The following is a 55,704-nucleotide window of genomic DNA, read 5'->3' on the forward strand; positions in this document are numbered from 1 at the left end:
ACTGTCATCTCCCGCTTCGGCACGCCCGAGCAGAAGGCGGCCTGGCTGCCGGGTCTCGCCGACGGCAGCCGCACGATGGCGTTCGGGATCACCGAGCCCGACGCGGGTTCCAACTCGCACCGCATCACCACCACCGCCCGCCGCGACGGGGACAGCGGCGACTGGATCCTCTCCGGGCGCAAGGTGTTCGTGTCCGGCGTCGACATAGCCGACGCCACCCTCATCGTGGGCCGCACCGAGGACGCGCGTACGGGCAGCCTCAAGCCGTGCCTGTTCATCGTGCCGCGCGACGCCGAGGGGTTCGGGCGGCGGCAGATCGACATGGAACTCCAGGCGCCGGAGAAGCAGTTCGAGCTCGTCATCGACGACGTACGGCTGCCGGCCGACGCGCTCGTCGGCGACGAGGACGCCGGCCTGCTCCAGCTGTTCGCGGGCCTCAACCCCGAGCGCATCATGACGGCCGCGTTCGCGATCGGCATGGGCCGCTTCGCGCTGGCCAGGGCCGTCGGGTACGCGAAGGAACGCAGCGTCTGGAAGTCGCCCATCGGCGCGCACCAGGCCATCGCGCACCCGCTCGCGCAGGCCCACATCGAGCTGGAGACGGCCCGCCTGATGATGCAGAAGGCAGCCCACCTGTACGACGCGGGCGACGACATCGGGGCGGGCGAGGCCGCGAACATGGCCAAGTACGCGGCAGCGGAGGCCTGCGTGCGGGCCGTCGACCAGGCGGTGCACACGCTGGGGGGCAACGGGCTCACCCGCGAGTTCGGCCTCGCCTCGCTCATCACGGCGTCCCGCGTGGCCCGCATCGCGCCGGTGAGCCGGGAAATGATCCTGAACTACGTGTCCCATCAGACCCTGGGACTGCCCAAGTCGTACTAGCGGCCTGAGCCGGAGATTCGGGCCCATGGGGGGTGTCCGGCGGATCATGGCCGGGCTCGCCCCGTGGGGCGCCGTGAAGTACGTCACAGTTCCGTCGGCGGATCGTGCCCCTCTCTTCGGGGCTGTCATCGGCAACGGCCCACCCCCGTAGGCGAATCCCGGGTTGCCCTGTCGACCGTCCGGGCGGTGTGTCGCCCCTGGCCGCGGCAGTGCAACTTAGGTAACCCTTTCCTGCGGCCGGGGGTGCCTGGTACTGATGGTCGGGTTCTGCTCAGCTCGTCGGGAGTCCGCCATGAACCAAGACAATTCCCTCGGCCTCATACCCTTCGCGATCGACCTGACCTTCGAGGAGGCCCGGCGCCGTGCCGAGGTCGTGGCCGCGCTCGGCCCCGACTGGGATCCGGTGGCCGTCCTGCGGGGCGAGGACGAGGCGCGCGCCCTCCTCTACTCGGGCCTGGACGCCGAGCAGCAGCGCACCTACGACCTTCTGGTGGCGGCCGGTGTCCTGCCGGGAGAGGAGCCGGGCCGTGCGTCTTCCCATTGATCCGCAGGCGGACATCGCCCGGCGAGCCTGGGTGGCCTGCCCCGTCTGCGACGACGCCCGCCACTGCACGCCCTGCGCGGACCGCCGCAACTGCCGCGAGCACTGGCGCTACCTGATCTCCAACCAGGGGCCGGTCCTCCACCTCCAGTGCCCGCAGTGCACCCATATGTGGTCCCTGAACACCCGGCCGGGCGTGACCGGGCCCGACGGCAGAACGCTCTGACCCGCGATCGGACGGCCGAGGCCTGATTCATGCAGGCACGCTTGATTGTTTCCGCGCCCGCTGCCACTCTCTGAACGTCGCACCCACGTGACCGGAGAGGGGCCTGAGGCCCGTGCCGCCGCGCCGCCTCGGGAAAGATCCTCCGCCGACAGCTCCGGGAGACATCGTGAGCACTGAAAAGACCCTGGTCCACTCCTCGCATGACCGCGGGATCACCACCCTCACCCTCGACTCCCCGGCCAACCGCAACGCCCTCTCGGCCGCACTCGTCGCCGAGCTGGCGGACGTGCTCACGGCGTGCGGCAAGGACGACGCCGTACGGGCCGTCGTCCTCACCCACACCGGCAACACGTTCAGCGCGGGCGCCGACCTGAAGTCCCCGCCCCCGCCGGCGGCCCTGGTCGCGGTCCTGCGGCAGATCGTCGCGCTCGACCGGCCCGTCGTCGCGCGGGTCGCCGGGCATGCGCGCGCGGGCGGGCTCGGCCTGCTCGGGGCCTGCGACATCTCGGCCGCCTCGCACGCCGCCTCGTTCGCGTTCACCGAGGTCCGCATAGGGGTCGCGCCCGCCGTCATCTCGCTGCCCCTGCTGCCCCGCACCGACCCGCGCGCCGTCGCCCGCTACTACCTGACGGGCGAGCGCTTCGACGCGGCGGAAGCGGTCCGCATCGGGCTCCTGACGACGGCGGGCGATGACGTCGACGCCGCCCTCGCCCCCGTCCTCGACGGGCTGCGCAGGTCGTCCCCGCAGGGCCTCACCGAGACGAAACGGCTGCTCACGGCTAAGGTGCTGGAGGCCTTCGACCGGGACGCGGCCGACCTGAGCGCGCTCTCGGCCCGGCTGTTCTCCTCCGCGCAGGCAAGCGAAGGGATGACGGCCTTCCTCGAACGACGGGATCCCGCATGGGTGCTGTGACCTCATCCGGTACGGCGGTGGAGCGCGCCCCCAAACAGGACCGCAGCCGCGCCACCCGCCGGCGGCTCCTCGAAGCGGCCGTGTCGTGCCTCGCCGAACACGGCTGGTCGGGCTCCACGGTCTCCGTCGTCGCCGAACGGGCCGGGGTCTCGCGCGGCGCCGCCCAGCACCACTTCCCGACCCGCGAGGACCTGTTCACGGCCGCCGTCGAGTACGTCGCCGAGGAGCGCTCGACCGCGCTGCGCGCCCTGCGCCCCCGCGGCCGCACCGAGGTCGTCGCCGCCCTCGTCGACCTGTACACGGGCCCGCTGTTCCGGGCCGCCCTGCACCTGTGGGTGGCGGCGTCGAACGAGCCGCAGCTGGGCGGCCGCGTCACCGAACTGGAGGCCCGCGTCGGCCGCGAGACCCACCGCATCGCCGTGGAGCTCCTGGCCGCCGACGAGTCGCACCCCGGCGTCCGCGAGACCGTGCAGGGGCTCCTCGACATGGCGCGCGGCCTCGGCCTCGCGAACCTCCTCACCGACGACGGGCCGCGCCGCGAGCGGGTCGTCGCGCAGTGGGCGGCGATTCTGGACGGGGCGCTGGGGTGACCGGGGGCAGGTGACGCGTGACAAACGGCGCCGCACGGAAATCCGTGCGACGCCGTTTGCCGTGCCTGAGCCTGACGGGGGTGATGCTCAGCCCGACATCTCCCCGTACCCCTCGATGTCGCGCGGGTCGCGGGTGCCCGGCCCGATGTAGCGGGCCGAGGGGCGTACGAGGCGGCCCGTGCGCTTCTGTTCCAGGATGTGCGCCGACCAGCCGGCCGTGCGGGCGCACGTGAACATCGACGTGAACATGTGCGCCGGGACCTCCGCGAAGTCCAGCATGATCGCCGCCCAGAACTCCACGTTCGTCGCCAGGACCCGGTCGGGCCTGCGGGCGTGCAGCTCCGCGAGGGCCGCCTTCTCCAGCGCCTCGGCGACCTCGAAGCGCGGCGCGCCCAGCTCGCGGGCCGTGCGCCGCAGCACGCGCGCGCGGGGGTCCTCGGCGCGGTACACACGGTGCCCGAAGCCCATGAGGCGCTCGCCCCTGTCGAGCGCCCGCCGGACGTACGCGTCCGCGTCGCCGGTGCGCTCGATCTCCTCGATCATGCCGAGGACGCGGGAGGGCGCGCCGCCGTGCAGAGGGCCCGACATGGCGCCGACGGCGCCCGAAAGGGCGGCCGCGACATCGGCGCCCGTCGAGGCGATGACGCGCGCGGTGAACGTGGAGGCGTTCATGCCGTGCTCGGCGGCACTCGTCCAGTACGCGTCGACGGCGGCGACATGCTTCGGGTCGGGCTCGCCGCGCCACCGCCTCATGAACCGCTCGACGACGGTGTCCGCCTTGTCGATCTCGTGCTGCGGCACCATCGGCCTGCCCTGCCCGCGGGCCGACTGGGCGACGTAGGAGAGGGCCATGACGGCGGCGCGGGCGAGGTCCTCGCGGGCCTGCGCCTCGTCGATGTCGAGCAGCGGTTTCAGGCCCCACACGGGCGCGAGCATGGCGAGCGCGGACTGTACGTCGACGCGGATGTCGCCGGAGTGGACGGGGATGGGGAACGGCTCGGCGGGCGGCAGGCCCGGGTTGAAGGCCCCGTCGACGAGCAGGCCCCAGACGTTGCCGAACGAGACCTTGCCGACCAGGTCCTCGATGTCGACGCCCCGGTACCGCAGGGCGCCGCCCTCCTTGTCCGGTTCGGCGATCTCCGTCTCGAACGCGACGACTCCCTCGAGGCCGGGCACGAAGCCGGGGGCACTGCCGGGGTCAAGACCGGGGTCGGACATCAGGCGGCTCCTCTGAATGTGTACGACTCTGCGTGTGTACGACTCTGCGTGTGTACGACGGAGGACCGCGGTGGTCGTGTGCGGTCCGCATGGACGTAACGGTTCTGCGGCGGTATTCGCCGGAATGCTCCGGACCGTACTGGCTCGGTCCGGCCCGTTCCGGCCTGTCCGGATCCGCGGTGGTGGCGCGGCTCCGGGGGCTCACGGGCCGGATCGGTCACCCCGGTGATGCCCCGTTCGGCAGGCGGTCACCCAACCGAAGGGGCGGCGGGACCGACGACGATATCCGCTGGTGCCACCCTTGGGGAGAGTACGCGGCACTCAGTGCCACCCAGTGATGAACTCCACGCGGCCGACTGCCCCACGCGTACGGCAGGATGACCGCGTGAGCGACCACGACCACCATGCACCCCAGAACCCCGCCGTCATGCGTGCGCAGTACCGCCCGCCGGGTGAGGGACTCCTGGAGGAGGACGTCCCCGCGCGTCCGATGGAACTGTTCGAGCTCTGGTTCAACGAGGCCACGCGGGCGCGCGGCGTCCTGTACGAGCCGAACGCGATGGTGGTCTCCACGGCGGACGCGGCCGGCCGGCCGAGCTCGCGGACCGTGCTGCTCAAGGCCTACGACGACCGGGGCTTCGTCTTCTACACGAACTACGGCTCCCGCAAGGCCCGCGACCTGGCGGCGAACCGCGAGATCGCGCTGCTCTTCCCCTGGCACCCGATGGCCCGCCAGGTCATCGTCTCCGGCATCGTCGCCCACACGAGCCGCGAGGAGACGGCCGCGTACTTCCGCTCCCGCCCGCGCGGCTCCCAGCTCGGCGCGTGGGCCAGCGCCCAGTCGCAGGTCCTCACCTCGCGCGCCGAACTCGACACCGCGTACGCCGAACTCGCCGAGCGCTACCCGGAGGGCGAGAAGATCCCGGTGCCCGACCACTGGGGAGGCTTCCGCGTCACCCCGCGCACGGTCGAGTTCTGGCAGGGCCGCGAGAACCGCCTCCACGACCGGCTGCGCTACGTCCACGAGCCGTCCGGCGCCTGGCGCGTCGAACGCCTCGGCCCCTGATCCCCGGGTCCGCCGCTACGAGGTGAGTACGCCGTCCAGGAAAGGCTCGATGGCGGAGCGCAGCGCCTCAGGCCGGTCGTAGTGGACGAGATGCCCGGCGTCCGCGATCTCCGCGTACTCGCCCCTGGGCAGGACGCGGACCATCTCCTGCGCCTCGGCGCGGCCCAGCTCGCCGTCGAGGCCGCGGACGACGAGGGCGGGGCAGCGGACCTGGGCCAGCTCCTCCCAGTGCGCGTCGTAGACCCAGGTGGCCCGGGAGACCAGCATCTGCCGGTGGTCGAACACGGGCCGCCAGCCGTCGGGGCTCTCCGCCATGACCTCGGCGTAGAACTCACCGCGCGAGGGCTGGGGCCGCTCCACCCACGGGTCGTCCTCGCCGAACCACTTCCGTACGTCGGCGAGCGTGGCGAAGGGCGAGGGCCAGGCGTCGAACCAGTCCTCCCACTCCCGCTGGGACGCCGCCCCGAGCGCGGAGGCCCGCATGTCGCAGATGATCACGGCGCGTACGAGGTCGGGGCGGCGCGCGGCGAGCTGCCAGGCGGTGAGCGCGCCCATGGAGTGGCCGATGACGACGGCGGGCGCGAGGCCGAGCTGGACGAGGGCGGCCTCGGCGTCCTGGATGTACGCCTCGCGGTCGTAGGGGCCTTCGAGGGGTTTCTGGCTCTGGCCGTGGCCGCGCTGGTCGAGCGCCACGGCACGGTGGCGCTCGGAGAGCCAGCGGGCGGTGCCCGCCCAGTGCGAGGCCCGGCCCATCAGGCCGTGCAGTAACAGCACTCCGGGGGACTGGTCGACCTCGCCCGTCTTGGGAGGGTCGGCGAATTCCCACGCGGCGAGACTCACGCCGCCCGCCCCGGTCACGTCGATGCGCCGCACCATAGGCCCTGGCACCCCCTTGTGGTCGCGCCTGCAGTCGCGTACCCGCGCACGTTATCGAACCCTTTTTCGAAAACGTGGTCGTTCTCGGCAATACCCCTCGTTCGAGTGACCTCGTTCAGGGATTGACCGCCGCCGTCGAGGGGAGATCTTCAGCGGGAGGCGGACCGCTCGGGGAAATCGGTCCGAAGGGGATGACCCTGGGAGCTCGGGGCTCCGGGTCAGCACAGGGGAGGACAGGCCCCGGCGCCGCAAGGCGCCGGGGCCCTCTGTCTGACTTCGCCCTGTCTGTCTACGCACTGTCTGGGTACGTCGGCACATCGTCCTGCCCCCTCCCCGCCCGTGCGGCCGGACCGGTGCGGACCCGAAACCGAGACGGTCAGGAGTCCTCAGGTCATATGCCTCTCGCGACAGCCTTGCACGCAAAACGTCCGCGCGCTGCGATTCCGCGCAGTGAATCTTGGTTTCTGCGAGAGTTCTCAGGGAATGCGGTGACGTCCCAACTGTGCCTGTGGGAACAGGAGTTGACGCGTCGGTAAGTTGCCCCGGGCCGGGCCGGGGCGTCCGGCGTCCAGCTCAGCGCTTGGCGACGAACACGTGCGAGGCGATGTCCGCCGCCAGCTCCGCCGCCTCACCGCTGCTGCCCACCAGGACCCCGCCCGGCGACGCCGTCACGCTGACCACGGAGCCCGGCTGGATGCCCGCACGCCGCAGTGTGTACATCAGCTGCGCGTCCGTCTGGATCGGCTCACCGATCCGGCGCACCACGACCGTCTTGCCGTCCGTGCCCGGGTCGAGATCGGCGAGGGACACCATGCCCTCGTCGAGGAACGGGTCCGCGCCGTCCTTCTCGCCCAGCTCCTCGAGCCCCGGGATCGGGTTCCCGTACGGCGACTCGGTCGGGTGCCGCAGCAGCTCGAGCACGCGGCGCTCGACCGCCTCGCTCATCACGTGCTCCCAGCGGCAGGCCTCCGCGTGCACCTGCTCCCACTCCAGGCCGATCACGTCGACGAGTAGACATTCGGCGAGGCGGTGCTTCCGCATCACGCGCGTGGCCAGCCGGCGGCCCTCGTCCGTCAGCTCCAGGTGGCGGTCCGTGGCCACGGCCACCAGGCCGTCGCGCTCCATACGGGCCACGGTCTGGCTCACCGTCGGGCCGCTCTGGTCCAGCCGCTCGGCGATCCGGGCGCGCATGGGGACCACACCTTCCTCTTCGAGCTCGAGGATGGTGCGGAGATACATCTCCGTGGTGTCGATCAGTCCGGACATACGTGCCCCTCGATTAGCTCTGCTAGCTCACCGCTAGCTCGTGCGCTGGCCCTGAACCCAATTCTGACGCATAGCGCTGACAACCGTGCCGCGCCGGGGGAACCGGGCTCCGTACGGCAGGAACGTATTGACAGGGCACTGGTCCGGACCGCAACGTGATGCGCGGCATGCGGGCAGTAAGGGACGACGAAGGGGCTCCGCCGATGAGCGACAGCAAGCTGGCCGGTCAGTACCTCGACGCCGCGATCGGCCTGCTGAGGCGGGTGCGCGACGAGGAGGACCGCAACATCGCGGCCGCCGGCACGCTCATCGCCGACACGGTCGCCGACGGCGGCCGGCTCTTCGCGTTCGGCGCGGGGCACTCCTCGCTCGCCGCCCAGGACGTCGTCTACCGCGCGGGCGGACTCGCCCTGATGAACCTGCTGTCCGTGCCCGGGGTCGTCGGTGTCGACGTCATGCCCGCCACGCTGGGCTCCGCCCTGGAACGCGTCGACGGGCTCGCGGGCGCCGTCCTGGACTCCAGCCCGGTCCGCGCGGGCGACACCCTCGTGATCATCTCGCTGTCCGGCCGCAACTCCCTGCCCGTGGAGATGGCCATGAATGCCCGTGCGCTCGGCCTGCGCGTGATCGGCGTGACGTCCGTGGCGTACGCCGAGGAGACGAAGTCCCGCCATGCGTCGGGGACGTTCCTCAAGGACCACTGCGACATCGTCCTCGACTCCAAGATCGAGGTCGGCGACGCAGAGCTCACGTACGACACCGTCGACGCCCCCTTCGGGCCTGCCTCCACGATGGTGGCCAGCGCCCTGATGCAGGCCACCATGGCGACGGCCGCGGCCGAGCTCGCCGACCGCGGCATCCAGCCGCCCCTCCTGCGCTCCGGGAACGTGGACGGCGGCCACGAGTGGAACGGCCGGATCTTCACCGAGTACGCCGACCGGATCTTCTACCGCCACTGACGCCAGGGGCGCGGCTACCGGTCGAGGACCCGCGCCAGGTCGAGCGTCCCGGCGATCCGGGCCGCGACGCTCTCCGCGTACATGGCGTCGGCCCGCTCGAACTGCGTACGGCTGGGCCCGCGCAGGAACGTCACCACGCCCAGCGTGCACGCCCGGCTGCGCAGCACCGTGCACAGGGCGTGCACCGTGCCCTCCGGCCACTGTCTGGTCTCGGCCCACTCGCGCGCCCGCGCCGCGTCACGCCCGCTCGCGCTCGCCCGGACCGAACCCGTGCGCTCCACGCACTGCAGCGCCGGGTGGCCCTCCGGATAGCGCACGGGCAGCGTCGTGCGCGACACCAGCAGGCTCGGCCCCGGCGCACCCGAAGGCGTCGCGGCCGCCCGCGCGAGGCGCACCGGACCCGTGCGGTCCCCGTCGGCGTCGCGCTCCGACCGGCCTGCCTGCTCGTCGCCGACGACCAGGTCGATCAGCGCGTGGTCGGCGAACCCGGCCAGCGCGAAGTCCAGATGGACGGTCGCCGCCTCCGCCGGGTCCTCGCACTCGGCGGCGGCCCGCGTGGCCCGGTGGAGCTGGTTGGCCCGGAACCGCAGCTGCGCCGCCTCCTGCTCCGTCCGCTTGGCCTCGGTGACGTCCTGGAACAGCCATCCCACGCCCAGCGGTACGGGTTCCTCGGCCAGCGGTGAGGCGAGCCGCACGAAGCCGCTGCGCCAGCACCTGCGCGCGTCGCCCTCCGGGAGCCGCACCGTCACCCACAGCTCGGCGGGGGCCGGCGGGGCGCCCTCCGCGAGCACATGGGCGAGCGCGCTCTCCAGCTCCTCGACGCCCTGCGAGATCAGGTCGCCGAGGGGGCGTCCGAGCAGCGCGGTGCGGCCGGAGCCGAGCGCCCGCGCGGCATGCACGTTCACGACGGCGGGCCGCAGGTCGGCGTCGACGAGGACGACTCCCCAGGACGCGTCCTCGAAGAGGGCCTCGCTCAGGGCGATCGACCGCTCCAGGTCGATCTGCGTGTGCACCTCGCTGAACGCGCAGTACAGCCCGGCCGGCTTGCCGTCGGGCCCGCGCACCGCGGCGGACTGCGTACGTACGAGGAGCCGCCCGCCGTCCTTGGTGAGCAGCGCGAACTCGTGGACCTGTCGGCCCGGCGCCCGCATCGCGGCCATCAGCCGGGCCTCGACCTCGTCGGCGTCGGCGGTGCGCACCGCCCATCCGGAGAACCCGCGCCGTCCCACGGCCTCGGCCGCGGACCAGCCGAGGATCCGCTCGGCCTCCCGGTTCCAATGGGTCACGACCCCGTCGGCGTCGAACGCGCAGAGCGCGGCGTCCATCCCGTCGAGCAACGCGGCAAGAAGATCGGCCCCGTCCCGCTGGGGCTCGTCGGGCCCGAGCTCGTCGGTGGCCCCACTACGCCGGGAAGCACTCACCTGGCACCCCCTGCAGGCTGTGTCCGCGTGTTCCGCACTTCAGATCATTCAACTCGAACGTGACGCAGCACACACGGAGTTCGGGGAAATCGTTGCGTCCCGGAGATCCGGGAGGAACCTTCCGTCCTTGATCACAGCCTACGACCTCGCACACGGGCCGAGCGGTGGGCCCGTTAATTCGCTTGAAGGCTCCCCGGACCCTTCTTAGAGTGGAGGTACACACGAAGGGAGGTGGTTCGGCAGATGTATGAATACCGGACGCGTGAGGTGACTGCGGGCTAGCAGCCCGGCGTCGCATCTCGGTTTCGGCGCCGGACCAGCACGCGAGAGCTGCGTGCAGCCGGCCCAATCCCAAGCAGTCGCCCGACCCGCGAGCCGCCGGTACGTCCGGCCGGCTTCCGCCCGTCTCGTACGGGAGGAGACCTGGCTCGCGGGTCGTCTGCGTGTGCGGACGGGCCCGGCTGCCTGAGATCAGGTGAAGACGACCGTCCGGCGCCCGTTCAGCAGGATCCGGCGCTCGGCGTGCCACTTCACGGCGCGGGCCAGTGCCTGGCACTCCACGTCGCGGCCGATCGCCACGAGCTGGTCCGGCGTCACGTCGTGGCCGACGCGCTCGACCTCCTGCTCGATGATCGGGCCCTCGTCGAGGTCGGCCGTCACATAGTGCGCGGTCGCGCCGATCAGCTTCACGCCCCGCGCGTGTGCCTGGTGGTACGGCTTGGCGCCCTTGAAGCTCGGCAGGAACGAGTGGTGGATGTTGATGATCCGCCCGCTGAGCTCCTTGCACATGTCGTCCGAGAGGACCTGCATGTAGCGGGCCAGGACGACCAGTTCGACACCCTCGGCGCGCACCAGGTCGAGGATCTGCGCCTCGGCCTCGGACTTGTTGTCCTTCGTCACCGGGATGTGGTGGAAGGGGATGTCGTACGACTTCACGAGCTCCGCGAAGTCCGTGTGGTTCGAGACGACCGCCGCGATGTCGACGGGCAGGGCGCCGATCCGGGCGCGGAACAGCAGGTCGTTCAGGCAGTGGCCGAACTTCGACACCATCAGGACGACGCGCATCCGATCCGAGGAGCGGTGGATCTGCCAGTCCATGTGGAAGGAGTCGCCGATCGCGGCGAAGCTGGCCCGCAGCTTCTCCGCCGTGACGGGCGCGTCCGCCGAGAAGTGGACCCGCATGAAGAACAGGCCCGTGTCGTGGTCGCCGAACTGCTGGCTGTCCTCGATGTTGCAGCCGGTCATGAAGAGATAGCTCGACACGGCGTGCACGATGCCCTGCTTGTCCGGGCAGGAGAGAGTCAGGACGTACTGCTCGCCGCCGGACGCGGGGGGCTGCTCATTCATGCAGGCAAGGGTCCCATACACGTACCCCCCGCCGGGCCGCCGTCCCGCTGTTCGGACGGCAGCCGCGCGGCGCTCAGGCCGCGCGCGTCATGATCCGCAGGACTTCGAGGGTGCGGGGCGCCGCGTCGGGGTCGTCGCCGTCGCTCGTGGCGAGCGCGACGTGCGCGTCCCGCGCGGAGTGCACCGCTTCCGGCCACGCGTGGTGGTCGAGATAGGCGGAGACGGGGGCGTCGGGCCCCACCTGGTGCATGATCCGCAGCACGCGCAGCACGGCGGTGTCGACGAGCTGCGCCTCCTGGGAGTCCCGGAAGATCGTGCCGACGTACTTCTCGGCGGACCAGTTGTCGAGCCAGGTGTCCTCGACGAGGCGGTACACGGCGTCGGTGACGTCCCCGAACCCGTCCACACCCGCGAGCCAGACGTTTCGCTGGAACGCGGGGTCGGAGAGCATGTGCAGCGCGGAGCGCACATTGCTGCGCCAGCGCCACCACGGCATGTCGTTGAGTGGCATGCCGCCCATGGTGGAGGAGCGACGGCCGCGACGGGAAGACTTCTCCGAGCTTTGCACGGTCATCGATCGTACGTGCTGTCCCCTTCGGCCCGTCCCGACCCCCGTAATTCACCTCAGCGTCACCGCACGTTGACCGCAGGTCACTCGCGGGTTAGGGATGCGGGGGAATCGTGCAGGTTCATGACTGGCCGGCGTCGCACCACCACCCCGCGCACCTCCCGCACCCTTCGTTCCACCGTGCTTTCGGCGGCGGTGTGGGCGGCTTGTGCGTCGCTCGCCGCCGGATGCGGACTCGTCTCCGACGTCACCGGGGGCTCCAAGGACCCCATCACGGTGATGACATGGGCGCCCGAGAAGACCCAGGCGACCAACATGCCCGGCATGCCCGCCATGGCACGCGCCTACGCGCGCTGGGTCAACGCCCACGGCGGCATCGGCGGCCGCGACCTCAGGGTCATCACCTGCAACGACAACAACGACACCGTGGGCGCCGCCCGCTGCGCCAGGGACGCCGTCGAGCAGAACGCCGTCGCGGTCGTCGGCTCCTACAGCCAGCACGCCCGCTCCTTCCTCGGGCCCCTGGAGTCCGCCGGCATCCCCTACATCGGCGGCTACGGCGTCACCGACGAGGAGTTCGCCAGCCCCCTGTCGTATCCGGTCAACGGCGGCCAGCCCGCCCTGATGGCCGGGAACGGCCGGCAGCTGGCCGCCGCGGGCTGCGACCGCACCTCGCTCGTGCGCCCCGACACCGTCGCCGGCGACCAGCTGCCGCTGCTCCTCGACACGGGCCTGTCCGCGGGCCGCAACCGCGCGTCCGACGTGCGCGCCGCCGAGGACGCCACCGACTACACGGAGCAGGCCCGCCAGGCGCTCGTGCGGGCCGGTGCCGACCCGATCGGGAAGGGCTGTGTCACGGCGGTCCTCGGCGACCGCACGGACACGTTCTTCGACTCGTTCCGCCGCACCCGCGACTCCTATCCGAAGGTGCGGATCTCGACCGTCCTCGGCAGCGTCGACCAGACGGTCATCGACCGCTCGGGCGGCAAGTCGGGCGTCTACGAAGGGGCGTACGTCACCGGCTGGTACCCGGTGGCGACCGACCGGCGGTGGGCGACGATGCGCAAGGTCATCAGCGAGCAGGCGTTCGGCGACAACCGGATCGACCCGGCGGACGCGGGCGTGCAGACGACATGGATCGCGTACACCGTCCTGAAGCAGGTCGTCGAGTCGCTCGGCGACGGTGACGTGACGGCGCGCACGGTGCGCGGGGCGCTCGACGGCGGCCTGAAGGTGCGCACCGGAGGGCTGACGCCGACGCTGAGCTGGCGCTTCGAGGACATGATCGCGGCCCGCGGCTTCCCGCGGCTCGTCAACGCCGACGTCACCTTCCAGGTGGTGCGCGACGGGCGGCTCGTGGCCGCGCGCCGCGGGCTCGTCGACGTGTCGAGGACGCTGGAGGCGACCCCCACGGGCTGATCCCGCTCAGCCCGCCTCCGTACCAGCTGGGGCCGGCACATCAGCTGGGCCGGCACATCAGCTAGAGCTGGAACGGCTTGCGCTGCGGGAGGTTCCACTGCGTCGCGATGCTGTTCCACAGCTTCGACGCCTGGGTCTTCTGCGTGGAGGCCGTGCCGCTGGCCTGGTCGCCCGCGCGGCGCTGCGGGGTGGGCTTGGCATGGCCCTTCTTGCAGCCGTTCTTGCCCGCGACCTGGTCGGCCCACGCCGCGTAGTGGCTGTCCGCGGAGGCGGAGGCCTGCCACGCCTTGGTGAGGGCCTGCGTGAGCGCCGCGTGGTTGGGCAGCTTGTCCACGGAGAGTCCGGCGAGCCGGGTCACGAGCCCGGTGCGCTGGGTGGCGGCGCCGCGCAGGTCGCCGGCCGCCTTGCCGAGGTCCTTGCAGGCACCGATGTTTGCGACGGCCCTGATCACCGTGTCGCGACTGTTGTTCGAGTCGGCGAGGAGCTTGTCGAGGGCGACGGCCTGCGCCTTGGCCGGGTCGGCGGGCGTCGGGGACGAGCTGTCCGGCGCACCGGTCGCGGCGGCGGGCTTGGCGTCGTCGCCCTTGTTCTCGTCGCCCCCGCTGCTGATGAGGGCGCCCGCGCCGATGCCGACGACGAGGATGCCGACGCCGACGGCGGCGATGAGCGGCACCTTCGAGCCGGTGCGGCTCTGGCTCTTGCGGGCGGCGGCCCGCCCGGTGGGCTCGTACGGGGCCTGCGGCTGCCCGGCCGGGCCGGGTCTCCCGGGTCCGCCGGGGCCAGCGGGTCCGCCGGCGTGCGGGTCGAAGCGGGGCATCTGCTGGGTCGAGGCGGGCGCGTCCGGCTCCGGCTCGGTGCGGAAGAGGCTGTCGAACTCGGCCGGGGGCTGGCGGTCGCCGGGGGCGCCGGGGCGGATGCCGTAGGGCGCGCTCGGCGGCGGCGAGGGCACGGGCGCGATGTACTGCGTGGCATCGCTGTCGGTGCCCGCGAGCGGCATGGGCGCGGAGCCGTACGGCTGCTGCTGGGGCGGCGGCATCTGGCCCGGGGCGTTCGCGCGGCCCAGGTACTGGGTGGCGTCGGCGGGCACCTCGGGCGGCAGGGCCCCGGGCGCGACCGGCGCGATGTACTGCGTGGCGTCCGCGTCGGAGGGCGCGGTCGGGGCTATGTACTGCGTCGCGTCCGAGGCGGGGGCCGGCGGCAGCGGCGCGGAGCCGTACGGGGCGGGGGCCGGCGGCAGCGGCGCGGAGCCGTACGGGGCGGGGTCCGTCGGCAGCGGGGCGGCCGGGGCACCGGCGGGCGGCAGCGGCGCGGAGTAGTGCTGCTGCGGCGCGGCCGGGGGCAGCGGGGCCGCGGCATGCGGCGCGTGCTCACCCGGCAGCGTGGGCGACGCGGACGGCGCGCCCCACTCGTACGTGGGCATCGGCCCGCCGGAGGCCGCCTGCGCGGACTCGGGGCCCCACGGCTGGCCCCAGGGGCTGCCGCCCGAGGGGGCGACATGCGACTGGTCGCCGAAGGTACCCGGCAGCAAGGGCTCGCTGCCGTCGGCGGGCAGCACGACGCCTTCGTGCGCCTGCCGCACCGAGGGAAGGTGCGGATCCTCGCCCTGTCCGCTCTGCTGCGTCACCGGGACTCCTACGACTGGGGGACCTTCGGAATCGTCGGCTCACGCTACCGGGTCCCCGCACACACGTGCCACGCAGCTCAGAACCTCACAGCCTCCCCACACCCTCAAGTAACAAAACAAGCCTACGGAACGCTGATTAGCGCCCTCCCCAAGCGGGTTGAGGCGTCCGTCACACAAGGTTCACGCGTACGTCTCCTGCGCGCCGCCCGTAAAACTTCACGCTGCCTGAAGATCGAGGCGCGCACCGAACTCCCGCACCACGGGTTCGTCCCGGTACGGCTCCAGGCGCTGCCTGAAGTCGTCCAGGTACTCGGCGCCCCGGTTCGAGCGCAGAGTGCCGAGGAGTTCCATCGCGCGGGTCCCCGTCTGGCAGGCCTGCTCGACCTCGCGCTGCTGCACCTGCGCCGTGGCGAGCAGCACCAGACCGATCGCCCTGCGCCGCGCCCGTGACCGGGGATGCCCGGCCAGAGACGCCTCGGCCTGCCGCCGCGCGGCCTCCGCCTGCCCCAAGTCCCGGTAGCAGTGCGCCAGTTCGTCCGCGAGATACGCGGCGTCGAAGTGCGCGATCCAGGCCGGGTCGTCGCCCGAATCCGGCTCGGCCCGCTCCAGCGCGGCCAGCGCGCTGCCCGCCACCGCCTGCGTGGCCCGCGCGTCCCCGAGCAGGGCGTGGCCGCGCGCCTCAGCCGCGTAGAACATCGCCTCCGCACGCGGGGTCACCCGCCCGCGCGCCCCCTCCTGTGCCGCGCGCGCCAACTGGGCGATCTCGCGCGGGTTGCCGAGCTGCGCCGCCAGGTGGCTCATGGACGCGGCCAGTACGTATCCGCCGTATCCGCGGTCCCCGGCGGCCTGGGCGAGGCGCAGCGACTGGATGTAGTACCGCTGGGCGAGGCCCGGCTGTCCCGTGTCGACGGCCATGTACCCGGCCAGCTCCGTCAACCGAGCCACCGCCGCGAACAGTTCACGCCCCACGGCCTCCCGGTACGAGCCCGCGAGAAGCCCCGACACCACACTGTTCAGATAGTGGACGACCACCGGCCGCACATGCCCGCTGCCGTACTGGTGGTCAAGATCCGTCAGCGCCTGGGTCATCGCCCGCACGGCCGCCACGTCCGACGTCCCGACCCGCGGCCCCGCCGACCGCGCGACCTGTGAGTCGGGTACGGAGATCAGCCAGTCCCGGCTCGGCTCGACCAGCGCGGACGAGGCCACCGACGACCCGGACAGGAAGTCCCTGCGCCCCACGTCGCTGCGCCACAGCTCGCACACCTGCTCAATGGCGCCGAGGACGGTCGGCGAGAACTGGAGGCCGACGCCCGAGGCGAGGTTCTTGCCGTTGGCCATGCCGATCTCGTCGATCGTGACCGTGCGGCCGAGCTTGCGGCCGATGGCCTCGGCGATGATGCCGGGCGCCCGGCCGCGCGGCTGCTGCCCGCGCAGCCAGCGCGCCACCGATGTCTTGTCGTAGCGCAGGTCGAGGCCGTGCTCCGATCCGCACATGTTGACCCGGCGGGCCAGTCCGGCGTTCGAGCAGCCGGCTTCCTGGATGAGCGCCTGCAGCCGTTCGTTGGGCTGTCGCGCTACGAGAGGCCTTGCGGCCATGGCGTACCCCCTGTGTGCACCGTGGACCATCGGGCGGACCCGGGCCTGTCGTCAGACTCCCGGTCGGGCCCGCCTTGAGGTGATCAATGCCCTGAGATCAAACGGAAGATGCGCCACAAAGAAGGGCAAAAACAAGCAAGAGCCCCAACCGGTAGCCGGTCGGTGGACAGCACCCTCGTCTGGTCCTCCGGGCTGGCTACCCCCCGGCCGGGGCTATTCCTCCCGCGCGCCCCCGCGCATGCATCCATGCGCCCCACGTGCAGGATCGCTCTTGCCAGGCCCCGCGCGCGTGCGCCCGTAACCCCGGGTGGCGGCGGGAGTTGAGAACGTCGTGGAAGAGACCATCGGAGTCACCTCGCCCGTCACCTCGCACCCTCAGATCCCCAAGCAGCGCGGAGAGGGCCTCCCCGACGCCGCCGTGCGCTACGCGGAGGAACGCCACTGGGACGTGTTCCCCGGCACCTGGCTGGAGGTCGACGGGGGCAGGCAGCGCTGCTCCTGCGGCGACGCCAGGTGCGCGGCCCCCGGTGCCCACCACGCGCGCGAGGACTGGGCGAACCAGGCCACCGGGAGCGCGACCGCCGCCCGCCGGCTGTGGTCCAAGCAGCCCGCCGCCTCGATCCTGCTGCCGACGGGGCGCACGTTCGACGCGATCGACGTGCCCGAGACCGCCGGGTTCCTGGCTCTGGCCCGCATGGAGCGCATGGAGCTCACCCTCGGCCCGGTCACCTGCACCCCCGACCGCCGGATGCAGTTCTTCGTCCTGCCGGGCGCCGCCGCGAAGGTCCCCGATCTGGTCCGCAAGCTGGGCTGGCCGCCCGCCTCCCTCGACCTGGACGCGCTCGGCGAGGGCTCCTACGTCGCCGCGCCGCCCACCCGCGTCGGCGGCCGGGGCGCCGTCCAGTGGGCTTGCCGCCCCACCGCCGCGAACCGCTGGCTGCCCGACGCCGAGGAGCTCATCTCCCCACTGGCGTACGCGTGCGGGCGGGAAGGCCGCCGGTAGAACACAACGGCGCGTCCCGCGGCCACGTATCGTGCGGACGGGGCCCCTGCTCGAGCGGAGTCGAGAGCTTGGGGGAGGTGACGGCGACGAAGGACGGCGGGCGGCACAGTGACCGAGGTGGGGACCGAGGCCGGTGCGCCGGCCGTACGCGTGAAGGACCTCTGGAAGGCGTTCGGCCAGAGCGTCGCCGTCGGGGGGATCGATCTCGCCCTTCCCGCGGGCAAGTTCATCGGCCTCGTCGGGCCGAACGGCGCGGGAAAGACGACCACCCTGTCCATGGTCACCGGACTGCTCCGGCCCGACCGGGGCACCGTCGAGGTCGTCGGCCACGACGTGTGGCGCGACCCCGTCGAGGTGAAGGCCCGCATCGGAGTGCTCCCCGAAGGTCTGCGCCTGTTCGAGCGGCTCTCGGGGCATGAACTCCTCGTGTACACGGGCAGGTTGCGCGGCCTGCCCGGCGACGAGGTCGACAAGCGCGCCGCCCAGCTCCTCGACGTGCTGGACCTCGCCGGGGCCCGGCACAAGCTCGTCGTCGACTACTCGACCGGCATGCGCAAGAAGATCGGGCTCGCCGCCGCGCTCCTCCACAACCCCGAAGTCCTCTTCCTGGACGAGCCGTTCGAGGGCGTCGACCCGGTCTCCGCGCAGACCATCCGCGGCGTCCTGGAGCGCTACACCGGCTCCGGGGCGACCGTCGTCTTCTCCTCCCACGTCATGGAGCTCGTCGAGTCGCTCTGCGACTGGGTCGCCGTCATGGCCGCCGGCCGCATCCGCGCGCAGGGTCCCCTCGCCGAAGTACGCGGCGACGCGCCCTCCCTCCAGCAGGCGTTCCTCGAACTCGTCGGCGCGAACAGCCGCGACACCACCTCCGACCTGGACTGGCTGGGAGGCGGCCGGTGACCACGACGACCGTCACGCTGGTCCGCCTCAAGCTGGCGCTCCTGCGCAACGGCCTGCGCGGGTCCACGGGCCGCCGCGCCGCCTACATCGCCACGCTCGTCGTCGTACTCCTCGTCGCCGCGCTCCAGCTCATCGGCCTGATCGCCCTGCGCGGCAGCACGCACGCGGCGACGCTCTGCGTCATCCTCACCGCCGTACTCGCCCTCGGCTGGGCGGTGATGCCGCTCTTCTTCCCCTCCGGCGACGAGACCCTCGACCCGACCCGCCTCGTGATGCTCCCCCTGCGGCCGCGCCCGCTCGTGAGGGGCCTGCTCATCGCGTCCCTCGTCGGGATCGGCCCCCTGTTCACGCTCTGTCTCGCGGTCGGCGCGGTGATCGCCCTGGCGCACGGGGCGGCCGCGTCCGCCGTCGCGGTCCTGGCCGTCGCCCTCACCCTGCTCACCTGCGTCGCCCTCGCCCGCGCCGTGGCCGCCGCCAACATCCGGCTGCTCACCAGCCGCAAGGGACGCGACCTCGCCGTTCTCAGTGGGCTCGTCATCGCCGTCGGCGCACAGGTCGTCAACTTCGGTGCGCAGCGGCTCGGTTCGGCCGGCGGGCTCGGGGCGCTCGACCCGGCGGGCGACGTACTGGCCTGGATCCCGCCCGCGTCCGCGATCGGCGCCGTCGACTCGGTCAGCCACGGCTCGTACGGCGTCGCGGCGGCCCGCCTCGTCCTGTGCGCGGCCGCCCTCGCCGGACTCCTCTACGCCTGGCAGCGCGCCCTGACGCGCCTCATGACGGCCCCCGACGGCTCCACGCTCCAGGCCGCCGAACCCACCCGCCGCAGGCGCACGTCCCGCGGCCCCCGCCTCCTGCCCGACGGCCGCACGGGCACGGTCATGGAGCGCGCCCTGCGCTATGTGTGGCGCGACCCGAAGACGAAGGCGGCCTGGGTGACGTCCCTCGCCATCGGCCTGATCGTGCCGGTCTTCAACGCGCTCCAGGGCACCGGCTCCATCTACTTCGCGTGCTTCGCCGCCGGAATGCTCGGCATCCAGATGTACAACCAGTTCGGGCAGGACACCTCGGCGTTCTGGATGGTCGCCATGACCATCTCCTCGCCGCACGACGCCTACGTCGAACTGCGCGGCCGCGCCCTCGCCCTCCTGACGATCACCCTGCCGTACGCGACGCTGGTCACCGTCGTCACGACCGCGATGCTCGGCGACTGGCGGGCCCTGCCCGAGGTGCTCGGCCTCTCCTTCGCGCTGCTCGGTGCGATGCTCGCGACCGGCGCCTGGTCGTCGGCCCGCTTCCCGTACTCGATCCCCCAGGAGGGCTACAAGAACGTCGCCCCGGGGCAGGCGGGCCTCGCCTGGATATCGATCTTCGGCGGGATGGTCGCGGCGGCCCTGCTGTGCGCCCCGGTCATCGCCGTCGCGATCTGGCTGCACGTGTCGGGCGCCGAGTCCGCGACCTGGCTGCTGCTGCCGATCGGCGCCGCGTACGGAGCGGGGATCACCCTGGCGGGCCTGCGTCTGGCCGCCCCGCGCACGGCGGCCCGTCTGCCGGAGATCCTTGCGGCGGTCAGCAAGGGATGACGCGTGCCGCAGGCGCCCTCACATCCTGCTGAGCGCCGCCGTCGCGTAGAGGACGTCGTGGATCGCCTCGCGGTCGCCGTCCTGTCCTGCGGCCGCCTCCTCCGGCGTGACGTGACCGGCCGCAAGGCGGCAGAACTCGACGCCGTCCAGGGCGACATGGGCCACCTCGTGCTCCGCCGAGCCGACCGCGCCGGGGGAGTCCAGGGAGATGAGCCACTGGCCGCCGCCCGCCCCCTCGACCTCAAGGCGCAGGGTGCGGCCCGGCGCGCCCGCGGCGACGAGTCCGCGGGCCGGTGCGGCGAGGCCCGCGCGGCGGCGCCCCGCGAGGGAGTCGGGCAGGAGCCGGGCCGCCAGGTCGATCATGCGGTTCAGATGGCGGGGCGACGGCGGCTCGTACGGGTAGTCCACCGCCTCGGCGATGTCCTCGGCGTGCACCCAGCACTCGAAGGCGCGGTCCAGCATCGAGTCGCGCAGCGGCAGCGTGAAGTCCCCGTACGGGACCGCCAGCTGACCGGATGTGCGGGTGCGGCCCGCGGAGCCGCTCGGGTCGGCCGCGAACGACACCGTGCGGATCACGGCGTGCGACTGCTCACGCCAGGGGCCGCGGACGGCGCGGGTCGGCGGGAAGTGCGAGGCCTTCCAGAACGTCTCCGTGCGGCTCTCCGGAGTGCGGCGCTCATCGGGCGCGACACCGAACAGCGGGTCGTCGAGGCCGAGTGCGACGGCGACCAGGCCGTCCACGCTCATCAGGTGCGTGAGCACCCCGGCGACGGTCGTCTTGCGGCTGACCCGGTCGTCGCCCTCGTACCAGCGAAGCCGTACGGGCGCGTGCCACTCGGAGTCGCCGATGTCCCGGAGCAGAGCGTCGAGGCGGGCGGTCTCCGCGTCGTACGGAGCGGCCCACTCGGGGACCGGGATGCGGGGCGGACGCCGGGTCAGGCAGCCCTCGAGGACGCGGGAGCGCAGCATCGGGTCGAGGTCGAGGCTCTCCTCGGAGTGCAGCAGGCCCACGGCGTCCCGCAGCCGCAGCGCCTCCTCGGCGCACGGGCCGCAGCCGCCGAGGTGCTCCTCCACGGCGACGCTCTCCTCGGCCGAGCACGCGGCCAGCGCCCACGCGCCGAGGAGGGATTTGAGGACACGGTGCTCCAGGACGAGCGGCTCGGGGACGTGGTCCGGCAGCGGGCGCCCGGTGTCCTCCACGGACGAGCGCGGCGTCGGTATCCGGGCGCTCGCGGCGGCGTCGGAGCGGCCGGCGCCGTCGAGGCCCCCGGACTCCCCGGAGCCGTCGCGGTTTTCGTGGTTCTCCGGATTGTCGGCGTTGCTGAAGGGGTTCGGCCCGCTCACAGCGCCCTCCCGTACCCGGGAGGTCCCGGCGGGGTGCCGGACACGCCGCTGTCGTGCGCCGTGGACAGGAGCTGGAGGCCGAGGCGCAGGCGGCGGCGCGCCTCGTCCTCGGTGACGCCGAGGTCGACCGCGGTCTGGCGGTAGTCCCTGCGCTGGAAGTAGGCCAGCTCGAGCGCGGCGCGCAGCGGGGCGGGCATCGACGTGACGATGTAGTCGGCGCGGGCGGCGGCGGAGGCGTGCCGCACCCTGCGCTCCAGGTCCTCCGTGGTGCCCTCGCCGCTGCGGACGAGCGCGGCGGACTCGGTCTGGCGCAGGCGGTGGACCGCGCGCCGGTGGGTCAGCGTGGCGATCCAGGAGCGCAGCGGCCCCTGCTTGGGGTCGTACGCGTCGGGGTTCTCCCAGACATGGGTGAAGACGTCGCGCGTGATGCGGTCGGCCGCGTCCTCGTCACCGAGCACGCGGTGCGCGAGCCCGTGCACGAGCGACGCGAAGCGGTCGTACAGCTCGCCGAGCGCGGCGGCCTCCCCGTGCGCGAGCCGCTGCTGCATCCTCCGGTCCCACCGGGTCGGAGTCTCCTTGGCCATGCGGCCCCCTCACCGTGTGCCTTCCCTCGAATGTAGTCGGACCCGCCGACAACGCACGTGCCTTTGCGGCAAAGGTCGACCTGCCCGGACGCGGATGGTAAGGAGACGGTCACGGTGTGCGGACCTTTGCTGCCGGAAGCGACCGAAAATCCGATCACTTGGGTCTTAACCGGGTCATATGTGATACGTCTGCGGTGTTTCAGCACCTCGCGGTCGGGCAGCCGCGAGAGAAGACAACCGTAAGCAGAGGTTCCGGATCAACGAGAGGCGTGGCGCGTGACGCTCAGAGTGACCGAGGGACAGCAGGGTGGCTGGGCCGTCGTGCGGGTGTCGGGCGAGATGGATCTCGCCACCTCTCCCGCGCTGCGCCAGCAGGTGCACGACGCGGTCGCGGACGGCCGGCACAGCCTCGTCCTCGATCTCTCGCAGGTCCTCTTCTGCGATTCGAGCGGGGTCGGCGTGCTGATCGCGGCCCGCCGCCTGATGCGTTCCTGCCGCGGCGAGCTCCGGCTGATCCTGCCCGCCAAGGGGGCCGAGGACGGCTCGCACGTCAACCGCGTCCTGTCGGCGCTCGGCGTGCGCCGCCTCTTCGAGGTGTACCCGGACGTGCTGACCGCCGTGAACGACGAGGCGTCACCTCTCTCGGCCTGACGCACACCCGAGCGTCCGGGCGGCCGGGCACGGAAGTTGTTGCGGAATTTCTCCGGTCTTGGCACAAGCGTCGCGGTGCGGGCCCCCGGCGCCGCTCCACGACGTACGCTCCCTGGCGAGAGGACGGGCAGGGCCCGTACCACCACCGATGCGAGAGGCGGCCGAGGGGACATGGACCACGCCGAGAGCACCGATCACGCCGAGTACGAGCGCAGGATCGCTGCCCGCTTCGCCGGCTTCGACCAGGACGGCAACGGCTACATCGACCGCGAGGACTTCGTGACCGCGGCCAAGGGCCTGCTCGCTGAGTTCACCACGACGGCGCGCTGCGACAAGGGCCAGGCGCTCTACGCGGGTGCCGAGGCCTTCTGGCAGGGCATGGCCGGCATCGCGGACGTGGACGGCGACCAGCGCGTCACCCGCGAGGAGTTCGTGACGGGCGCGGTGAAGCGGCTGCGGGACAACCCGGAGCGGTTCGCGGAGATCGCCCGCCCCTTCCTGCGGGCCGCCATCGCAGTCGCGGACCAGAACGGCTCGGGCTTCACCCCGGCGGCCGCGGAGCGCGTCCTGCGCGTCCTCGGCGTCGACCCGTCCGTGGTGGGCCCGGTCGCCGCCGCGCTGGACGCGGACGGCGACGGGCGGATCTCCGAGGAGGAGATCGTCACCGCCTTCGCCCACTACTTCACCGTTTCGGAATAGCGCTCACCGGGCTTGTGCCCGCATAGCGCTCGCGCAGCTTGTACTTGAGCACCTTGCGCAGGGTGTCGTTGCGCGGAAGGGCGTCCACCAGCTCCAGCTGCTCCGGCAGCTTGTGCGTGGACAGCCCTTCCGACCGCAGATGGGACGCCATCGCCTCCAGGGTCAGCGGCTCGGTGCCGTCGCGCTGGACGACGACCGCGCACACCCGCTCGCCGCGCTCGGGGTCCGGGAGCCCGACGACCGCCGCGTCGCCCACCGCGGGGTGCGCGTGCAACAGGTCCTCGATCTCCTTCGCGGAGATGTTCTCGCCCTTGCGGATGATGATGTCCTTGGCCCGCCCGGTGAGCACCAGATGCCCCGTCTCCCGCACATGCCCGAGGTCGCCGGTGACGAGGAACCCGTCGCCGTCGAAGGCGGCCGCCGACTGCACGGGGTCCAGATAGCCCTGACAGACGGCCTCCCCGCGCAGCCTGACCTCGCCGTCCACGCCGTACGGGACCTGCTTGCCGTCCGCGTCCGTCACCCGGATCTCCATGCCCTCGGGGGGCCGTCCCTCCGTCGTGGCGAGGTTCTCCGCGGTGTCGTCGGGGGCGCCCATCGTGATCATGGGGACCTCGGTCATGCCGTATCCATGGGTGAGCTGACAGCCCATCTCCCGTACGACCGCGTGGTAGATCTCGGGCGGCTTGGGCGCGCCGCCGCCCGCGAGGAGCCGCAGCGTCGGGATGAGCCGGTCCGCCGGGGACCTGCGCTGTTCGGTCAGGAACATGGAGTAGAAGGCCGTGGAGCCGCCCGCGACGGTGACCCCGTGGCGCCGGTAGCCGTCGAGCGCGTCCGGCAGTGCGAACTGCTCGAACATCACCGCGGGGAACCCGTACAGGAGCAGCATGACCGTGTAGTCGGGGCCCGCTATGTGCGCGAAGGGGAACGCCATCGAGCCGACGTCGGACGCCGACAGGTGCAGGGCGTGCGCGAGGCAGGAGCCGCCGGCGATCAGTGAGCGGTCGGTGTGGAGGACGCCCTTGGGGTCGGAGGTCGTGCCGGAGGTCCAGTAGATCCAGCGCACGGACGTGCCGTCGGAGGGCGGGGGCGGCAGTACGGCCGGGTCGCCGTCGGGCAGCGTGTCGTACGCCTCGAAGATCCCGCGCGCGCCGAGGCGCCGGGCCATCTCCGTGTGGTCGAAGCTGCGCCACACGCCCGGGGTCGCGAAGAACTCGGCCTTCGACTCGCGCAGCGCGAAGCCGACCTCGCGGTCCCGGTAGAAGGGGATGACGGGGGACTGGACGGCGCCGATGCGGGCGAGGGCGAAGGAGAGCAGCGCGGTCTCGATGCGGGTCGGGAGCTGCCAGGCGACGACCGTCCCGGGGCGTACGCCCATGTCGTACAGGCCGGCGGCGACCCGCTCGCCGCGGTCGCGCAGCTCGCCGAAGGTCAGGCGCCGGTCGTCCTTCGCGTCGGGGGCGGACTGGATCAGTACGGGAGTGTCGGGGGTGAGGGCGGCGCGGCGCTCGATCAGCTCCCAGAGCGTCCCGGCGGCGCCCAGGGCGTGTGCGGTGTCGTTCACTGCTCCCCCTCGAAAGACAAGCCGTACCTGACGGATAGTCAGATCGTGCGGAGAGCGTAGAGCGCTGCGCCTTGTCGGTCCAGGGGTGCGGAGCTAGCCTGCTATCTGACGACCCATCAGAAATGCCAGTAGAAGCAGCGTCAGAAACGCCATCAGAAACTGTCAGGTGAGGGGACACGATGGACCCGATGGAACTGCCCCGGATCATCAGCGTCGACGACCATGTGATCGAGCCCGCGCATCTCTTCTCGACCTGGCTTCCGGCGAAGTACCGGGACCGGGGGCCGCAGCCGCTCACCGCCGGGATCGGCGAGCTCGCCTACGTGGCGGGCAAGTACCAGATCACCATGGACCCGGACGGGCCACCGACGGACTGGTGGATCTACGAGGACCTGAAGTTCCCGTACAAGCGCAACATCGCCGCCGTCGGCTTCGACCGCGACGACATGACCCTCGAAGGCATCACGCGCGCGGAGATGCGGCGTGGCTGCTGGGACCCGAAGGCCCGCCTGGAGGACATGGACCTCAACCATGTCGAGGCCAGCCTCTGCTTCCCCACTTTCCCGCGCTTCTGCGGCCAGACGTTCGCCGAGGCCAAGGACAAGGAGGTGGCGCTCGCCTGCGTGCGGGCCTACAACGACTGGATGGTCGAGGAGTGGTGCGGCGACAGCGGGGGCCGCCTCATCCCGCTCTGCATCATCCCCCTGTGGGACATCGACCTCGCCGTCGCCGAGATCCGGCGTAACGCCGCGCGCGGCGTCAAGGCCGTGACGTTCTCCGAGATCCCCACCTACCTGGGGCTCCCGTCGATCCACTCCGGCTACTGGGACCCGTTCTTCGCCGTGTGCCAGGAGACCGGGACGGTCGTCAACATGCACATCGGCTCCAGCTCGCAGATGCCCGCCGCGTCCCCCGACGCCCCGCCCGCGGTGCAGGCCTCGCTCAGCTTCAACAACGCGATGGCGTCGATGATGGACTTCCTCTTCTCCGGGGTCCTGGTGAAGTTCCCGACGCTCAAACTCGCCTACTCCGAAGGCCAGATGGGCTGGATCCCGTACGCCCTGGAGCGCGCGGACGACGTCTGGGAGGAGCACCGGGCCTGGGGCGGGGTGCGCGACCTCATCCCCGAGCCGCCGTCGACGTACTACTACCGCCAGATGTTCTGCTGCTTCTTCCGGGACAAGCACGGGGTGGCGTCCCTCGACGCCGTCGGCCGGGACAACGCGACCTTCGAGACGGACTACCCGCACGTCGACTCGACCTTCCCGCACACCAAGGAGGTCGCCCTCGACCATGTGAAGGGCCTCGACTCCGAGACGGTCTACAAGCTCATGCGGGGCAACGCGATCCGCATGCTCGACCTGGACCTCGACAGGTAGCGGGCCGCGCCGTGGATCTCACGTACACGGACGAGGAAGAGGAGTTCCGGGCGCGGCTGCGGGAGTGGCTCGCGTCCGTGCTTCCAGGACTCCCCCCGAAGCCGTCCCCCAACGACTGGCCGGGCAGGCGCGCCTACGACCTCGGCTGGCAGCGCAGGCTGTACGACGCCGGGTACGCGGGCCTGCACTGGCCCGCCGACGCGGGCGGCCGCGGTGCCACGCCCACGCAGCACCTCATATTCCTGGAGGAGACCGAGAAAGCAGGCGCGCCCTACGTCGGGGCCAACTTCGTCGGGCTGCTGCACGCAGGGCCGACGATCGCGGCCGAGGGGACACCGGAGCAGCGGGTGCGCTGGCTGCCGCCGGTCCTGCGCGGCGACGAGGCGTGGTGCCAGGGGTTCAGCGAGCCGGACGCCGGTTCCGATCTCGCGGCGCTGCGCACGCGCGCGACGCGGGACGGCGACCACTATGTGGTGAGCGGGTCCAAGATATGGACCTCGCACGCGGAGGTCGCCGACTGGTGCGAACTCCTCGTGCGGACCGACCCGTCCGCGCCGAAACACCGGGGCATCTCCTGGCTCGCCATGCCGATGGACGCGCCCGGGATCACCGTACGGCCGCTCCGCACGCTCGCCGGGTCCGCCGAGTTCGCCGAGATGTTCCTCGACGACGTACGCGTCCCGGTCGCCAACCGGGTCGGTGAGGAGAACGACGGCTGGCGCGTGACGATGGTGACGCTGTCCTTCGAACGCGGCACCGCGTTCGTGGGCGAGGTCGTCGCCTGTCGCCGCGTCCTCGGCGAACTGGCCGCGCAGGCCCGCAAGAACGGCCGCTGGGACGACGCCGTACTGCGCCGCAGGCTCGGCCGCCTCAACGCCGAGTTCCGCGCCCTGTGGCGGCTCACCCAGTGGAACGTCAGCGAGGCGGAGCTGGCGAACGGCGTCCCCGGCGCCGGCGGCTCGGTCTTCAAGCTGCGGTACTCGCACGCCCGTCAGGAACTGTTCGACGCCGCCGCCGAAGTGCTCGGCGTCGCGGGCGCCCTCGACACGGACCACGAGTGGACGCTCGACCGGCTGTCGTCCCTCTCGTACACGATCGCCGCCGGCACCTCCCAGATCCAGCACAACATCGTCGCCGAACGCATCCTCGGCCTGCCGAAGGACCGGCCCGGCCAACGGCCGAAGGATCTCCAGAAGGGAGGGCGGTGAGCATGCGCTTCCAGCTCACCGACGACCAGCGCGCCCTGCGCGACGGCGTACGCGACCTGCTCGCCGGCCGCTTCGACCGCGACGCCCTGCGCACCGCCGTGGACACGCCCGGACACCTGGACCGGGCGCTGTGGCGCGCTCTGGGCGACGCGGGGTTCTTCGCCCTGTGCCTGCCGGAGGCGGACGGCGGCGTCGGCCTGGGGCTGCCCGAGGCCGTCCTCGTCTTCGAGGAGGCGGGCCGGGTCCTGCTGCCGGGCCCGCTCGTCGCCACGCACCTCGCCGCGGGCACCGTGCCGGGCGCCGCGACCGGCGAGAGCGTCGTGACGGCGCCCGCCGGGGAACTCCTGCCGTGGCGCGACGCGTCGGACGTCGTCCAGGGCGACGCGACCGGCGCCGTACCCCTGGCCTCCGTCGACCCGCTCACGCCCCTGCACAGGCTGCCGGGCCCGCACGCGCCCCGCAGCCCCGAGGCCGTACTCCTCACCGCCGCCGAACAGCTCGGCTCCGCCACGCGCACCTGCGAGCTGGCGGTCCAATACGCGGGTGAACGCGAGCAGTTCGGGCAGCCCATCGGCGCGTTCCAGGCCGTGAAACACCTGTGTGCCCAGATGCTCGTACGGGCCGAGCTGGCCCGTGCGGCCGTGTACGCGGCGGCGGTCACGGCCGACCCGGTCGAGATCGCCGCCGCCGAACTGCTCGCCGACGAGGCGGCCGTGCGCAACGCGCGCGACTGCGTCCAGGTGCACGGCGGCATGGGCTTCACCTGGGAGGCGGACGTGCATCTGCATCTCAAGCGGGCCTGGGTACGCGCCGGAACGGGCCGTACGGCGCGCGAGGCGGAGGAGGAGCTCGCGGCGGCGCTGTGACGTCCGGGGATCTGTGCGGCGCGGGGCGAACCCGTGTACGGACGGTCACGGAACGTCGATATCGGGTTGTGTCCTGCGCGGGACTCGTCACGGCACGGAGTCGGGGTCCCGCTCGGGTACCTTGTGTGGGATGCGAGTGGTTCCGAGTTCGAGCCATCCCGGTGTTGCCCCTGAGGCGGCTCCGGATCCGGCGATGCGCGCCGTTCGCAGCGCACGGGAGGGCCGCACGCCCGCCCGTTCGACTCCCCGCAGGACGCGTCGCACAGTATGGCGCACGCGTACTCCTTCGCGCTGGAATATGCCCGAAGCGCTTGTTGGGGTGACTGTACGTCAACCATGCTGTCCTCCAAGGGGATCACGGTCCGTGAGCTCCTTGACTTGTCACAGTCCCGAGGCGATGTGTCCGCCGGTTCGGATGGTGTGAGCGGTGCAGGTGCTTCAAGTTCAGCTGGAGGTCGGGGCGGATCCCGCGGAGGTGGGGCGAGCCCGCAGGTGGGCGCGCTCGCGCCTCGCAGGGTCCGGGATAGGGGTCGATGAGCCGCTGGCGGAGACGCTCATCCTGATCGTCTCCGAGCTCGTCACCAACGCCGTGGTGCACACCGGCTGTCCGGCCGTTCTGCGCATGCTGCTGCCGGGCGTCCCGGCGGAGGCCAGTGCCGGCACGGTCCGCGTGGAGGTGGCCGACGCCAGCGACCGGCCCCCCGCGCCGCGGCACGCCGACGGGGAAGAGACCAACGGCCGCGGCCTGGAACTCGTCGACGGCCTGGCGGACCGCTGGGGCTGGCGGCCCGAGGGCACGGGCAAGGCCATCTGGTGCGAGATCGACCGCTGCGGCGCTCGGGGCGTGGGGGCGGGGGCGTATCCGGGGATGGCGTACGAGGCCGTGTAGTTACGCCTCCCGGCGCGTCAGTGCGCCTCCGCGTTCCTCGGCATGCGCCGGAGTGCGCCGTCATAAATGTCACATAACTGGCAAATCTCCTTACGGGTGTTGACGCCGGGTGTCCGTTTGATCACGCTTGTGGTCAGCGATTCGTGGCGAGGGGACGCCGAGGGTTCCGGTGACGGGAGCCCTCGGCGAGTACGGGTCGTGCCGCGGTGGCCGGCTCCCCCGGAGGCCGGGGGGAGCAGGGCCCGGGCGCCGGGGGCTGGGCGGCGGTGCAGGTCGCATCGCCGTCCGGTTCTGAACTCCCTTGTGGAGCAAGCCTTTTGGGGTCTACAGGATCGCGACCGGGGCCACGGGTGTGCCGGTGCCGCCGACGAAGGGCTCGGGCATCGCCGACAGCAGGAACGCGTAGCGCGAATCTTGTGCACAGGCTGTGGACAAGTTCTCCAGATTCCAGTTCTGGCCCTGGAGCATGCCCATTTCGACCAGGTCGAGGGCGTGCACGGGCAGCCAGAGGTTCTCGATCTCCGGCGGGAAGATCTCGAAGGTGAGGGTGTCGTTCGCGACCGCGGCCACGTCGCGCGCGTGGAACCACTCGGGCGTGCGCACAGACAGGCCGGGCGACGGATAGCTGTACGCGTGCTTGTCGCCCGCCAGGTACGTCTGGATCTGGCCGGTGCGGACGAGGACGATGTCGCCGGGGTGGACGGTGACCCGGCCGAACTCCGCGGCTTCGTCCAGGTCTTCGGGTGTCACGGCGTGGTTGCCGGGCAGCCGGTCCACGCCCTTCGCCGCGGCGACGTCGAGCAGGACGCCGCGCGAGACGACGTGCGGGGCCTTGTCGATGCCGCTGAACTGCGCGCCGCCGTGCGCCGTGATCGTGTCGGCGGGGCGGCCGTTGTAGATGCGGCCCGAGTGCGAGACGTGTGTGAGGGCGTCCCAGTGGGTGGCTGTCTGGAGCCCCATGGTCACCGCGTCGTCGCTGGTGGCGACGGTGCCGGGGCCGAACAGTTCGTGGTTGATCTGGACCATGGTGTGGAGCGGGTTGACCCGGCCGGGGATCATCCCGGTCTGCACCCCGTCCTCCTTGAGGGGCAGCGCGAGCGGTATCCGGCGGCCGGTGCGGACGGTCGCCGCGGCCTCGCGCACGACCTCGTCGGTGACCAGGTTGAGCGTGCCGATCTCGTCGTCGGCGCCCCAACGGCCCCAGTTGTTGACGCGCTTGGCCATCTCGTGGAACTCGGCAGGCAACGACATGAGTGCTCCCCGGGGGCTTGTCTTCGGGTATCTGACGGGTCATAGAATCTAACGGTCCGTCAGAAACCGCGGGAAGGGGCCGGACGTGGGGAACTTCTTGGCAGGCAAGGTGGTGGCCGTCACCGGGGCCGGGCGCGGCATCGGCAGGGCCGTCGCGCTCGCCTGCGCCGCCGAGGGCGCACGGGTCGTGGTCAACGACTACGGGGTGTCCATCGAGGGCGGCGAACCGGCGAGCGAGATCGCCGAGTCCGTCGTCAAGGAGATCGAGGCGGCCGGCGGCGAGGCCGTCGCCGTCGCCGACGACATCTCGACCATGGCGGGCGGACAGCGGATCGTCGACGTGGCGCTCGCCCGGTACGGGCGGATCGACGGCGTCGTCTGCGTCGCCGGGATCCTGCGCGAGCGGATGCTGTTCAACATGTCCGAGCAGGAGTGGGACCCGGTGGTCGCCACGCACCTGAAGGGCACGTTCACCGTGTTCCGGGCCGCGTCCGCCGTCATGCGCAAGCAGGGGTCGGGCACGCTCATCGGCTTCACCAGCGGCAACCACCAGGGATCCGTGGCGCAGGCCAACTACAGCGCCGCCAAGGGCGGGATCATCTCGCTCGTACGCAGCGCCGCGCTCGGACTGCACAAGTACGGCGTGACGGCGAACGCGGTCGCACCCGTCGCCCGTACCCGTATGTCGGCGAACGTGCCCATGGAGCTCAAGGAGATCGGGGAGCCGGAGGACGTCGCCGCGCTCGTCGTCTATCTGCTCAGCGAGCGCGCCCGTGCCGAGAGGATCACCGGGCAGGTGTACACGATCGCCGGCCCGAAGATCGCGGTGTGGGCCCAGCCGAGGGAGCTGCGCTCGGGCTACGCGGAGGGCGGCTGGACCCCGGACAAGATCGCGGACTTCCTGCCGGGCACCGTCGGCGTCGATCCGATGCCGATGCTCGCGCAACTGGAGGCGATGGCCGAGGCGGCCGCGGCGAAAGCGCGGCCCAATCAGTGATGTCGAGGCCGGGGGCGGAGGCGCGTTGTGGAGTTCGGGTTCGGGGATGAGGACGAGGCGTTCCGGCGGGAGGCCCGCGCGTGGCTCGCGGAGCACCTCGCCGGCGAGTACGCCGTCGCCCGGGGGCGCGGCGGGCCCGGGAGTGAGCACGAGGGCGCCGGCGTACGGCGGTCCTGGGAGCGGGAGTTGGGTGCGTCCGGGTGGATCGGGCTCGGGTGGCAGCGCGGCGGGTACGGCAACCGGGCCGCCTCGCTGACGCAGCAGGTCGTCTGGGCCGAGGAGTACGCGCGGGCCCGGGCGCCCGCACGCCACGGGCACATCGGCGAGAACCTGCTCGCCCCGACCCTGATCGCCTACGGCGACGAGGCGCAGCAACAGCGCTTCCTGCCGCCCGTCGCCTCCGGCGAGGAGCTGTGGTGCCAGGGGTACAGCGAGCCCGGCGCCGGTTCCGACCTCGCGAACCTGCGCACGGCCGCCGTGCGCGACGGGGACACGTACCGCGTGACCGGGCAGAAGGTGTGGACATCGCTCGCGCACGAGGCCGACTGGTGCTTCGTGCTCGCGCGCACCGAGGCGGGCTCGCGGCGCCATCACGGACTGTCGTTCCTCCTCGTGCCGATGGACCAGCCGGGCCGGATCGAGGTGCGGCCCATCCGGCAGCTGACCGGCACGGCTGAGTTCAACGAGGTCTTCTTCGACGGGGCGCACGCGCGCGTGGAGCACGTCGTCGGCGGCGAGGGGAACGGCTGGCGGGTCGCGATGGGGCTGCTCGCCCTGGAGCGCGGCGTCTCGACGCTCGCCCAGCAGATCGGCTTCGCCGCCGAACTCGCCGAGGTCGTACGGACCGCGGTGCGTACGGGCGCGGCCGGGGACCCGCTGTTCAGGGACCGCCTCGTGCGGCAGTGGGCCGAGCTGCGCGTCATGCGGTTCAACGCGCTGCGCACGCTCGGCGGCGCGCAGGACCCGGGCGCCCCGAGCGTCGCCAAGCTCCTGTGGGGCCGCTGGCACCAGCGCCTCGGCGAACTCGCCCTCCAGGCGCGGGGCGCGCTCGCCGCCGCCGGCCCCGGGGACTGGACGCCTGACGATACGTACGAACTCGACGCCGCGCAGCGGCTGTTCCTCTTCAGCCGGGCCGACACGATCTACGGCGGCTCGGACGAGATCCAGCGCAACATCATCGCCGAGCGCGTGCTCGGGCTGCCCAGGGAGACGAGGGAGTCGTCATGAGGGGTGTCGTGTTCGACGGGGTCCGGGCCGACGTGGTCGACGATCTCGAGATACGCGATCCGGGGCCGGGGGAGGTGCTCGTCGACGTCGCGGCCGCCGGGCTGTGCCACAGCGATCTGTCGGTGATCGACGGGACCATCCCGTTCCCGGCACCGGTCGTGCTCGGGCACGAGGGCGCGGGGGTCGTGGAGGCCGTCGGCTCGGGCGTCACGCATGTGGCGCCCGGGGACCATGTGGCGCTGTCCACGCTCGCCAACTGCGGCGCCTGCGCGGACTGCGACCGGGGGCGGCCGACCATGTGCCGCAAGGCGATCGGGAGGCCCACGCAGCCGTTCTCGCGGGGCGGAACGCCGCTCTACCAGTTCGCCGCGAACTCCTCGTTCGCCGAACGGACCGTCGTGAAGGCCGTGCAGGCCGTGCCGATTCCCGCGGAGATCCCGCTGACGTCGGCCGCGCTCATGGGGTGCGGGGTGCTGACCGGCGTCGGGGCCGTCCTCAACCGGGCGCGCGTGGACCAGGGCGACACCGTCGTCGTCATCGGGACCGGCGGGATCGGCCTCAACGTGCTGCAAGGGGCCCGGATCGCGGGCGCGTCGAGGATCGTCGCCGTCGACGCGAACCCCGACAAGGAGGCGGTGGCGCGGCAGTTCGGCGCCACGGACTTCCTGACCTCGGCCGACGGGGTCAGGGACGTCCTGCCGACCGGCGCCGACCACGTCTTCGAGTGCGTCGGCCGCGTCGAGCTGGTCCGGCAGGCCGTCGACCTCCTCGACCGGCACGGCCAGGCCGTACTCCTCGGCATGCCGGGCGCCGACGCGGAGGCGTCCTTCGTCGTCGCCTCGCTCTTCCTCGACAAGTCCATCCTGGGCTGCCGCTACGGCTCCTCGCGGCCCCAGCGTGACATCAGGCTCTACGCCGACCTGTACCGCCAGGGCCGGCTGCTGCTCGACGAGCTGGTCACGGAGACGTACCCGGTCGAGGACTTCGCGAAGGCGGCGGAGGACGCGCAGCAGGGGAGGGTGGCGCGGGGGGTGCTGGTGTTCTGAGCTGGGCCTACGTGGGCTGACCTGCGCCTACGTCGGCTGACTGCGCCTGGGCTGTCCGGCCCGCGCCCTGCGGGTTCGTCGCGTGGAACGTCCGGCGGTAGGCCGTGGGGGTCACGCCCAGCGCCGTCTGGAGGTGCTGCCTCATCGACTGCGCCGTGCCGAAGCCCGACTCGCGCGCCACCTGGTCCATCGACAGGTCGCTCGACTCCAGCAGGTGCCTGGCCCGTTCCACCCGCTGCTGGGTGAGCCACTGGCCCGGGCTGACGCCGGCCTCCTCGCGGAAACGGCGCGTGAAGGTGCGGACCGACATCGCCTCCTGGGCGGCCAGGTCCCGCAGCTGGAGCGGTTCGTGGAGGCGGGCCAGGGCCCAGGCGCGGGCCTTGGTCGTGGTCGCGAGCTGGGGTTCGGGCACGGGGCGGTGGATGTACTGGGCCTGCCCGCCGTCGCGGTGGGGCGGGACGACGGTGCGGCGGGCCACCTCGTTGGCCACCGCCGCGCCGTGGTCGCGGCGGACCAGGTGCAGGCAGAGGTCGATGCCCGCGGCGACCCCGGCCGACGTCAGGACGTCGCCGTCGTCGATGTAGAGGACGTCGGCGTCGACCTTGATCTTGGGGAAGAGCCGCTGGAAGTGCTCCGCCGACGCCCAGTGCGTGGTCGCCGGGCGCCCGTCCAGGTAGCCCGCCGCGGCGAGAACGTAGCTGCCGGTGCAGATCGACACCATCCGCGTGCCGGGCCTGACCTGCGCGAAGGCCGCCGCCAGCTCGTCGGTGAGTACGCCCTCGTCGAGGACGGGGCCGCGCTCGTACGACGCGGGAACGACCACCGTGTCCGCGGTCGCCAGTGCCTCCGGGCCGTTCCTGATCAGGACGGCGAAGTCGGCGTCCGTCTCCACGGGGCCGGGTTCCCTGACCGAACAGGTCACGACCTCGTACAGCGGCCGGCCCCCGGTGTCCTTGGCGCGGGTGAAGATGCGCTGGGTGATGCCGAGTTCGAAGGGGAGCACGCCGTCGAGGGCCAGGACGACCACGCGGTGGGGGCGCCGGGTGCGTGCTGCGGGAGTCTCGGGCATGGCTCCGAGTGTATGGCCCGATCCTAACGAAGGCTGTCTTTCGGGCCACTCGTCCGGGGCGGGCCGGTGATCCGATGCTGTCTGCTGTGACGCACACAACGGACATGACACCGACCACCGCGGCCGAGGGCTCGCCCGGCGCGGGCGCCTCCCGTCCGCCGCGCCCCCGTCCCCGTATCCACCGCGCCTGGTTCGTGGCCGCCGTCACCTTCGTGACGATCATCGGCGCCGCCGCCTTCCGGTCCCTGCCGGGGCTGCTGATCGACCCGCTGAACGAGGAGTTCGGCTGGTCCCGCGGCACCATCGGCCTCGCCGTCTCCATCAACCTCGCGCTGTACGGGCTGACCGCGCCCTTCGCCGCCGCCCTCATGGACCGGTTCGGCATCCGGCGCGTGGTCGCCGTCGCCCTGGTCGTCATCGCGGCCGGCTCCGGCCTGACCGTGTGGATGGACTCGGCGTGGCAGCTCCTGCTGTGCTGGGGCCTGCTCGTCGGGCTCGGCTCCGGCTCGATGGCCCTCGCGTTCGCCGCGACCGTCACCAACAGGTGGTTCACGGCCCGGCGCGGGCTCGTGACCGGCATCCTCACGGCCGCGTCCGCTTCGGGGCAGCTCATCTTCCTGCCGCTGCTCTCGTGGCTCGTCGAGGCGCACAACTGGCGGCCCGCGGCCGTGACGGTGGCGCTCGCGGCGCTCGCCGTCGTGCCGTTCGTGTGGCTGCTGCTGCGCGACCACCCGGCCGACGTGGGTACCACCCCGTACGGCTCCGAGGAGTTCGTCGAGAAGCCGCCGCCCGTCACCGGGGCCGCCCGCCGCACCGTGGGCGTGCTCTTCAAGGCCGCCCGTACGGGGCCCTTCTGGCTGCTCGCCGGAACCTTCGCGATCTGCGGCGCCTCCACGAACGGGCTCGTCCAGACGCACTTCGTGCCGGCCGCGCACGACCACGGGATGCCGATCACCGCGGCGGCCTCGCTGCTGGCCGTGGTGGGGGTCTTCGACGTCGTCGGAACGGTGGCGTCGGGCTGGTTCACCGACCGCTTCGACGCGCGGCGGCTGCTCGCGGTGTACTACGCGCTGCGCGGGATCTCCCTGCTGTTCCTGCCCATGCTCCTCGCGCCGTCCGTCCACCCGCCGATGATCTTCTTCATCGTCTTCTACGGGCTCGACTGGGTCGCCACCGTGCCGCCCACCCTGGCCCTGTGCCGTGAGCACTACGGAGAGGACAGCGCGATCGTGTTCGGCTGGGTGCTCGCCTCGCACCAGGTGGGTGCCGCGCTGGTCGCCTTCCTCGGCGGCGTCGCCCGTGACACGTTCGGCTCGTACGACGTCGTCTGGTACGCGTCCGGCGCGCTGTGCGCCGCGGCGGCCCTGTTGGCACTTGTCATCCGCCGCCGTCATGCCGATGCCGGTGCGGGCCTGGTGGCCGGACCGGCCTGATCAGTGCTCGAAGCGGCCGAACGCGCCCTTGTGGAACAGCAGCGGGGACGGCTCGCCGTCCCCCGTCCCGAGCGCTTCCACCCGGCCCACCACGATGAGGTGGTCCCCGCCCGTGTGGACGGCGTGGATCGTGCAGTCGACCCAGGCGGGCGCGCCCGCGATCCGCGGCGAGCCCGTCACGGGCGCCGCGTCGTGCTCGACGCCCGCGAACTTGTCCGCGCCGCGCGCGGCGAAGGACCGGCACAACGCGCCCTGGTCCGCGCCCAGTATGTTCACGCAGAAGACGCCGGCGCTCGCGATGCGCGGCCAGGTCGTGGACGTACGGGCCACCATGAACGCCACCAGCGGCGGGTCCAGGGAGAGCGAGGAGAAGGACTGGCAGGCGAAGCCCGCGGGGGGAGCGCCGGGGTGCGGGGGCGGGGCTGTGACGACGGTGACGCCGGTGGCGAAGTGCCCGAGGACGCGGCGGAACTCGCCGGGGTCCAGTGGCGCCCGCTCGTCCTCGCCCACGGCCCGTAGCTCCGGACGCGGCAGTGCGTCCACCGGCTCGGCCGACGTGGGCGCACCGACCGACCGGAGGTACCTGACCACCGTCGCTGCCATTCCTGCGTGTCCCATCACACCTACGATTGAAGCTGACGATACGTCAGATAGGAAGTGGTGGGCCCGAATTCCATGACGGCGTCCAGCGCTGAAGAGCTACCGGCCCTTGTACGTCGGGTCGCGCCGCTCCTTGAAGGAGGCCACGCCCTCCTGAGCGTCCGCCGTCGCCATGTTGATCTCCTGCGCCGTAGCCTCCGCCGCGAACGCCGTCGCGCGGTCCGACTCCAGGGAGGCGTTGACCAGCTGCTTGGTCATGGCGATGGCCCGGGTCGGACCGCTCGCCAGGCGCGCCGCCCACTCCTGGGCCGTCTTGCGCAGCTCCCCGTCCGGGACCGTGCGGTTGACAAGGCCCAGGCGTTCCGCGTCCGCCGAGGAGAGCGCGTCGCCGAAGAACATCAGCTCCTTGGCCCGCTGCGGCCCGATCAGGCGCGGCAGCAGATAGGCGCCGCCCCCGTCCGGGACCAGGCCGCGGCGCGCGAAGACCTCGATGAACCGGGCCGACTCCGCCGCGAGCACCAGATCGCAGGCGAACGCCAGATGCGCGCCGATGCCGGCCGCCGTCCCGTTGACCGCCGCGACGACCGGCTTCTCGCAGTCCATGACCGCCGCGATCAGACGCTGCGCGCCGAGCCGGATCGTGCGGGCGACGTCGCCGGGCACGCGGGGCCCGGTGGCCGGAGCGCCCCGCAGGTCCGCGCCGGCGCAGAAGCCCCTGCCGGTCGCCGTGATGACGACGGCGCGCACGTCCGGATCCGCGGAGGCGCTGTTCAGGATGCCGATGATCTCCTCGCGCTGGTCCCAGGTCAGCGCGTTCATGGCCTCGGGACGGTTGAGCGTGATCCAGGTGACGGCGTCGGCGGTCGTGCACTCGATGGTGGCGGACATGACCTCTTCTTCTCTGTGCGGAGGCGTGCGGTGGGCGGTACCGGCGGATCTCAGTGGCACACGGCGAGCGCGTCGAGCGCCACCGCGCCCTGGCCCCGGGGGAGCACCATGAGCGGGTTGATGTCCAACTCGGCGAGTTCGTCGCCCAGTTCGAGGGCCATGCGCTGGACCCGCAGGACGACCTCCACCAGTGCGTCCAGGTCCACGGGCGGCGCCCCTCGCATCCCGTCCAGGAGCGGCCTGCCCCGTAGTTCGTCGAGCATCGCCCGCGCCTGGTCCTCCGCGAAGGGAGGCACCCTCACCGCCGTGTCCCGCAGCACCTCCACGAGTACGCCGCCCAGGCCCACGGTCACCGTCGGGCCGAACAGGTCGTCCTGGGTGACCCCGACGACCATCTCGACGCCCCGCTCGACCATCTGGCACACCAGGACGCCGTCCAGGTCGAGGCCCTCGTAGCGGGCGATGTCGGTGAGTTCCCGGTAGGCGTCCCTGACCTGGCTGGCCGAGGTCAGGCCGACCTTGACCAGGCCCAGGTCCGACTTGTGGGCCAGCCGCGCGCCGGACGCCTTCATGACTACGGGGTAGCCGACCTGCCCGGCCGCCCGTACCGCCGCCGCGGCGCTGGTCACGAGCTGCTCGCGCGGTACGCGGATGCCGTACGCGCGCAGGAGCTGCTTCGCGGCATGCTCGCTGAGCTGGCGGCCCGGACGCATCAGGGCCTGCGCCTTGCGGAAGGAGGGGGAGGGCGTGCGGGGCGCATCGGTGAACGGGGAGCGGTAGGCGGCGGTGAACCGGTGGTGGTCCAGATAGGCGCGGACGGCCGTGATGCAGTTCCCGAACGTGCGGAACGTCGCGAGGCGCGAGGAGCCGAGAAGCGTCTCGCGGTAGGCGTCCTCGGTGCCGAGGGGCGAGCCCCAGACGACACAGATCAGCTTGTCCGTGCGCTCCGCCGCCTCCGCGAGGTCCCGGGCCAGCTTGTCGCTCATCGGCGGGAACGGGCCGGTGATCGGGCAGATCAGGACGCCTATGGACGGGTCCTGGAGGATCGACTCGATGATCTTGGGGCCGCGCCAGTCGCCCACCGGGTGGCCGCCGTTGTCGATCGGGTTCGCGACGTTGAGGTACTCCGGGATCCACTGGTGCAGTTCCTGCTGCTTCGCCTCGGACAGCGCCGGCAGGGGCAGGCCCGCGCGGGTGGCCAGGTCGGCGAAGTGGGCGCCGGTGCCGCCCGATATCGAGTAGACCGCGACGCCGTCCGCCCGCGGGGGCCGGGCCCGCGCCAACAGGGCCGCGGTGTCCTGGAGTTCGTCGAGTCCGTCGACCCTGATCACGCCGAACTGCCGCATCGCCGCGTCCACCACCGTGTCCGCGCCGGTCAGCTTGCCCGTGTGGGAGGCCGCCATGCGGGCGCCCGTCTCGGTCCGGCCGACCTTGACGGCCACGACGGGTACGCCGTTGCGCGCCGCGCGGTCCGCCGCGAGGAGGAACCCGCGGCCGTCTTTCAGTCCCTCCACGTAACACGCGATCGCCCCCACCTCCGGGCGCTCGGCGAAGTACGAGATGAAGTCCGCCGTCTCCAGGTCCGCCTCGTTGCCCGTGGGTGCCCAGTGCGAGAGCCGTACGCCCAGCTCCTGCATCGTGTAGAGGGGGCGGCCCTGGTGGCCCGACTGCGTGATGAGGGCGATCGCCGGTCCTTCGAGGTCGTCGCGGAACTCGGAGAACGCGTTCAGGTTCGTGTTCGGTCCCAGCAGCCGCATGCCCGAGCGGCTGACCGCCGCGGACAGGGACGACTGCGCGGCCGCTCCTTCCTCGCCGGTCTCCGCGAAGCCCGACGCGAACGCCACCGCGAACTTCACCTTGGCCTGGGCCAGTTCCTCGATGACCGGCAGCGGGTCCGAGATGAGGAGTACGGCGAGGTCGACGGGTTCGGGCAGCGCGGAGACGCCCGGCGAGCACGGGATGCCGAAGACGGTCTCGCGGGTGGGGTGCACGGGGTGGAGGCGGGCGCCCACGCGCTCCGCCCAAGCGATCAGCTGGCGTGTGATGCCCGTGTTCGGGCGGCCCTCGGCGTCGGACGCGCCGATGACCGCTATCGATTCGGGCCGGAAGAAGCGGTCCAGGTCGGGCACCTCGCGGTGCAGTGGCCTGCCGCTCACGTCCAGGTCGTCCGCCCTGCCGTGCACGGTAGGTGCCGGCTGCTCTCCGCAGGCGATCGTGCGGGCCCGGCGGGGGTCGGTGGTCAGGGTGCCGTATGTCGATCCAAGCATCGGGTCCGCCCGCTCCTCGACTGGTGCTCACTAACTGACGTAGTGTCAGATTACTGAACTGACGCTGTGTCAGGAACAGGGCTGCAAGCAAAGGCTGTTACGGGTGTTCCCACGGGCGGGCGGGTTGGAACGGCGGGATGTGGCCACTGTGGGCGGGTGTGATGGACGGGGCGCGGACAGATGGCGCCGTGCGTGCGGGCGTGCGTGCCTGCGGGCGGGCAGGTGACGGGACGGCGGTGGCCGCGGTCAGCCCGCGATCACCTTCGCGATCTTCCGTGCGTCCAGGGCCAGTTCGCGGAACATGCCGCTGATCGGGTTCGTGTAGCCCGTGAAGTGGAGGCCGGGCGCGGCGGGGTCCGTCCGCCGGCCGTGCGTGGTCGGGCGGCCCCGGTCGTCCAGGACGCCGAGGTGACCCACCAGGCCCTCCAGCGCGCGGCGGTAACCCGTCGCCGCGATCACCGCGTCGGGGGCGATGTGCGTGCCGTCGGCGAGGAGCACCTTGCCGTCCTCGAACGACTCGACGGCCGCGACGGGTTCGACCTTGCCCGTGCGCACGGCCTCGATCAGGCCGACGTCCTGCACGGGGATCGCGCCTTCGCGCACCCGCGAGTAGAGGCCGGTCGTGGGTCTGGGCAGGCCCTGTTCCGTCAGGTCGGGCACGCTGAGCTTCGCCATGGGGCGGGCCAGGCGGTCCACGATCGCCACGGGCAGCCTGCGGCACAGGATGCCGGTCCGCTGCGCGGGCCAGCCCGCGGTGGACCGGCGCACGATGTGGGGCGCCGTACGGACCGCGAGCCGGACGCGGGACGCGCCGCCCTCGGCCAGGTCCACGGCGATCTCGGCGCCCGTGTTGCCGACGCCGACGACGAGCACGTCGCGGCCCGCGTACGGCTTGGCGTTGCGGTAGTCGCCCGCGTGGAGGAACTCGCCCGTGTACGAGGAGCGGCCCGGCCAGTCGGGCAGGCGCGGGGTGTGGTTGTAGCCCGTGGCGACCACGACGGCGCTCGCGGCCAGTTCGCGTCCGCCCGAGGCGCGCACGAGCCAGCCGTCCTCCGTGCGCTCCACGCGGGAGACCGTCACGCCGGTGACGATCTCCAGCTGGTGGAACTCGGCGTACTTCTCCAGGTAGCGCACGACGTCGTCGCGGGACACCCAGCGGCCGAAGCGGCGCGGGATCGCGAGGCCGGGGAGCCCGGAGAGCTTGCGGGTGGTGTGCAGGTGGAGGCGGTCGTAGTGGCGGCGCCAGGACGCCCCGACGTGCTCCGACTTCTCCAGGATCACGGCCCGTACGCCCCGCTCGCGCAGCGCCGCGGCCGCGGCGAGGCCGCCCGGGCCGCCCCCGATGACGTACACGGGGCGGTCCTGGTTGCGTGCGGCGGGCGCGGGCTCGGTGACCATGAGTGCGAGCGTAATCACGGTTCGATTTGATGGGTCTCGGTCAAGACCGGAATCGGTTGCGAATTCATCACGGCGTACGCCCCTTGCGGTGGCGCCCCCGTGTGCGCTGAACTGACGTTCCGTCAGAAACGGAGAGGAGGGCCCCGGTCGTGGACTCGATCTGGCTCGACGGCGTCGAATGGCTGGCCGTGCTGCGCATAGGCCTCGGACTGTGGTGGCTGGAGAGCTGGCGGCACAAGGACAAGAAGGGCTGGTTCGAGCGGGGCACCGGCATCGCCTGGGCCGCCGACGTCGCCGCCAAGCACCGGTGGAACGCCGTGCGCAGCGGCTTCGGCGCGGTCGTCACCCCCCGGCCGAAAGTGATGGCGTACATCGTCGTCTACGCCGAACTGGCCCTGGGTCTCGGGCTCGTGGTGGGCCTGCTGACACCGGTGGCCCTCATCGGCGGGCTGCTCCTGAACCTCCTGTACCTGGTCCTGATGATCCACGACTGGGCCGAGCAGGGACAGAACGCGATGATGGCCCTCATCTCGCTCGTGGCACTCTTCGCCATGTCCTGGCAGGCCTGGTCCCTCGACGCGGCGATCGGACTCTTCCTGTGACTCTTCCCGCGACCGTACGGTTCGACGTCCCCGAGCCCGACGTCTTCACCCGCCCCTACTGGGACGCGGCCGCCGACGGGACGCTGCTGCTCCGCCGCTGCCGCGCGTGCGAGCGGGCCCATCACTATCCGCGCGAGTTCTGCCCGCACTGCTGGAGCGAGGACGTGGCGTGGGAGCGGGCGTCCGGGACGGCCGTCCTCTACACGTGGTCCGTCGTCCACCGGAACGACCTGCCCCCCTTCGACACCCGCACCCCGTACATCGCGGCCGTCGTCGACCTCGCGGAGGGCCCGCGGATGATGACGGAGATCGTGGACGCCGACGGCGGCGAGCTGCGCGTGGGAATGCCGCTGGAGGTCACCTTCCGGCAGGTGGAGGACTTCTCCGTCCCGGTATTTCGCTCGCGGACGTGAGGGGAGGGGCGGCACCATGCCGTCATGACAGAGACCCCCGCTCCCGTGCCCGGCTGGCACCTCACCGCTGACGTCGACGACTTCCTCGCCCGCGCGGGCGACTACCTGCGCGCCGAGCCCGCCCTGCACACGGTCGCCCTCGGCGTCACCGCGAGCCTGCGGGAACGGGGGCCGGCGGTGTACGGGGCGCGGGGGCAGCTCTTCGGGGTGCTGTACGGGCCGGACGGCGGCGTGAGCGGGACATTCCTGTGGACGAAGCCCTTCCGGCTGAGCATCAGCCCCCTGGACCGGGAGCAGGCGGACGCGCTCGCCGCCGCGCTCCAAGGGCGGCCGGTGACCGGCGTGTTCGGGGTCGACGCGGCCTCGGCCGCCTTCGCCGACGCCTGGCAGTCCCGCACGGGAGCGCGGGCCCACCGCGCCATCGAGCAGCGCCTGTACCGGCTCGGCGACCTCACCCCGCCGCTGCCCGCACCCGCCGGGCGGCCCCGCGTCGCCACCGGGGCGGACCGGGAGCTGCTGGTCCGGTGGCGCAACGAGTTCGCCGCGGACGCCGGCACTCCGGGCGGCGCCTCGGGCTCGGAGGAATGGGCCGACGAGCGGATCTCGTACGGCGGCGTCACCCTCTGGGAGACCGCGGACGGCGTGCCCGTCTCCATGGCCGGCCGGACCCGCGAGGCCGCCGGAACGGTCCGGGTCTCACCCGTCTACACACCGAAGGAGCTGCGCGGCCGCGGCTACGCGGGAGCGGTCACCGCCGAGGTCAGCCGCGCCGCCCGGGCCGCGGGCGCGAGCGAGGTGCTCCTCTTCACCGACCTCGCCAACGCGACGAGCAACGGCCTGTACCTGCGCATCGGTTACCGTCCCGTGCGGGACTTCGCCGTCCACACCTTCACCGCACCCGAGAACGGCTGACACCTCATGACCGACACCCTCGAGATACGTGGCCACGGACTGCTTCTGCGCGGCTGGCGGGCCGGGGACGAGGGGGACGCCGCCGCGGTGCTGCGAGGGCTCGGAGACCCCGAGTTCCGGCGCTGGAACACCACGCTCGTCCCGGTCGACGACCTCGCCGCCGCGCATGCATACCTGCGCTCACGCCAGGAGGCGCTGGCGAGCGGCGAATCCGTGGCGTGCTGCGTCACCGACGAGAGCACCGGAGAGATACTCGGGCACGTCGGCGTCAACGCGATCACGCCCGCGTTCCGCACCGCCCGCGTCGGCTACTGGGTGCTGCCCGAGGCGCGCGGGCGCCGGGTCGCGACCCGCGCGCTGAGCCTCGCGTCGCGACTGGCCTTCGGTGAACTCGGCCTCTACCGGATCGAACTCGACCACGCACTCGGGCACGAGGTGTCCTGCCGGGTCGCCGAGCGCGGCGGATACCGGTACGAGGGCACGCTGCGGGGGGCGATGTTCGAGGCGGGGCGGCGGGACGCCTTCCGGGACATGCACCTGCACGCCCGCCTCGCCTCGGACCCCGAGCCCTCGGTGGCATGAGGCCGCCCGGTCACGGCCAGAGCAGCTCCCGTACCCAGCCCGTCTCCGTGCAGCGGTACCTGAGGCGGAGGTGGCGGCGGCGGGCGTCGCCCTGGAAGAACTCCACCTCGCGCGGCGCCAGCGCGTAGGCCGTCCAGGTCGGGGCGGGGGCGGTCGGGTCGGCCTGCGCGCGCTCCCAGGCGGCGGCCGAGGCCGACTCCAATTCCTGCTGCGAGCCGAGGACCTCACTCTGGTGGCCGACCAGGGCCGCCGCCAGTGCTCCCGTCGAGCGGACGTGGAGGTCGGCCTGGCTCACCTCGGGCGACTCCGTGGTGACATCACCGCGTACGCGGATCTGGCGGCCCTGCGCCGGCCAGTAGAAGCCGAGCGCGGCCCGGGGGTGCGCCGCGAGCTGGCGGCCCTTGGCGCTGCCCGCGTGGGACGCGAAGTGGAAGCCGTCCTCGTCGGCGCCGTGCAGCATCACGGTACGGACGTCGGGCAGGCCGTCGCCGTCCACCGTCGCGAGCGACATGGTGTGCGGCTCGGTCTGGCCCGCGGCGACGGCCTCGGCGAACCACTCGACGAAGAGCGGCAGCGGGGCGGACGGGGCCGCCGACGGGTCGAACTCGGGCAGTTCGGTGTCCCAGACGCGCAGGGACTTCAGGATCTCTCGCAGTTCCGGCATGCACCGATTCTGGCGGTGGACGCGATCGCCCCGCCGACCGGTACGTCCGGAAGGCGGGGCGACCCGTACGCCAGATGAGCAGAGCCCGTCAGGCGAGGCCCGTCAGATCAGGTCCATCGCCGCGACCTCGTCCGGGCTGCCGTAGCTGACCGGGCCCTGGAAGCGGCGGCGGGCCGTCGCGAACCACCACACCGTCGCGATCACGAGGACGGCGACCAGCGCGATCGGCGCGTAGTTGAACGACGTCGCGTTGATCGGGGACGCCTGCGGCAGCATGAACAGGACGCTGCTCGCCACGATCCAGACCACCGCGACCGCGGCCACCGGCTTGCCCCAGCGGCCCAGGTTCCACGGCCCCTGCTGGAAGTCGTCGTGGCGCAGGCGCAGGTAGATCGGGACGGCGTACGCGAGGTAGAGCCCCACGACGTTCACGCTCACGATCGCGGTGAACGCCGTGTGCGACCACCAGCCCGGCACCACGAGGACCAGCGAGCAGGCCGCCGCGAGCCACACGGCCTTCACGGGCGTGCGCGTACGCGAGGAGACCGAGTGCCACCAGCGCGAGCCCGGCATGGCGCCGTCACGCGAGAAGGCGAAGATCTGGCGGGTGTTGCTCGTCATGTTGGCCAGGCCGCAGAACAGCATCGAGCCGATGACGATCAGCAGCAGGAGCTTCGCCGTCGTCATGCCGAGCGCGTCGATGAGGATCTGCACGGGCGGCGCCGACGCGCTCGCCTCCGCCGCGTAGTCGCCGATCGCGAAGACGAGGGCCAGCATCAGGATCAGGCCGGTGACGGCGGAGTAGCCGATCGACCGCATGATGCCCTTCGGCGCGTTGACCGTCGCCTGGACCGTCTCCTCCGACATGTGGAAACTGCCGTCGAAGCCGGTGAACGTCCAGCTGGTCACGAGGAGGCCGAGCAGAGCGGCGTAAATCCCGTTGGAGAAGCCGGTGTTGTTGGTGAACTGCGTGACGACCGACGCCGACTGGTGATGGTCCGGCACGGCGATCAGCGCGACCACGATGACCACCATGCCGACGAGGAGCCACCACACGGAGATCCGGTTGACCAGCGCCACCAGCTGCACCGTGTACGTGTTGGCGAGCGCCTGGAGCAGCAGGATCACCGCCGTGATGAGGACCGTCTGCTGCGCCGTCGCGTGGTACGACGGCCACTGCATGACGAGGAACGCCTGGATGAACGTCGCCGCCGCGTAGCCCGTCGCCGCGGTGCCGCCGACCTGCCCCACGAAATTCAGCCAGCCCGTGTACCAGGACCAGGCGCCCTTGTGCCGTTTCGCCAGCTTTCCCGCCGAGAAATAGAGCGCCCCGCTCGTCGGATACGCCGATGCAATTTCGGCCATCGACGCTCCGACGAAAAGCACCATGGCCGCTACGGCTATCCAGCCGAACACGAGAATGCGCGGCCCGCCGGCGTTCATTCCGAACCCGAAGGACGAGAAGATGCCGGAGATGATGTTGATGATCGTGAAGGAAATCGCGAAATTGTCGAACGCCTTGAAGCGCCGGGTCAGCTTCCGCGGGTAGCCCATCGCGTGCAGCGTCGCGTCGTCGTCGAGCGCGGCGGCGGGCCGCCCGGATCTGGTGGGGGACGTGGGGGGAGTGGGTGCGCTGGTCAGGGGGTCGGACACAACCTCGGCCTTCCGGTGTGGGGGAATTTCCGAAACTTGTGGGGCGGGTGGGGGTCAGGTGCTGTGGGGGACCGGCAGGCCGCACGCGCGCCGCGCCCTGCTGAGCTGTTCCTCGGGGTCGCCGAAGACGCTCCACGGCATCCGGGACGCGTACGGGCCCATGGCCGTGAACACCGCCCGGGCCTCGAAGGCGCACTGCGCCATGTGCAGCGCGTGCGCCAGATACGCCAGGTCGAGAACCGGCGTGAAGCGGTAGCCGGCCACCTGCGGCAGCCAGTTCCGGTACGCGCCGAGCGCCGTCGCCTTCCACTGCGGCTGGTCCCAGGTGTGCTCGGCGAGGAGGGACGCCGGGTTGTGGCCCTCGACGAGGGTGACGAGGGGCAGCAGGCGCAGCGGGGACGAGGCCGGGGCGCGCTGGCTCAGATACGCGGCCACGTCCCAGGCCGCGTTCGCCGTGCCGCCGTGCCGGGTGAAGAAGAACGCCAGGAACTGGTGGTGGGCCTCGCGGTGCCAGGGGTCGAGGCGCGTGACGTGCTCGAACTGGGCCCACGGGCCGCGGGGTTCGGTGAGCAGGCCCTGCGGCGCGCGGTCGCGGGGCCGCTGGAGGCGGGCCATGGAGAGCCGGGCGGCCCACGGGGTCGGGTCCTTGGGCGCGAGGTCCGCGGCCCGGTCGCAGGCGGCGAGCGCTATCCGGCCCAGGGCCCCGATGCGCCGGTCGTGGGACTGGGCCGCGCGCAGGGTCCGGAACACGGCGACGCGCGCCCACAGCAGGGCGGCGTCGGGGCCGGGCTCCTCCTCCAGCCAGCGTTCCGCCAGGTCGGAGTCGGCGGCCACGGAGGCGAGGACGAGGGAGCGGTGGGCGCGCAGTCCGAAGTCGCCGTGCGTCTCCTTGAGGACCGAATGGGCGCCGAAGTAGCGGCCCGCCCGCAAATCCGTGCAGGCCCTGGCCAGCTCTCGGTCGTCGGCGGCGGGATGCCAGACGTACTGTCCTTCGAACGAGCCGGCGGTCATGCTCCCCTGCCACTGTTCTGCTTTTCCGTACGGACGACGGGGAGCACCCTACTCAGGATCATGCCCTACGGAAACTGTGCATCCGAAATAACAGGGTCCGGGTTGTTTATGATGCGGCACATGGGCGGTCCGCGATCGGTTTATTGAAATTGCAAATTTATTGTGCCGATTCCCGGATTCTTATGGACGCGGCCTCATGGACGCGGTCTCAGGACGTGCCGAGCACCACCGTTCCCGACGAGCAGAACCATCCGCCCGTACCGGACGCCACCGCGAGCCGCGGAAGCCGCCCGCCCGCCTTGCGCACCTGGCGCTCCCCGGCCTCGCCCCGCAGCTGCCGCACCGCCTCCACCAGCAGGAACAGCCCGCGCATTCCCGGGTGTTGGGCCGAGAGGCCACCGCCGTCCGTGTTCGTCGGGAGCCCGCCGTCCCGCAGCAGCCGCCCCTTCTCCACGAACGGTCCGCCCTCGCCCTTCGCGCAGAACCCCAGATCCTCCAGCGTCGCCAGCGTCATGTAGGTGAAGGCGTCGTAGATCTCCGCGAGGTCGATCTCGTCGGGCGTGACGCCCGCCCGCTCGAAGGCGAGCTTCCCGCTGACGGCCGCCGGGGACACGGTGAAGTCGTCCCACTCGGACATCGTCGTGTGCGACACGTACTCGCCCGAACCGAGCACCCACACCGGGGACTTGGCGCAGTCGGGCAGCAGGTCCTCGGCGACGAGCAGCACGGCGGCGCCGCCGTCCGAGCGTATGCAGCAGTGCAGTTTCGTGAACGGGTCCGCGATCATCGGCCCGTCGAGCACGTCGTCCACGGTGACCGGGTCGCGGAACACGGCCTCCGGGTTCAGCGCCGCGTTCGCCCGTGCCTGCACGGCGACTTCGGCGAGCTGCTCCAGGGTCGTGCCGTACTCGTGCATGTGGCGCCGCGCCGCCATCGCGTACTTGGCGATCAGCGAGTGCCCGTACGGCACCTCGAACTGGAGGGGGCCGCGGGCGCCGAAGCTCAGGTTCGACGTGCGCCGCCCGGCCTTGATGTCGGCGCGAGCCGTCGACCCGTAGACGAGCAGGACGGCGCGCGCGTGGCCCTGGGCGATGGCGTCCGCGGCGTGCGCCGCCATGACCTCCCAGGTGGAGCCGCCGACCGAAGTCGAGTCCACCCAGCGGGGTTTGAGGCCGAGATACTCGGCGACCTCGACCGGGGCGAGGATGCCGAGGCCCGCGCTGGCGAACCCGTCGACGACATCGGGGGTGAGCCCGGCGTCGGCCACGGCGCGGCGGGCGGCCTGGGCGTGCAGGGCGTACGGAGTGGCCTCGTCCACGCGGCCGCAGTCGGAGAGGGCGATGCCGGCGATGGCGACCCGGCGGGAACCGTGAAGTGCGGCAGTCATGAATCTGACGGTACATCAGATCTGCTGATCCGCCAGAGTCTCTCTCTGTGCACGTCTCTGTGCTTCCCGGCTCCGCCGCCCTAACATGACGCCCCGTCAGAACAGGGGGTTCCGGGGTCGCCGGGCCCCGGGGAGGAGCCCGTATGGACGCCGCCTTCACCGCGGAACAGGACGAGATCCGCCGCACCCTGCACGAACTCATGAACAAACGCTGCGGCCCCGAAGACGTCAAGGCAGCCGTCGGTACCCCCGCCGGCTACGACCCGGCCCTGTGGTCGGCCCTCGGCGGCGAACTGGGCCTGCCCGGCCTGGCGCTCCCCGAGCGCTACGGCGGAGTCGGCTGCGGAACCACCGAACTCGCCCTGGCCTGCGAGGAGTCGGGCCGCGCCCTGGCCCCCTCCCCGCTCCTCGCCACCGCGGCGCTCGCCGCACCGCTCGTCCTCGCCCTCGGCACCGAGGCGCAGCGCGCCGAACTGCTGCCCCGCATCGCGTCGGGCGCCCTGACCGCGACGCTCGCCGTCCCCGGCGAAGGCCTCGCCACCGCGCTCGGCCTGACCGGCGACAACCGCGGCGACTGGTCGGGCGGCGGCCGCGCGGGCGGCGTCCAGGCCAGGCAGGACGACCGCCATGACGGTGGCTGGCGCCTGTACGGGCAGGCCGACCAGGTCCTCGACGGACACAGCGCCGGCCTCCTGATCGTCGCCGCCCACACCGGAGGCTTCGCCCGCTCACGGACCCTGCTCTTCCTCGTGCACGGTGACGCGGAGGGGGTCGTCAGGACCCGCCGGACGTCCCTCGACGAGACACGCCCCCGCGCCCGGGTCGAACTACGGGACGTGGCAGCCGAGTTGCTCGGCTCCGGCGAGGGCGACGAGGTGGCCGGAGCCCTGGCGACCATGGGCGACGCGGCCGCGACCGTACTCGCCGCGGAAGCCGTCGGCGCCGCCGAGCGCGCCCTGGAACGGACCGTCGAGCATGTGCGCCGGCGCGAGCAGTTCGGGCGCCCCATCGGCTCCTTCCAGGCGGTCAAGCACCGCCTCGCGGACGTCTACGTCCAGGTGCAGGCGGCGCGCTCCGCGGCGTACTACGCGGCCTGGTCGGCGGGCTCCGGGAACGCCGAGCGGACGGGCGGCCTCGCCCTCGCCCAGGCCCTGGAAGCGCTGCGCACCGCCGCGTCCGAGGCCGTCCAGCTGCACGGGGGCATCGGCTTCACCTGGGAGCACGACGCCCACCTCTATCTCAAGCGTGCGACCGGCGACGAACTGCTCTTCGGTCCCGTCCACCTGCTGCGCGCACGCGCCGCGGAATCCGCCGAGCTCTTCACCCGTCAGGAGGCGACGGCCTGATGGCACCACCTGGAGCAAGGCTGCTGCAGAAGGTCTCGTCGACCCGCGCCTTCGCCCGCGTCGCCCCCCACTTCATCCCCGCGATGGACCGCACCGTGCACCGGCTCACCCGGGGAAAGGTGCTGCTCAGCGCCCAGATGCTGCCGGGGGTCATCCTGACGGCGCAGGGCGCGAAAAGCGGACTCCCACGGCGTACGCCACTCGCGTGCATGCCCGAGCGGGAGGCCGGCACCTGGCTGCTGATCGGGTCCAACTTCGGCCGCCCGGGACATCCCGCCTGGACGGCGAACCTGCTGGCCCATCCGGATGCCGACATCAACTGGAAGGGCGAGGACATCCCGGTCACCGCGCGGCTGCTCGACTCCGCCGAGCGGGAGGAGGCCTGGGCCGCGGTGCTGAAGTTCTGGCCGCCGTACGCGACGTACCAGGCGAGAGTGGAGCGGGAGATCAGGCTCTTCCGGCTCGAGCGCCGATAGGGCGGACCAGGGGATGGAACTGCAACAGCGGCGGCTCACGTGACACGCGAACCGCCGCTGCTCGACAGGAACTGGAAAACCCCGAAGGACTGCTCCAGGGCTACTTCGTCGGCTTCTTGCCGGTGACGCCCAGGTGCACCAACAGAGCAAGATTGGGCTTGAGTTCGGCCTGCTTGACGCCCCAGGTCTGGAAGCCCTTCTGATGCGAGGCCACGGCCGCGAGCATCGCGACGAGCGAACCGGCCATCGCGGCGGGGCTCACGTCCTTGTCGACCTTGCCCTTGGCCTGGAGCTCCTTGACCGTATCCGTAAGGGAGTTGTTCACGGAGTTCAGGATCTTCATGCGGATCTTGTAGAAGCGCTTGTCGCCCTCGGCCGCGCCGAGGTCGACGACGCGCAGGATCGCATCGTTCTTCCGCCAGAACTCGAGGAATCCGTCGACGAGTTCCTGCGAGGTCTGCCAGCCGGCCTTGCCGACCCATGAGCGGCCCTCGAGGAGCTGGGTCAACCCGGCGCCCTCCGCGGCCATTTGCTCGGCGATCTCCAGAACGGCGCCTTCGACGTCCGGGAAATACTGGTAGAAGGTCGCCGGTGAAGTGCCTGCCTTCCGGGCCACATCAATGACTTTGACGTCCCGGTAGGGCGAGGAGCTGAGCATCTCGCCGAGGCACTCCAGCAGCTTCTGACGCGTCGCCTGACCACGCCGTCCGGCCACGCGGCCGTCGACGGTACGCACTTGTCCTGTCATGCCGTCAGCTTACCGAGGGGTGATCGGAGCGCGATTCGGCCGACTGCAAATGGGGTTGAGGGCTCCGGCACATGGGTTGATGAGGGGCCGCCCGGGGCTTTTGCGCATGTGGGGGCCGGTGAGGCTGCACAAGTTATCAACAGCCTGTGGAAAACCCGGTGGATAAAATTGGCCAAGTGTTCGAATTGGCCGTGCCACCGGCCCGCGAAGGCGACACCCTGCTACCCGGGGGCACTCCTCCCTCAGTGACGTACGGCACACCCGCGTACGGCAGGTGAACAGGAAGGACGCACGCCGATGGAGTTCGCCGAGGGCGCCCCCTGCTGGGCCGACGCCGCGCTCCCCGACGTGGAGTCGGGCAAGCGCTTCTACGGCGACCTCTTCGGCTGGACCTTCGACGAGGGCGCGGGCGCCGAGTACGGCTACTACACCCAGGCCTACAGCCACGGAAGAAACGTCGCAGCCCTCGCCCCGGACCGCGACGGCCGCACGCCCACCGGCTGGACCGTCTACTTCAAGGCCCGCGACGCCGAGACCGTCGCCTCCGCCGTAAGGGACTGCGGCGGACGCCTCCTCGTCGAACCCCTCTCCATCGGCCCCTTCGGCACCATGGCGCTCGCCGCCGACCCCGAAGGAACCGTCTTCGGCCTCTGGCAGGCCGGCACCCACACCGGCTTCGAGACGCAAGGGGAACCCGGGACGTTCCGCCGCACCGAGCTCCGCGCACGCGACAGGGCGACCGTCGCCCCCTTCTATGCGTCGGTCCTGCGGCAGGGCGCCGCCGACCTCGGCATATCCGCCGCCGCCGGCAAGGCCCCGGCCCGCTTCCTCGTCCACTTCGCCGTCACCGACTGCGAGGCCACGGCCGACGCCGCCACCCGCCTCGGCGGCCGCGTGAAGGAAGAACCGTTCGACACCCCGTACGGGCGCGTGGCCGTCCTCACCGACAGCCAGGGCGCCGCCTTCGCCGTCCACCAGGGCTGAACAGGCCCCTCCCGCTCCCCTCCCGCTCCCGCGGAATCCACCCGTAATGCGGCACCTCTCCTGTGACACCCCGTTTTGCCCCCGGGTTCGCAACCGGAGCCCCGTACAGGAAGAATCGGGGTGCGTGCCGCCGCAGGGCTTCGGTGGTGAGACGCTGACCGGGGACTGTGCACAGCGACCCGGTCCCGTACGGGGAGGCAGGCAAGTGGTGGATCAGCTGACGCAGCACGATCCGAGGCGGATCGGCCCGTTCGAGGTCCTGGGACGGCTCGGCGCCGGCGGCATGGGACTCGTCTATCTCGCGCGCTCGGCATCCGGCCGGCGCGTGGCGATCAAGACCGTGCGGACCGAACTCGCCGAGGACCAGCTCTTCCGCGTCCGCTTCACCCGCGAGGTCGAGGCGGCCCGCGCCGTATCCGGCTTCTACACGGCAGCCGTCGTCGACGCCGACCCGCGCGCCGCCGTGCCGTGGCTCGCCACCGCCTACGTCCCCGCGCCCTCCCTCGAAGAAATAGTGAACGAGTGCGGGCCGCTGCCGGCCCAGGCGGTGCGGTGGCTCGCCGCCGGAATCGCCGAGGCCCTCCAGTCCATCCACGGCGCGGGCCTCGTCCACCGCGACATGAAGCCGTCGAACGTGCTCGTCGTCGAGGACGGCCCCCGCGTCATCGACTTCGGTATCGCGTCCGGCGTCTCCAACACCCGCCTGACCATGACGAACGTCGCCGTCGGCACCCCCGCCTACATGTCGCCCGAGCAGGCCAAGGACTCCCGGAGCGTCACCGGAGCCTCCGACGTCTTCTCCCTCGGCTCCACCCTCGTCTTCGCCGCCACCGGACACGCCCCCTTCCACGGCGCCAACCCCGTCGAGACCGTCTTCATGCTGCTGCGCGAAGGCCCCGACATCGAAGGACTGCCCGACGAACTGCGGCCCCTCATCGAGTCCTGCATGAAGATGGAGGCCCCGCTGCGGCCCTCGCCCGCGGACCTCCAGGCCCAGCTCGCCCCGCACCTCTTCGGCTCCGGCAGCGACGACAGCGGCACCGCGTCCGCCTGGCTGCCCGAGCGCTCCGTCGCGCTCATCGAGGAACGCAGGGGCGGACGGCCCCCGGTCAAGAGCAGCGGTCCCGGCCGCGGCGGCAGCGGCGGCCGTGGCGTGCACGGCGGCGGCCCCGGCCCCATGCCGGCCATGCCCGCGCAGCCCCCCGGCCCGCCCCCGTCCCACGCCCCCGGCACCGGCGGCTGGCGCCCCGTGCCCGCGCCCGTCGGCACCGCGGGCCTCGCACCCGACGCAGGGCCCGTGCGCCTGGCCGGGGCGAAGGTCCCGATCGGCCCCGGCCCGCGCGTCGCCGACGCCCGCGCCGCCGCCGTGAAGGCACCGCCCGCCGACGCCGGCCTCGCCGCGTCCTGGTCCCGCCCCAAGACCGGCGTCAACGGCACCCCCGATCCCGTGGTCCCCGCCCCGGCCCCCGAGGCGGGCGCCGCCTGGCGCCCCTGGCGCTTCCGCATGTCGAACGACGTGTGGGGCACCCCGTCCGTGGCCGGCGACCTCGTCTACGTGACCTCTTTCGAGGTGCACGCACTCGACGTGTCCACCGGCCGGCGCCGCTTCAAGACCCGCGACGTCGCCTGGTCCATGGCCGTCGCCGACGGCCGGATCCACGCCTCCGACGGCCCCACCCTCTACGCGCTCGACGCCCGCGAGGGACACGACCTGTGGCGGCTCCAGACCGACGCCTGGGTGTACTCCCTCAAGGCCGACCGCGGCACCGTCGTCACCGGCACCCGCGGCGGCGGCGTCCAGGCCTGGGAAGCCGTCAACGGCGACAAGCTGTGGGAGATCAGCGGCGCCCAGAGCGACTTCGAGTCCCCCGAGGCCGGACCCGTCATCCACGACGGCACCGTCTACGTCTGGCAGGACGCCCGGCTGCGCGCGCTGGAAGCCCGTACCGGCGAGGAGCGCTGGTCGTACCCGATCGGCGACGCGGCCTCCTGCGGCGGCGTCCCCGTCCGCCTCACCCAGGCCTCCGACGGCTACGTCTACGTGGCCGCCGGCACCCGAGTCCTGGCCGTCGACGTCGTGAGCGGCCATGTCCGCTGGCACTTCGAGGCGCCCGCCGTGTTCCTCTGCCCGCCCGCCTTCGCCCCCGGACCCGCCGTCACCGGCGGCGGCGTCTACCTCGCCGATCACCTCGGCACCGTCTACGCCCTCGACGCCACCGACGGCCGCGACCGCTGGCGCATCGCGACGGAACCCCGCCCCTCCTCCATCGAACCGGTCCTCGTCTCGCACGGCCACGTCCACGTGGGCAGCGGCCAGGGCCTCTACACCCTCGACGCCGTCACCGGCACGCCCAAGTGGCGCTTCCAGGCGGGCGGCGAGGTCGTCGGCTCACCCGTGGTCGCCGACAACCGCATCCACTTCGGCGCCACCGACCACCTCCTGTACACCCTCAAGGCCGACGACGGCCGCCTCCGCTGGAAGCTCGCCACCGGAGGCGAGATCACCGGCGCACCCGTGGTCAAGGACGGCGTGGTGTACGCGTGCAGCAAGGACCGCTGCGTGTACGCACTGGACGCGGAAAAGGGCACCGGGACGGCTTCGGCGCGCTAGGGCTTGTCGCCGGGCTGCCCACCCGGGTGCCCGTGCTGCCCCTCCTCGTACGGGGGCTCCTCGTAAGGGGGATCCGGGTACGGGGGCTGCTCGGCGTACGGCTGCATCGGGCCCTCCAGCGTGTGCTGGGGCCCGTCGAGCGTGGGCGCCGGGGGCGGCACCGGGTCGGTGAAGTGCGTGGGCTGCGGGCCGCTGTCACCGGCGTACCCCTGGTCCGCGTACTCGGGGAGCGGCGGCTGCCGCTTGTGCCGCCCGCTCATCACGGCCGCACCGAGCAGCAGCAGTACGCCTCCGACGGCCGCGCCGGCCACCCCGAGACCGAGCCCGGAACCGTCACCGGCCAGCACCATCCGTCCCTCGGCCTGCCCCACCCGCACCATCCACAGCACGGTGAACGCGAGCACCACCACGCCGGCGAACGCGACGAGCAGCCGCGACCGCAGCACGATCCCGATCAGCGTCGCGGCGGCGGCCACCACGAACGGCAGGAGGAGGGAACCGAACAACTCCGCGCGCGCGTCCGTCACTCCGGCAACCGTGAACAGGTCACCGAGGCGGTAATAGCGCCCGTGACGGCCGTCGTACCACGCACGGAAGGGGCTGGAGACGGCGGCCGTCGCTCCGAGGAGAGCGAGGATCGACCCAAGGACGTTGCGGACCATGCGCAGCCTCCTGAGTGCGGCCCGGTTCGGCTCTCGGTCCCGACGCTACGCCGGGACCACACCCCTCGCCACGCGGCGCTGCTACGGTGTCGGGTCGCCGTACGGAACGCAATGATCACCATATTTTCGGGGGAGCAGAAGGATGCTGCGACGAGGGTTGAAGCTCACGGCACTGGCGGCCGTGGTCGTACTCGCACTGACCGGATTCTCGACGGGCCGCGGCCACGGGTCGTCCAAGAGCAGGGGACACAGCAGCAGCAGTGGTGGAGGCGGCTGCTCCAGCTCGAAGCAGAAC

General features: G+C 72.2%; 53 protein-coding genes (2 of these 53 only partly in view). 30 read left to right on the plus strand and 23 right to left on the minus strand.

Features of this window, described 5'->3' with window-relative positions:
• The 5 genes from ACWFR4_RS18140 to ACWFR4_RS18160 form a co-directional block, all read left to right on the plus strand.
• Positions 1–882, plus strand: partial view of an acyl-CoA dehydrogenase family protein gene (locus tag ACWFR4_RS18140; RefSeq protein WP_453467663.1) — the 3' portion only. Its footprint begins 288 nt before the window's first position; 882 of the gene's 1,170 nt are visible here — the last part of the coding sequence; its start codon lies off the left edge, out of view; the stop codon is at positions 880–882.
• A gap of 292 nt (positions 883–1,174) precedes the next feature.
• Complete coding sequence (locus tag ACWFR4_RS18145; RefSeq protein WP_453467661.1) at positions 1,175–1,426, plus strand: DUF6400 family protein; 252 nt, start codon at positions 1,175–1,177, stop codon at positions 1,424–1,426.
• Positions 1,410–1,649 (plus strand): hypothetical protein, encoded by a 240-nt coding sequence (locus ACWFR4_RS18150; RefSeq protein WP_227295432.1) that lies wholly within the window; start codon positions 1,410–1,412, stop codon positions 1,647–1,649. Before ACWFR4_RS18145 ends, ACWFR4_RS18150 begins: the two co-directional genes overlap by 17 nt.
• A gap of 166 nt (positions 1,650–1,815) precedes the next feature.
• On the plus strand, positions 1,816–2,562 hold the full coding sequence (locus tag ACWFR4_RS18155; protein WP_453653241.1) for an enoyl-CoA hydratase family protein: 747 nt from the start codon (positions 1,816–1,818) through the stop codon (positions 2,560–2,562).
• Positions 2,550–3,152 (plus strand): TetR/AcrR family transcriptional regulator, encoded by a 603-nt coding sequence (locus tag ACWFR4_RS18160; protein ID WP_266671673.1) that lies wholly within the window; start codon positions 2,550–2,552, stop codon positions 3,150–3,152. The genes ACWFR4_RS18155 and ACWFR4_RS18160 overlap by 13 nt, the downstream gene beginning before the upstream one ends.
• A gap of 87 nt (positions 3,153–3,239) precedes the next feature.
• On the opposite strand, the gene ACWFR4_RS18165 is transcribed toward ACWFR4_RS18160, so the two are convergent.
• Complete coding sequence (locus tag ACWFR4_RS18165) at positions 3,240–4,370, minus strand: citrate synthase 2 (protein ID WP_453653243.1); 1,131 nt, start codon at positions 4,368–4,370, stop codon at positions 3,240–3,242.
• 427 nt (positions 4,371–4,797) lie between these two features.
• On the opposite strand from ACWFR4_RS18165, the gene pdxH reads away from it, so the two are divergent.
• Positions 4,798–5,436 (plus strand): pyridoxamine 5'-phosphate oxidase, encoded by a 639-nt coding sequence (gene pdxH / locus ACWFR4_RS18170; RefSeq protein WP_453467671.1) that lies wholly within the window; start codon positions 4,798–4,800, stop codon positions 5,434–5,436.
• 15 nt (positions 5,437–5,451) lie between these two features.
• Here the strand turns inward: pdxH and ACWFR4_RS18175 are convergent, their stop codons facing one another.
• Together ACWFR4_RS18175 and ACWFR4_RS18180 are read right to left on the minus strand one after the other, a co-directional pair.
• Complete coding sequence (locus ACWFR4_RS18175) at positions 5,452–6,312, minus strand: alpha/beta fold hydrolase (protein WP_453653245.1); 861 nt, start codon at positions 6,310–6,312, stop codon at positions 5,452–5,454.
• Positions 6,313–6,885: 573 nt separating this feature from the next.
• Positions 6,886–7,578 (minus strand): metal-dependent transcriptional regulator, encoded by a 693-nt coding sequence (locus tag ACWFR4_RS18180; protein WP_372564152.1) that lies wholly within the window; start codon positions 7,576–7,578, stop codon positions 6,886–6,888.
• A gap of 203 nt (positions 7,579–7,781) precedes the next feature.
• Here ACWFR4_RS18180 and ACWFR4_RS18185 point away from each other — a divergent pair, with 203 nt between their 5' ends.
• Entirely contained in the window at positions 7,782–8,537 is a 756-nt protein-coding gene (locus ACWFR4_RS18185) for an SIS domain-containing protein (protein ID WP_326712441.1), read from the plus strand.
• Positions 8,538–8,551: 14 nt separating this feature from the next.
• On the opposite strand, the gene ACWFR4_RS18190 is transcribed toward ACWFR4_RS18185, so the two are convergent.
• From ACWFR4_RS18190 to ACWFR4_RS18200, 3 genes are all read right to left on the minus strand, one after another.
• Positions 8,552–9,958: a PAS domain-containing protein gene (locus ACWFR4_RS18190; RefSeq protein ID WP_453468587.1), complete on the minus strand. Its 1,407-nt coding sequence runs from the start codon at positions 9,956–9,958 to the stop codon at positions 8,552–8,554.
• A 471-nt stretch (positions 9,959–10,429) separates the two neighbouring features.
• The gene (purU, locus tag ACWFR4_RS18195) at positions 10,430–11,305 is read right to left on the minus strand and encodes a formyltetrahydrofolate deformylase (RefSeq protein WP_453468586.1); all 876 of its coding nucleotides are present in this window, start codon (positions 11,303–11,305) and stop codon (positions 10,430–10,432) included.
• Positions 11,306–11,378: 73 nt separating this feature from the next.
• Complete coding sequence (locus ACWFR4_RS18200; RefSeq protein ID WP_116512416.1) at positions 11,379–11,879, minus strand: SCO4402 family protein; 501 nt, start codon at positions 11,877–11,879, stop codon at positions 11,379–11,381.
• A gap of 117 nt (positions 11,880–11,996) precedes the next feature.
• Between ACWFR4_RS18200 and ACWFR4_RS18205 the strand changes: the two genes are divergently transcribed.
• Complete coding sequence (locus ACWFR4_RS18205) at positions 11,997–13,292, plus strand: ABC transporter substrate-binding protein (RefSeq protein WP_453653247.1); 1,296 nt, start codon at positions 11,997–11,999, stop codon at positions 13,290–13,292.
• Positions 13,293–13,353: 61 nt separating this feature from the next.
• On the opposite strand, the gene ACWFR4_RS18210 is transcribed toward ACWFR4_RS18205, so the two are convergent.
• Positions 13,354–14,916 (minus strand): hypothetical protein, encoded by a 1,563-nt coding sequence (locus ACWFR4_RS18210; protein WP_453653249.1) that lies wholly within the window; start codon positions 14,914–14,916, stop codon positions 13,354–13,356.
• A gap of 216 nt (positions 14,917–15,132) precedes the next feature.
• Positions 15,133–16,515, minus strand: coding sequence for a transcriptional regulator (locus ACWFR4_RS18215; RefSeq protein WP_453455610.1), 1,383 nt, complete (start codon positions 16,513–16,515; stop codon positions 15,133–15,135).
• Between the two features lie 331 nt (positions 16,516–16,846).
• Between ACWFR4_RS18215 and ACWFR4_RS18220 the strand changes: the two genes are divergently transcribed.
• The 3 genes from ACWFR4_RS18220 (at position 16,847) to ACWFR4_RS18230 (ending at position 19,998) form a co-directional block, all read left to right on the plus strand.
• Positions 16,847–17,518, plus strand: coding sequence for a bifunctional DNA primase/polymerase (locus tag ACWFR4_RS18220; protein WP_453653251.1), 672 nt, complete (start codon positions 16,847–16,849; stop codon positions 17,516–17,518).
• Positions 17,519–17,626: 108 nt separating this feature from the next.
• A complete protein-coding gene (locus tag ACWFR4_RS18225; protein ID WP_453653253.1) occupies positions 17,627–18,418 on the plus strand; it encodes an ABC transporter ATP-binding protein in 792 nt (263 codons plus the stop codon).
• Positions 18,415–19,998: a transporter gene (locus ACWFR4_RS18230; RefSeq protein ID WP_453455619.1), complete on the plus strand. Its 1,584-nt coding sequence runs from the start codon at positions 18,415–18,417 to the stop codon at positions 19,996–19,998. The genes ACWFR4_RS18225 and ACWFR4_RS18230 overlap by 4 nt, the downstream gene beginning before the upstream one ends.
• Positions 19,999–20,016: 18 nt before the next feature.
• Here the strand turns inward: ACWFR4_RS18230 and ACWFR4_RS18235 are convergent, their stop codons facing one another.
• Both ACWFR4_RS18235 and ACWFR4_RS18240 read right to left on the minus strand, forming a co-directional pair.
• Positions 20,017–21,342 carry a zf-HC2 domain-containing protein gene (locus ACWFR4_RS18235; protein WP_453653255.1) on the minus strand — a complete coding sequence of 442 codons (1,326 nt, stop codon included), beginning with the start codon at positions 21,340–21,342 and terminating at the stop codon, positions 20,017–20,019.
• Positions 21,339–21,926 (minus strand): sigma-70 family RNA polymerase sigma factor, encoded by a 588-nt coding sequence (locus ACWFR4_RS18240; RefSeq protein ID WP_453653257.1) that lies wholly within the window; start codon positions 21,924–21,926, stop codon positions 21,339–21,341. Before ACWFR4_RS18240 ends, ACWFR4_RS18235 begins: the two co-directional genes overlap by 4 nt.
• Positions 21,927–22,202: 276 nt before the next feature.
• On the opposite strand from ACWFR4_RS18240, the gene ACWFR4_RS18245 reads away from it, so the two are divergent.
• Positions 22,203–22,577, plus strand: a complete 375-nt coding sequence (locus tag ACWFR4_RS18245; protein ID WP_453455628.1) for an STAS domain-containing protein — start codon at positions 22,203–22,205, stop codon at positions 22,575–22,577.
• A gap of 171 nt (positions 22,578–22,748) precedes the next feature.
• The gene (locus ACWFR4_RS18250) at positions 22,749–23,276 is read left to right on the plus strand and encodes an EF-hand domain-containing protein (RefSeq protein WP_453455631.1); all 528 of its coding nucleotides are present in this window, start codon (positions 22,749–22,751) and stop codon (positions 23,274–23,276) included.
• On the opposite strand, the gene ACWFR4_RS18255 is transcribed toward ACWFR4_RS18250, so the two are convergent.
• Entirely contained in the window at positions 23,260–24,840 is a 1,581-nt protein-coding gene (locus ACWFR4_RS18255; RefSeq protein ID WP_453653259.1) for a class I adenylate-forming enzyme family protein, read from the minus strand. The two genes, ACWFR4_RS18250 and ACWFR4_RS18255, sit on opposite strands and share 17 nt — an antisense overlap.
• Before the next feature lie 179 nt (positions 24,841–25,019).
• On the opposite strand from ACWFR4_RS18255, the gene ACWFR4_RS18260 reads away from it, so the two are divergent.
• The 4 genes from ACWFR4_RS18260 to ACWFR4_RS18275 all read left to right on the plus strand — a co-directional run bounded on the left by ACWFR4_RS18260 (position 25,020) and on the right by ACWFR4_RS18275 (position 29,182).
• Entirely contained in the window at positions 25,020–26,219 is a 1,200-nt protein-coding gene (locus ACWFR4_RS18260; protein WP_453455637.1) for an amidohydrolase family protein, read from the plus strand.
• 11 nt (positions 26,220–26,230) lie between these two features.
• Positions 26,231–27,427, plus strand: a complete 1,197-nt coding sequence (locus ACWFR4_RS18265; RefSeq protein ID WP_453653261.1) for an acyl-CoA dehydrogenase — start codon at positions 26,231–26,233, stop codon at positions 27,425–27,427.
• A 2-nt stretch (positions 27,428–27,429) separates the two neighbouring features.
• The gene (locus ACWFR4_RS18270; RefSeq protein WP_453455763.1) at positions 27,430–28,293 is read left to right on the plus strand and encodes an acyl-CoA dehydrogenase family protein; all 864 of its coding nucleotides are present in this window, start codon (positions 27,430–27,432) and stop codon (positions 28,291–28,293) included.
• Between the two features lie 427 nt (positions 28,294–28,720).
• The gene (locus tag ACWFR4_RS18275) at positions 28,721–29,182 is read left to right on the plus strand and encodes an ATP-binding protein (protein ID WP_453455642.1); all 462 of its coding nucleotides are present in this window, start codon (positions 28,721–28,723) and stop codon (positions 29,180–29,182) included.
• Positions 29,183–29,506: 324 nt separating this feature from the next.
• Here ACWFR4_RS18275 and ACWFR4_RS18280 read toward each other — a convergent pair whose 3' ends face one another.
• Entirely contained in the window at positions 29,507–30,433 is a 927-nt protein-coding gene (locus ACWFR4_RS18280) for a cyclase family protein (RefSeq protein ID WP_453653263.1), read from the minus strand.
• An 85-nt stretch (positions 30,434–30,518) separates the two neighbouring features.
• On the opposite strand from ACWFR4_RS18280, the gene ACWFR4_RS18285 reads away from it, so the two are divergent.
• Genes ACWFR4_RS18285 through ACWFR4_RS18295 form a run of 3 tightly spaced genes read left to right on the plus strand, consistent with a single transcriptional unit; the run spans position 30,519 to position 33,703 of the window.
• A complete protein-coding gene (locus tag ACWFR4_RS18285) occupies positions 30,519–31,430 on the plus strand; it encodes an SDR family NAD(P)-dependent oxidoreductase (protein ID WP_453455647.1) in 912 nt (303 codons plus the stop codon).
• A gap of 27 nt (positions 31,431–31,457) precedes the next feature.
• Complete coding sequence (locus tag ACWFR4_RS18290) at positions 31,458–32,657, plus strand: acyl-CoA dehydrogenase family protein (protein ID WP_453653265.1); 1,200 nt, start codon at positions 31,458–31,460, stop codon at positions 32,655–32,657.
• On the plus strand, positions 32,654–33,703 hold the full coding sequence (locus tag ACWFR4_RS18295) for a Zn-dependent alcohol dehydrogenase (protein ID WP_116512434.1): 1,050 nt from the start codon (positions 32,654–32,656) through the stop codon (positions 33,701–33,703). The genes ACWFR4_RS18290 and ACWFR4_RS18295 overlap by 4 nt, the downstream gene beginning before the upstream one ends.
• A gap of 7 nt (positions 33,704–33,710) precedes the next feature.
• Here ACWFR4_RS18295 and ACWFR4_RS18300 read toward each other — a convergent pair whose 3' ends face one another.
• Positions 33,711–34,772 carry a GlxA family transcriptional regulator gene (locus ACWFR4_RS18300; protein ID WP_453653267.1) on the minus strand — a complete coding sequence of 354 codons (1,062 nt, stop codon included), beginning with the start codon at positions 34,770–34,772 and terminating at the stop codon, positions 33,711–33,713.
• Positions 34,773–34,876: 104 nt separating this feature from the next.
• Here ACWFR4_RS18300 and ACWFR4_RS18305 point away from each other — a divergent pair, with 104 nt between their 5' ends.
• Positions 34,877–36,205, plus strand: coding sequence for an MFS transporter (locus tag ACWFR4_RS18305; RefSeq protein ID WP_453455656.1), 1,329 nt, complete (start codon positions 34,877–34,879; stop codon positions 36,203–36,205).
• On the opposite strand, the gene ACWFR4_RS18310 is transcribed toward ACWFR4_RS18305, so the two are convergent.
• The 4 genes from ACWFR4_RS18310 to ACWFR4_RS18325 all read right to left on the minus strand — a co-directional run bounded on the left by ACWFR4_RS18310 (position 36,206) and on the right by ACWFR4_RS18325 (position 41,358).
• On the minus strand, positions 36,206–36,823 hold the full coding sequence (locus tag ACWFR4_RS18310; RefSeq protein WP_453455659.1) for a flavin reductase family protein: 618 nt from the start codon (positions 36,821–36,823) through the stop codon (positions 36,206–36,208).
• A gap of 81 nt (positions 36,824–36,904) precedes the next feature.
• Complete coding sequence (locus ACWFR4_RS18315) at positions 36,905–37,693, minus strand: enoyl-CoA hydratase/isomerase family protein (protein ID WP_453653269.1); 789 nt, start codon at positions 37,691–37,693, stop codon at positions 36,905–36,907.
• Between the two features lie 50 nt (positions 37,694–37,743).
• The gene (locus ACWFR4_RS18320) at positions 37,744–39,960 is read right to left on the minus strand and encodes an acetate--CoA ligase family protein (RefSeq protein WP_453653271.1); all 2,217 of its coding nucleotides are present in this window, start codon (positions 39,958–39,960) and stop codon (positions 37,744–37,746) included.
• A gap of 246 nt (positions 39,961–40,206) precedes the next feature.
• Positions 40,207–41,358 (minus strand): flavin-containing monooxygenase, encoded by a 1,152-nt coding sequence (locus ACWFR4_RS18325; protein WP_453653273.1) that lies wholly within the window; start codon positions 41,356–41,358, stop codon positions 40,207–40,209.
• 149 nt (positions 41,359–41,507) lie between these two features.
• Between ACWFR4_RS18325 and ACWFR4_RS18330 the strand changes: the two genes are divergently transcribed.
• Genes ACWFR4_RS18330 through ACWFR4_RS18345 form a run of 4 tightly spaced genes read left to right on the plus strand, consistent with a single transcriptional unit; the run spans position 41,508 to position 43,867 of the window.
• A complete protein-coding gene (locus ACWFR4_RS18330; protein ID WP_116512441.1) occupies positions 41,508–41,960 on the plus strand; it encodes a DoxX family protein in 453 nt (150 codons plus the stop codon).
• Positions 41,957–42,373, plus strand: coding sequence for a Zn-ribbon domain-containing OB-fold protein (locus ACWFR4_RS18335; RefSeq protein ID WP_453653275.1), 417 nt, complete (start codon positions 41,957–41,959; stop codon positions 42,371–42,373). Before ACWFR4_RS18330 ends, ACWFR4_RS18335 begins: the two co-directional genes overlap by 4 nt.
• A 24-nt stretch (positions 42,374–42,397) precedes the next feature.
• Positions 42,398–43,285, plus strand: a complete 888-nt coding sequence (locus ACWFR4_RS18340) for a GNAT family N-acetyltransferase (protein ID WP_453653277.1) — start codon at positions 42,398–42,400, stop codon at positions 43,283–43,285.
• 6 nt (positions 43,286–43,291) lie between these two features.
• A complete protein-coding gene (locus ACWFR4_RS18345; RefSeq protein WP_453455673.1) occupies positions 43,292–43,867 on the plus strand; it encodes a GNAT family N-acetyltransferase in 576 nt (191 codons plus the stop codon).
• A gap of 10 nt (positions 43,868–43,877) precedes the next feature.
• On the opposite strand, the gene ACWFR4_RS18350 is transcribed toward ACWFR4_RS18345, so the two are convergent.
• The 4 genes from ACWFR4_RS18350 to ACWFR4_RS18365 all read right to left on the minus strand — a co-directional run bounded on the left by ACWFR4_RS18350 (position 43,878) and on the right by ACWFR4_RS18365 (position 48,582).
• Positions 43,878–44,531, minus strand: coding sequence for a pyridoxine/pyridoxamine 5'-phosphate oxidase (locus tag ACWFR4_RS18350; RefSeq protein WP_453455675.1), 654 nt, complete (start codon positions 44,529–44,531; stop codon positions 43,878–43,880).
• Between the two features lie 102 nt (positions 44,532–44,633).
• A complete protein-coding gene (locus tag ACWFR4_RS18355) occupies positions 44,634–46,085 on the minus strand; it encodes an amino acid permease (protein ID WP_453455765.1) in 1,452 nt (483 codons plus the stop codon).
• Between the two features lie 153 nt (positions 46,086–46,238).
• Positions 46,239–47,195, minus strand: coding sequence for a hypothetical protein (locus ACWFR4_RS18360; protein WP_453455678.1), 957 nt, complete (start codon positions 47,193–47,195; stop codon positions 46,239–46,241).
• 208 nt (positions 47,196–47,403) lie between these two features.
• Complete coding sequence (locus ACWFR4_RS18365; RefSeq protein ID WP_453653279.1) at positions 47,404–48,582, minus strand: thiolase C-terminal domain-containing protein; 1,179 nt, start codon at positions 48,580–48,582, stop codon at positions 47,404–47,406.
• 143 nt (positions 48,583–48,725) lie between these two features.
• Here ACWFR4_RS18365 and ACWFR4_RS18370 point away from each other — a divergent pair, with 143 nt between their 5' ends.
• Together ACWFR4_RS18370 and ACWFR4_RS18375 are read left to right on the plus strand one after the other, a co-directional pair.
• Complete coding sequence (locus tag ACWFR4_RS18370; protein WP_453653281.1) at positions 48,726–49,928, plus strand: acyl-CoA dehydrogenase family protein; 1,203 nt, start codon at positions 48,726–48,728, stop codon at positions 49,926–49,928.
• Positions 49,928–50,404 (plus strand): nitroreductase family deazaflavin-dependent oxidoreductase, encoded by a 477-nt coding sequence (locus tag ACWFR4_RS18375; RefSeq protein WP_453653283.1) that lies wholly within the window; start codon positions 49,928–49,930, stop codon positions 50,402–50,404. The genes ACWFR4_RS18370 and ACWFR4_RS18375 overlap by 1 nt, the downstream gene beginning before the upstream one ends.
• A 100-nt stretch (positions 50,405–50,504) precedes the next feature.
• On the opposite strand, the gene ACWFR4_RS18380 is transcribed toward ACWFR4_RS18375, so the two are convergent.
• On the minus strand, positions 50,505–51,152 hold the full coding sequence (locus ACWFR4_RS18380) for a TetR family transcriptional regulator (RefSeq protein ID WP_116512450.1): 648 nt from the start codon (positions 51,150–51,152) through the stop codon (positions 50,505–50,507).
• Between the two features lie 297 nt (positions 51,153–51,449).
• Here ACWFR4_RS18380 and ACWFR4_RS18385 point away from each other — a divergent pair, with 297 nt between their 5' ends.
• Positions 51,450–52,136, plus strand: a complete 687-nt coding sequence (locus tag ACWFR4_RS18385; RefSeq protein ID WP_453653285.1) for a VOC family protein — start codon at positions 51,450–51,452, stop codon at positions 52,134–52,136.
• 205 nt (positions 52,137–52,341) lie between these two features.
• A complete protein-coding gene (locus tag ACWFR4_RS18390; RefSeq protein ID WP_453455689.1) occupies positions 52,342–54,747 on the plus strand; it encodes an outer membrane protein assembly factor BamB family protein in 2,406 nt (801 codons plus the stop codon).
• Here ACWFR4_RS18390 and ACWFR4_RS18395 read toward each other — a convergent pair.
• The gene (locus ACWFR4_RS18395) at positions 54,744–55,409 is read right to left on the minus strand and encodes a hypothetical protein (protein ID WP_453653287.1); all 666 of its coding nucleotides are present in this window, start codon (positions 55,407–55,409) and stop codon (positions 54,744–54,746) included. The genes ACWFR4_RS18390 and ACWFR4_RS18395 overlap by 4 nt on opposite strands.
• Positions 55,410–55,551: 142 nt before the next feature.
• On the opposite strand from ACWFR4_RS18395, the gene ACWFR4_RS18400 reads away from it, so the two are divergent.
• Positions 55,552–55,704 carry the 5' end (the start) of a hypothetical protein gene (locus ACWFR4_RS18400; protein WP_453455695.1) on the plus strand. It continues 447 nt past the right edge of the window, so 153 of the gene's 600 nt are visible here — the first part of the coding sequence; it begins with the start codon at positions 55,552–55,554; its stop codon lies off the right edge, out of view.

The sequence above is a fragment of the Streptomyces sp. NPDC055140 genome, from assembly GCF_053607285.1.

What these genes read in the sequence shown, in the direction of transcription:
- purU (WP_453468586.1), bottom strand. Translation starts at nt 11,305, where the DNA reads ATGAATGAGCAGCCCCCCGCGTCCGGCGGCGAGCAGTACGTCCTGACT.
- ACWFR4_RS18240 (WP_453653257.1), bottom strand. Translation starts at nt 21,926, where the DNA reads ATGGCCAAGGAGACTCCGACCCGGTGGGACCGGAGGATGCAGCAGCGG.
- ACWFR4_RS18345 (WP_453455673.1), top strand. Translation starts at nt 43,292, where the DNA reads ATGACCGACACCCTCGAGATACGTGGCCACGGACTGCTTCTGCGCGGC.
- ACWFR4_RS18270 (WP_453455763.1), top strand. Translation starts at nt 27,430, where the DNA reads ATGCGCTTCCAGCTCACCGACGACCAGCGCGCCCTGCGCGACGGCGTA.
- ACWFR4_RS18320 (WP_453653271.1), bottom strand. Translation starts at nt 39,960, where the DNA reads ATGCTTGGATCGACATACGGCACCCTGACCACCGACCCCCGCCGGGCC.
- pdxH (WP_453467671.1), top strand. Translation starts at nt 4,798, where the DNA reads ATGCGTGCGCAGTACCGCCCGCCGGGTGAGGGACTCCTGGAGGAGGAC.
- ACWFR4_RS18315 (WP_453653269.1), bottom strand. Translation starts at nt 37,693, where the DNA reads ATGTCCGCCACCATCGAGTGCACGACCGCCGACGCCGTCACCTGGATC.
- ACWFR4_RS18305 (WP_453455656.1), top strand. Translation starts at nt 34,877, where the DNA reads ATGACACCGACCACCGCGGCCGAGGGCTCGCCCGGCGCGGGCGCCTCC.
- ACWFR4_RS18385 (WP_453653285.1), top strand. Translation starts at nt 51,450, where the DNA reads ATGGAGTTCGCCGAGGGCGCCCCCTGCTGGGCCGACGCCGCGCTCCCC.
- ACWFR4_RS18160 (WP_266671673.1), top strand. Translation starts at nt 2,550, where the DNA reads ATGGGTGCTGTGACCTCATCCGGTACGGCGGTGGAGCGCGCCCCCAAA.
- ACWFR4_RS18365 (WP_453653279.1), bottom strand. Translation starts at nt 48,582, where the DNA reads ATGACTGCCGCACTTCACGGTTCCCGCCGGGTCGCCATCGCCGGCATC.
- ACWFR4_RS18380 (WP_116512450.1), bottom strand. Translation starts at nt 51,152, where the DNA reads ATGACAGGACAAGTGCGTACCGTCGACGGCCGCGTGGCCGGACGGCGT.
- ACWFR4_RS18300 (WP_453653267.1), bottom strand. Translation starts at nt 34,772, where the DNA reads ATGCCCGAGACTCCCGCAGCACGCACCCGGCGCCCCCACCGCGTGGTC.
- ACWFR4_RS18370 (WP_453653281.1), top strand. Translation starts at nt 48,726, where the DNA reads ATGGACGCCGCCTTCACCGCGGAACAGGACGAGATCCGCCGCACCCTG.
- ACWFR4_RS18180 (WP_372564152.1), bottom strand. Translation starts at nt 7,578, where the DNA reads ATGTCCGGACTGATCGACACCACGGAGATGTATCTCCGCACCATCCTC.
- ACWFR4_RS18205 (WP_453653247.1), top strand. Translation starts at nt 11,997, where the DNA reads ATGACTGGCCGGCGTCGCACCACCACCCCGCGCACCTCCCGCACCCTT.
- ACWFR4_RS18295 (WP_116512434.1), top strand. Translation starts at nt 32,654, where the DNA reads ATGAGGGGTGTCGTGTTCGACGGGGTCCGGGCCGACGTGGTCGACGAT.
- ACWFR4_RS18145 (WP_453467661.1), top strand. Translation starts at nt 1,175, where the DNA reads ATGAACCAAGACAATTCCCTCGGCCTCATACCCTTCGCGATCGACCTG.
- ACWFR4_RS18375 (WP_453653283.1), top strand. Translation starts at nt 49,928, where the DNA reads ATGGCACCACCTGGAGCAAGGCTGCTGCAGAAGGTCTCGTCGACCCGC.
- ACWFR4_RS18395 (WP_453653287.1), bottom strand. Translation starts at nt 55,409, where the DNA reads ATGGTCCGCAACGTCCTTGGGTCGATCCTCGCTCTCCTCGGAGCGACG.
- ACWFR4_RS18215 (WP_453455610.1), bottom strand. Translation starts at nt 16,515, where the DNA reads ATGGCCGCAAGGCCTCTCGTAGCGCGACAGCCCAACGAACGGCTGCAG.
- ACWFR4_RS18325 (WP_453653273.1), bottom strand. Translation starts at nt 41,358, where the DNA reads ATGGTCACCGAGCCCGCGCCCGCCGCACGCAACCAGGACCGCCCCGTG.
- ACWFR4_RS18360 (WP_453455678.1), bottom strand. Translation starts at nt 47,195, where the DNA reads ATGACCGCCGGCTCGTTCGAAGGACAGTACGTCTGGCATCCCGCCGCC.
- ACWFR4_RS18340 (WP_453653277.1), top strand. Translation starts at nt 42,398, where the DNA reads ATGACAGAGACCCCCGCTCCCGTGCCCGGCTGGCACCTCACCGCTGAC.
- ACWFR4_RS18310 (WP_453455659.1), bottom strand. Translation starts at nt 36,823, where the DNA reads ATGGGACACGCAGGAATGGCAGCGACGGTGGTCAGGTACCTCCGGTCG.
- ACWFR4_RS18280 (WP_453653263.1), bottom strand. Translation starts at nt 30,433, where the DNA reads ATGTCGTTGCCTGCCGAGTTCCACGAGATGGCCAAGCGCGTCAACAAC.
- ACWFR4_RS18185 (WP_326712441.1), top strand. Translation starts at nt 7,782, where the DNA reads ATGAGCGACAGCAAGCTGGCCGGTCAGTACCTCGACGCCGCGATCGGC.
- ACWFR4_RS18250 (WP_453455631.1), top strand. Translation starts at nt 22,749, where the DNA reads ATGGACCACGCCGAGAGCACCGATCACGCCGAGTACGAGCGCAGGATC.
- ACWFR4_RS18175 (WP_453653245.1), bottom strand. Translation starts at nt 6,312, where the DNA reads ATGGTGCGGCGCATCGACGTGACCGGGGCGGGCGGCGTGAGTCTCGCC.
- ACWFR4_RS18165 (WP_453653243.1), bottom strand. Translation starts at nt 4,370, where the DNA reads ATGTCCGACCCCGGTCTTGACCCCGGCAGTGCCCCCGGCTTCGTGCCC.
- ACWFR4_RS18350 (WP_453455675.1), bottom strand. Translation starts at nt 44,531, where the DNA reads ATGCCGGAACTGCGAGAGATCCTGAAGTCCCTGCGCGTCTGGGACACC.
- ACWFR4_RS18260 (WP_453455637.1), top strand. Translation starts at nt 25,020, where the DNA reads ATGGACCCGATGGAACTGCCCCGGATCATCAGCGTCGACGACCATGTG.
- ACWFR4_RS18200 (WP_116512416.1), bottom strand. Translation starts at nt 11,879, where the DNA reads ATGACCGTGCAAAGCTCGGAGAAGTCTTCCCGTCGCGGCCGTCGCTCC.
- ACWFR4_RS18355 (WP_453455765.1), bottom strand. Translation starts at nt 46,085, where the DNA reads ATGGGCTACCCGCGGAAGCTGACCCGGCGCTTCAAGGCGTTCGACAAT.